We start from the raw sequence: 57,671 nt of genomic DNA on the forward strand, positions 1-57,671 counted from the left end.
GGCAGTGGCAGTTAATACTTGTAATTGGCCTTGCTCACATTCTGGCGCGAAGGTAATCAGGCTGACAATTCGACCTTCGGCAGGTAAGCGCATACCACGTAAACCACCACTACCACGATTAGAAATACGTACGCCATTGGCAGGCTTGCTTATTTCAGTGGCATCATTGTCGCCATCGGTATGTTCAATGCTATTGTCACTGTCTAAATCTTCTGCTTCATCACTATCACCACTGCGTTCCCAGTATTCGTTGAAACGTATGGCTTTGCCTAAATTAGAGAATAACATGATGTCGTCTTGACCACTGGTTTGTGCCACGCCAACTAAGCTGTCTCCGTCTTTCAAGGCAATTGCTTTAATACCTTTGCTACTGACGTTTTTAAAAGCAGACAGTTGTACTTTTTTAACCAAACCTTGAGCCGTCGCAAAGAACACATATTGGTCGTCGGGAAAGTCACGAACAGCCAAGATAGCGCTGACTTTTTCACCATCATCCAATTGAATCACATTGCTGATAGGGCGACCACGGCTATTGCGGCCACCTTCAGGCAATTTATAAACTTTAATCCAATGACAGCGCCCAAAATTGGTGAAACACATTAGATAATCATGGGTATTAGCGACAAACAACGATTCAATGAAATCTTCATCTTTGGTGGCTGCGGCTTGTTTGCCTCGGCCGCCACGTCTTTGTGCTTGGTAATCATCGACATGTTGTGTCTTGATATAACCGCTATGAGTCAGGGTGACCACCATTTCGCGTGGTGGAATCAAGTCTTCATCAGCAATATCGCCACCAAATGGGTTGATTTCAGAGCGACGCTCATCGCCATATTGCACTTTAATGCTACTCAATTCACCATCAATGATTTGATTGATGCGCTCAGGATTGCCCAAGATATCAATCAAGTCCAAAATGGTGGTCATGATGTCTTTGTATTCGCCCAAAATTTTGTCTTGTTCCAAACCAGTTAAGCGTTGTAAACGCATTTCTAAAATGGCTTGGGCTTGGGCTTCACTGAATTGGTATTGTGTACCATGCAAACCGACATGCGCTGCCACATTTTCAGGACGCACCATGTCTAAATTTTCAACACGGCTGAGCATGTCGTTGACCAAAGAAGATTTCCATGCTTGACCTAATAAGGCTTGCTTGGCTTCGGGTGGTGTACTGCTGCTCTTGATCAAGGCAATAATGGCATCAACATTGGATAAAGCTACCGCTAGACCTTCCAAAATATGGCCGCGCTCACGGGCTTTTTTCAATTCAAACATGGTGCGACGTGTGACTACTTCACGGCGATGGCGTAAAAATTCGCTTAGGATTTGTTTGATATTGAGCAAGCGAGGTTGACCATCAACCAAAGCAACCATATTGATACCAAAACTGTCTTGCAATGGTGTCATTTTGTACAATTGGTTCAAAATAACTTCGGCATTTTCATTACGCTTGAGCTCAATGACCACTCGCATACCTGATTTGTCTGACTCATCGCGCAAATCAGAAATGCCTTCCAGTGTTTTTGAACGTACCAATTCACCGATTTTTTCGACCAATTTGGCTTTGTTTACTTGATAAGGGATTTCATCAATGATGATGGCTTCGCGCTCTTTCGGTAAGGCTTCGATGTGGGTTTTACTACGCATAACCACACGACCGCGACCTGTACGGTAGCCTTCACGTACACCGCTCAAACCATAAATAGTGGCACCTGTTGGGAAGTCTGGCGCTGGAATGTAATCGATTAATTCATCAATGCTCAAATCAGGGTTTTGCAATAAAGCCATACAAGCATCTAATACCTCATTCAAATTGTGAGGTGGGATGTTGGTGGCCATGCCTACAGCAATGCCTGAGCTGCCATTGACTAATAATGCAGGTACACGAGCTGGCAAAATCAAAGGTTCAGATTCTGAACCATCGTAGTTGGAACCAAAATTAACCGTTTCTTTGTCAATATCGGCTAATAATTCGTGTGCAATTTTGGCCATGCGAATTTCGGTGTAACGCATTGCCGCAGCGCTGTCGCCATCGACTGAACCAAAGTTACCTTGACCATCGACCAGCATATAACGCATCGAAAAATCTTGTGCCATGCGCACGATGGTATCGTAAACCGCAGTATCACCATGAGGATGGTATTTACCAATCACGTCGCCGACGATACGAGCAGATTTTTTATAAGCACGATTCCAATCATTGTTCAACTCGTGCATGGCGTATAAAACGCGGCGATGGACGGGCTTTAAGCCGTCGCGCACATCGGGCAAAGCACGACCCACAATCACGCTCATGGCGTAGTCAAGATATGAACGACGCATTTCCTCTTCGAGGCTAATGGCGATGGTTTCTTTGGCAAATAAGGAATCGGTCATAACACTGAACACATGGTCTATAGAGCCTGTGAGTATAGCACAAAGCCCATATTTCAGGACGCTTATCTTTATTTGGCTCAGAGTTAAAAAATCATCGATTTAAAGTATTTGTAAGCTTTTTTAAAGCGTCCTGTAAAATTAGCTGGCAGGATGCTTGGTCGCTTCATTATGGGGATTGGGGCATAATGAGACTTATGAAAAAAAACAAATTGTGTGCATGGCTGTTTTGTCGTGTGATAGATAATTTTGGTGACATTGGCGTGTCTTGGCGTTTGGCCAAACAATTGGTGTGCGAACAAAACATGCAGGTGGTGTTGTGGGTGGATGATTGGCAAGCGGTACAAGCTTTATTGCCTGATGTCGGTCATCAGCCTTGTGAGTATGAAGGGGTTTTATTGCGTTTTTGGAATGAGGCGCAAAGCATGCAAGGGTTACAAAATATGCCTGCTGCGGATGCAGTCATTGAAACGTTTGCGTGTGATGTACCTGAAACAGTATTGCAATGGTTGACTGAGCAAAAACAAGTGGTGTGGCTCAATTTGGAGTATTTGACGGCTGAAGATTGGGTGGACGGCATCCATTTATTGCCTTCGTTGCAAAGCAATGGTGTGGCGAAATACTTTTTTTGTCCTGGTTTTAGCGAGCAAACTGGTGGCGTATCGTATGAGCAAAACTTGCTTGCAAAAAAATGGCCTGTCGATAGCGTGCATAAGCAAGCATTGCGTGAACAACATGCCTTGCCATCTATTGCAGGCAATACACATGTGTATGTGTTTGGTTATGCCGATGAGATGTGGCCGTTGTGGTTTGAAATGTGGGCTCATGGCGCACAATCGTTAACAGTTTGGTTGGCCAAAGGCAGCGTCTTAACGCAATTGCAAACCCAATATCCTGTTTTACAAGCTTTGCAGCAAGTCGGGGACAGTGTGGTTTGGGGACGTGTCACTGTGTGTTTGGTGCCATTTGTGGCACAAGCGCAGTTTGATGAAGTGTTACAGGCCGCTGATGTGTGCGTGGTGCGTGGTGAAGACAGCGTGTTGCGCGCGCTGTGGCAAGGACAAGTGTTTTGGTGGCAAATTTATCGCCAAGAAGCGCAAGCACATCACATCAAGCTCAAGGCATTTTGGCAACGTTTTGTTGATGATACGGAGATATTACAGGACGCTGCTGCGCAGAAAGTATGGCAATCGCATCAATTATTGTCCGATGAGCTCAATGATGTGAGGCATTTGTCGGTGTCAGAACGTGCGCAAGCATGGCAATATGTGTGTGAACATCAAGTATATTTAGCAGTATTTTTGCAAAAATGGCGGCAATTGTTGTGGGATAAGGGTAGTTTAGCGACACAGCTAGCCAACTTCATTCGCCATCAGTTAAAATAGCGCGTTTTAAAACTTTTTAATGCGGAATTTAGATTATGAAAACAGCACAAGAATTGCGTGTCGGTAATGTATTTATGGTTGGCAACGACCCTATGGTAGTACAAAAATCAGAATACAACAAATCTGGCCGCAATGCAGCAGTGGTGAAAATGAAGTTGAAAAACTTGTTGACCGGCGCTGCGACTGAATCAGTTTACAAAGCTGACGAAAAATTTGATGTGGTTATTTTGGAACGCAAACAGTGTAATTACACTTATTTTGCCGATCCTATGTATGTGTTCATGGACCAAGAGTTCGAACAATACGAAATTGAAGCAGAAAACATGGGCGATGCATTACCTTACATCGTAGACGGCATGGAAGAAATCTGTGAAGTGACTTTCTACAACGGTAAAGCGATTTCTGTTGAGTTGCCTACTATTGTGGTACGCGAAGTAGAATACACCGAGCCTGCAGTGAAAGGCGATACCTCTGGTAAAGTGATGAAACCTGCTCGTTTGGTTGGTGGTTTTGAAATTGCGGTGCCTGCATTCGTTGAAAATGGTGAAAAAATCGAAATCGATAGCCGCACCCACGAATTCCGTAAACGTGCTTAATGTGATTGATTAAGCCTTTTACGTGCCAAAGCGACGCTGTGAGTCTTTAAGGCCGCAGCGTCGCTTTGTATTTGAATGTACATGTGAAACATGTTGAAAGAATGTATGTTATTTGATCTCAATCGTTTCAGTGGCGGTGTTTATCGCAGCGAAGCGAAAAAAATCATCCAATTGGCTTGGCCAATGTTTGTGGCACAAATTGCTCAAGTGGGTGTGGGCGTGGTCGATACGGTCATGGCTGGGCGTTATGGTGCGGAAGACTTGGCAGCGGTAGCGTTGGGTACGAGTTTGTTTTTAACCATTTACATCAGTTTAATGGGTGTATTAACAGCGTTAAATCCGATTGTATCGCAGTTGTATGGTGCGCAAAAAACAAGCGAAATCAGTAAGGTCGGCAGCCAAGGTTTGTGGCTGGCCTTGTTGCTTAGTGTGTTGGGTATGTTGGTGTTGTGGGCTTTGATTGTGCCCTTGAATCGTTATTTCGAACTCAGTGCTTATGTGAAGCATGTGTTTGCGTATTTTATGTTTTGGGTAGCATTTGCCTTGCCATTTGCTTTGTTGTATCGCAGCTTGCATGCGTATGCCAGCAGTTTAAACCGTCCTAAGCCGATTATGTGGATCAGCTTGATTGGTTTGGCTTTGAGCGTACCTGTGAATTATGTGTTGATTTATGGCTTATGGGGTTTGCCTGCTTTAGGTGGGATTGGTTGTGCTTTGGCGACTGTGTTTGTCTTTGCATTTAATACCATTTGTTTGTGGCTATACATCAGCTTGCATCCTTATTTTAAGCAGTTTGGTAGCTTGAGTTTAAATGGTGGCATAGATGTGGCCGTACTCAAACGCATTGTGTCTTTGGGTATTCCGATTGGCTTGTCATTTTTAATTGAAGTCAGTTTGTTCACCATGATTGCCATTTTAATCGCTAACTTGGGTGTGGAATATGTGGCCAGTCAGCAAGTGGTGATTAATATCAGTACGATGGTTTATATGGTTCCCCAATCATTGGGCGCTGCTTTGAGTGTGTGCGTTGGCTATGCCATTGGGCGAGGTCATTTTCAACGAGCACGTTATATTGCAGGCGTGGGGCTGAGTATAGGCTTGATAGCATCGTTGATGACCGTACTGGTGATTGTTACAGGCCGCTATCATATTGTATCTTTGTATACTACTGATGCTGCTGTCATTGCTATTGCTTCTGCATTATTGGTTTTCAATGCGGTATTTCAAATCCCTGATGCCTTGCAAACCATCGCCACTGGTGCTTTGCGTGGCTATAAAATCACCCGTTTGCCGATGATTGTGCATTTGATTGCTTTTTGGGGCTTGGGACTGTGTTTAGGTTATGTTTTGTGTTATCGCTTTAATATGGGCATTTATGGTTTTTGGAGTGCTTTGATTTTATCTTTATCTGTAGCAGCAGTGGCATTCATCATTTTATTGTCTCGTGTGAGCAAACGTTTTTTGAGCAAATACCATCATGAAAATTGAATCGAATTTTGAGTTGCAGCCGTACAACACCTTTGGCTTGGGAAGTTGCGCCCGTTATTTTACTGAATTGGTTACCGTAAACGATGTGTATGAATTGGTGGAACATGAATGGTTTGGACAAATCAAGCATCAGTGGTTAGGTGGTGGCAGTAATATTATCATGGCACCTGTGATAGATGCATGGGTGCTGCATATTGCCAATAAAGGCATTGAGGTTTTGTCTGAAACAGATGATAAAGTGTTGATTCAAGCACAAGCGGGTGAGTCTTGGCATCAGTTTGTATTGCATTGTATCGACTTGGGTTATAGTGGTCTGGAAAATTTGAGTTTGATTCCTGGACAAGTCGGTTCGGCACCTGTGCAAAATATTGGTGCGTATGGTGTAGAGGTCAAAGACATTATTCATTCAGTGGAATGTTTTGATACGCATGAAAAAAAATGGCGTGTGTTTTCAAATGCCGAATGCCAATTTCAGTATCGTGATAGTTTTTTTAAACATGCAGAGCATGGACGTTATTTAATTTGGTCGGTAATATTAGAATTAAATAAAGTATTCAAACCTAATGTGGGTTATGGTGACTTGGAAAAAGTCTCGATCGCAATGGCGCAAGGCAGTCAAATGACTGCCAAAATTGTCAGTGATGCAGTGTGTCAGATTCGTCAAAGTAAATTACCAGACCCTAAAATAATGGGCAATGTGGGCAGTTTTTTTCACAATCCCATTTTGTTAGAACAAAAAGCGAAACTATTAAAACAGCAATATCCATCCATGCCGCAATACTTGCAAGGACAAGGCAAGATAAAGATTGCGGCAGGCTGGCTTATTGATCAAGCAGGCTTAAAAGGTCTGCAACAAGGCGGTGCAGCAGTACATCAGCAGCAAGCGTTGGTTTTGGTGAATAAAGGACAGGCAACACACCAAAATATTTTGGATTTGGCCAAACAAATTCAAAATGAGGTGTTGGATCAGTTTGATGTGAATTTACACATTGAACCTACTTTTTGGTGAGAATAAGGCATGAGTTTTGAATCAAAGTGCGTGTCTTATTCTGATTAAAAAGCCCAATGTGCGTTTGGTGCATTGGGATGTTGGTCGCGTTTTAACCGACGTTGTTTTATTACACACACTTGATATTAAAAGGTTGTATTCATGGCGAAGCAAGGCAAACGAAACACTTATGACCGTATTGTGGATGCGAGTTTGGAGTTGTTCAATACGGAAGGTGAGCGCAAAATCAGTACCAATCATATTGCAGCACATTTAAGTATTAGTCCAGGTAATTTGTATTATCATTTTCGCAATAAAGATGAAATCATTTTACAATTGTTCAAGCGTTATCGTTCGGAATTGACTGAAATACTCAGTCGCAATGAAACGCCAGAAGACATGACGGGCATGGTGGATTATTTCTTAGAAGTCTTTGATGTGATGTGGCGTTACCGCTTTTTGTTTGCCGATGTGAACACCTTACTCATGCGCAACAGCGAATTGTCAGGTGAGTATCAAAATTTCACTTGGAAACAAGTTTCACCGATGATACACAAGCACTTGAATCATTTGGTACGCAGCGGTGCTTTGCGTGGTGAGGTTTTGGATGTCGATGTTTTGGCCTTGAATATTTGGTTAATTTGCCGTTATTGGTTTGTGTTTGATGGTTCTTTGAATCACCATCAATTGGATGAAAAATCCAAAGTACGTGGTTTGGTACAGGTATTCAATCTATTGCGTCCTTATGTACATGAAGAATTCATGAACCAATATCATGATGGTTTGTCTGTGTTACAACAACGAATGGAACTTCAATGAAATGAACGAATTGTTTGCCATTGCCAAAAATGCGGAACAACATGATTTGGGCTTGATTCCCAAGATGGCCAATCGACATGGTTTGATTGCAGGCGCAACAGGCACGGGCAAAACAGTGACTTTACGAAAAATGGCGGAATGCTTCAGCGATGCTGGCATTCCGGTTTTTTTATTGGATGTCAAAGGCGATTTGTCAGGTATTGCAGATGCTGGTGAAAACAGTGGCTTTGTTGCCAAACGCATGCAAGAATTTGATTTACAGGACGCTTATTTGCATGGTTTTCCTGTGCGTTATTGGGATGTGTTTGCGCAAAAAGGCTTGGCTGTACGCATCACCATTTCTGAAATGGGACCTGTGTTATTGTCACATTTACTCAGCTTGAATGATACCCAATCGGGATTGTTGAGCTTGGTGTTCAAAGTGGCTGATGACAAAGCTTGGCATTTGATTGATTTGAAAGATTTGCGTGGCATGCTCAAATATGTGTCTGAGCATGCTAAGGATTTTCGTGCCACTTATGGCAATGTGTCTGCTGCCAGCGTGGGTGCGATACAGCGTCAATTGTTGCAATTAGAACAAGATGGGGCAGATTTACTCTTTGGCGAGCCTGATATCAACTTGGATGATTTGTTGCAAACAGAGGGCACACAAGGCATCATCAATATTTTACAAGGTGAGCGTTTGATGCGTTCGCCCCGCATTTTCAGTGCATTTTTATTGTGGTTATTGGCAGAGTTGTTTGAGCGTTTACCTGAAGTGGGCGATTTGCCGCAGCCGAAATTGGTTTTGTTTTTTGATGAAGCCCATTTGCTCTTTGATCAAGCAGAGCCTGCTTTATTGCAACAAGTGGAGCAAGTGGTGCGCTTGATTCGTTCTAAAGGTGTGGGCGTGTATTTTGTCACGCAAAACCCATTGGATTTGCCTGATACCATTTTGGGACAATTGGGCAATCGGGTTCAACACGCGTTGTGGGCATTCATGCCACGAGATCAAAAAGCGGTGAAAGCCGCAGCAGAAACATTTCGCAGCAATCCCCATTTAAATGTGACTCAAGCCATTTCAGAGTTGGCAACGGGCGAAGCTTTGGTATCATTTTTAGATGAAAAAGGCATGCCTACACCTGTACAGCGCGCTTTGATTTTCCCACCAAGCAGCGCATTGCCACCTAAAACTGAAAACGATATCGTGTCACACATTCAAAATGATGATTTATATGCTGCTTATCAAACCAGTGTGGATCGTTATTCTGCGTATGAGGCTATTTTGGCTTATGAAGAGGGGCAAGTAGCGGCAGCAGCTCAAGCAAAAGAGATGACACAAAACACCATAGCCACTGAGCAACAAAAGCCGCAACCAGCAGCAGAAGAGCCTGGTTTATTAGATGGGCTGTTAACAGGATTATTGGGTGGGCGGCGCAAAAGCCAAGCGAGTATGAGCAATAAAATTGGCGCGCAATTGGGACATTCCATTTCCAATCAAGTCAGCAAAAGTATTAGTCGCACAATTATGGGCATCATCAAGGGCAAATGATGAAATATACTTAATAAGCGTCCTGTAATGATTACAGGATGCTTATTTTATGGTTGTTCGGGAGGTGATTGAGGGTTTTTTTCAGGACGCTTCACATCATTTTTAAGGCGGTGTGGCTTGTCTTTATGAGAACGATGTGTGCCGTCGTATTTGTGAATGCGCAGTTTTTTGCTGCGATATATTTTTTTCGCTGGTGTAGAAGAGTCATCCGTGCTGGGATTGGCTTCTGAATAAGATGGTATCTTAGGCGACATTTGAGCCGTTGGCGCATCTGCCCACGCTGCAGTACTGGTCAATACAATACTCAAACAAAATAACCAAATGAATTTCATCCGCGGATATCCATATGCAAATGCAATAAAGAAAGGCAAACGGCAAGCAAACTGTCTGTCAGGGAGTCTGCTTGCCGTATTGCGATACTACTCAATGAGCCACGTTGTGTTGGAAGCGTGGTTCATTTGTGAAACAGTATAAGAAACAAGACTTAGACCATACTTAGCAAATTGTTAATTTTTGTAATAAAGTCAGCCTAAAAAACGCATGTGTAACACATCCAAATGAAACATCGCTTCACGCAAAACCAATACATAAGCAATCTCTTGTTTGGTCAATGGATGTTGGCTAAACACAGAGCGATTGAGTTGTTGAGTGAGATTTTGGAAATAAGCTTCCAACTCATCACGACTAATGTGTTTGGTGTGGTTGATGCGCAAGCTCAGTTGTTCAAATATTTTGTCATCGGTGAGCCAGTCTGTGACAGCAAAACTTTCTTGTTTTAACGGCAATAAACCATCTTCAATCAGTTGAATAGCATATTCGATATCCAAAGAGTTAGGTGGTGTGTTGTTAAACCAAGAGGCGGTCATTTGAAAACCGACCATGGCAGTATGTGTGCCATTATCGCGTATCCACATTAATTTATCGGCATGTAAACGCCAAATGACGGTCTGTTCATCAACTAATTGGGTCATACATATTCTCTCAATCAATGGAAAAACGGGCAGTGACAATCAAGCCTTGTGGGTGATTGTCTTCTAAATAGATGCGACCATGGTAGCGTTCTACCAAATTTTTGACAATGGCCAAACCCAAACCCGTGCTGTTTTGGCGGTTGTCTTCGACACGGTAAAAAGCATCCCAAACCATGTCTTTGTGTGCATCATCAATACCAATGCCATTGTCGCTCACTTGTAACACAATGTCTTGTGCTTCTTGCCAAACAGCGACATCGACTTGACCATCTTCATGCGTGTAATGAACCGCATTTTCAACCAAATTTTGCAATAAGGTTTGAAAATCCAATCGACTCATCGCCAAAGGCATATTGTCCAAATGGGTGACGCCCAAATCAATGTTTTTATGCATGGCAATGGGTAAACATTGCTGCATGACGGCGGTAACCTCATCGATGACAGACAAGGGCTGAGGTTTTTGTTGGGTTAAAACCTCTTCGCTACGTGCTAAATCCAATAATTTCACCACCAAATCCCGTTGGCGATGGATGCCTTGTTGTAATTGATGCAATTGCTCGGTAAATCGTTCCGATGAATGGGTGGCTTGTTGCAATTGTTCTGCTTGTAAGCTCAAAGCTGTTAAGGGTGTACGCAATTGGTGAGCGGCATTGGCAATCAAACGCCGATTCAATTGCATGGCATCATTCAAACGCAAAAACAAGTCGTCAACAGCGTGGGTAAAGGGCTGCAATTCGTTGGGAATCGAGCGTTCAGACAAAGAGGGTGCTTGTAAATGTTCCACATTGGCAAGGTCTTGTGTCAGTTGGCGCAAAGGTTTGAACACTTGATAGACTGTAATATAAACAGCAGCAATCAATAAAGGCAGCAATAGCAATAAAGGAATCAATGCTTGCCAAGCACTTTTGCGGGCCATTTCATCACGAAAGCCAGACGGTTGTGCCACAATAACCCGTTGGTCGGTTTGCGTGAGTAAATAGGCACGCCAAGTATCGTCTTTGCCTTGTAAATCATGAAAACCATCGGGTAAAGCCATTAAGTATTGATTGACATTTGGATAGTCAAATAACAAAGCCAAATCGGGATTGTCGACAGTGTCGATGATGGTTTGCTGCTCGTGTGGCGGTGCTAACTGATTAATAGGCGGTTGTGGCAAACTTTTATGCGCAGATGAAGTCGGGTTAGCATGATGAGGGGTAGTGGTGGTGCTGGTATCATCGGCATCGACCAAAGACACATTGTCGTCTTGCACCATAGACACCAAAGTTTGCATGCTGCGGTCTTGGAAATATTGAATGCGGTTGTAAGTGCGCTGAAACGACCACACGCTGACCACTACCGCAATGATGAGCAAGACGATGCTGATAATCAATGCCAAGCGAAATTGTAACGATTGGCCTAAGCCTTGGCGACGAACCATCCCAAACCTCTCACATTTTTAATGCTGTCACTGCCTAATTTTTTACGTAAGCTGTGAATCAGAAATTCGATTGCATTGCTTTCGACTTCTTCATTCCAACCGTAAATGCGTTCTTCTAAATCGCTGCGTGACAAAATCGTGCCTGCTTGTTGCATCAATGCAAGCAATAAGGCAAATTCGCGTGAGGACAAACGGGTGGTTTTGTCATCGCGTTGTACTTCTTTGGTTGCAGGATTGAGTTTCAGGACGCCATTGTCCAAAATGGGTTCAGCATTGCCTTGACGACGACGACTGATGGCGCGAATGCGCGCGAGCAATTCTTTCATTTCAAATGGTTTGACCAAGTAATCATCGGCACCTGTGTCTAAACCGGTAATGCGGTCGTCCACGGTGTCGCGTGCTGTGAGTAATAACACAGGCAAACTAGAGCGTTGTCCGCGCAGTGCCGCCAGCACTTGTAAGCCATTTTTTTTTGGTAATCCTATGTCAAACACACCCACATCGTATTCATGTGTGCTCAAAGCCAGTAAAGCCGCTTCGCCATCTTTGACCCAATCCACCGCATAAGCTTGTTGTTGCAAGCCTTCGTAAACGGCTTGTCCTATCATTAAATCGTCTTCAACTAATAAAATGCGCATGTATTTGTATTCTTCGTTATGAGAATGGTTGAGGCGTATTATTTCACATCGTGAATGATGGGTCGATGTTGGTGGCGTTAAGGTTGGAAATGTTTAGTTGACAGAAGTTTTCGAGTGGGACGGGTGGTTTTGTAACCAAGCTTCTAGCAGCAACAAAGTGTCTTTGGATTCTGCTTTGGCAAACACATATTGTTCACCAAAGCGGGTGTGCAGCGTCAATTGGTAATGTGTTTGCGGATGTTGACGCTGTTTGATAAACCAAACCAGCACCTCAGCACACAGATAAATGGCTACTAAAGTCCAAAGATAAGTCTGAAAACCATCAGGCAAATACGGTTGTATGTGCGACCATAAATGAATGGGGAAAAATTGGGCAAATATCATTATCCACAACAGGAAAAATTGCCACGGCGTCATGCTTTTGAAGTCACGCAAGCGTTTGTGAATGGTTTGGATACTGGTGGATTGGATATGTATTAAGTCAGTCAAATACATATTATGCAGATACACGCTCAGGTTATCGCTGCCACAAGACTTTAAAAAATTCAGCTCACGTTCAGGCAGATTTTGCTGTCTTAAAAACATCGCCAACACATTGTCTTTGGCTTTGAGTTTTAACATGTCAAGCGGCCTGTAAACGTGGATGTTGCTGGTGTAAGTGTTGCCTTAATTGTTGCAACACAGCTTCATCTTGGGCATACGCAAAATCCACCCGATGATCATCGAATAAATGCAGTTGCAACACAAAATAATGTGCTGCTTGAGTAGGGTGGCGTTGCCGCAAGCGGTGGTTGAGCCAAATATCTGCCACGCTGATGGCAATCAAATAAGCCATACCGTAGCCCATTGTCGTCATCAAGGTGGCTCGTTCTAAAGTTTGTAACCATATCGTAATCGGGATGCCCATACCCATGAACAGCAAGGTGAACAAAGCCAAACGTAACAGCCATTTGAGCCAACGAGGAGGGTGCAATAAAGAAGCATGTTGGGGCAGCGAAGCTTGGTGATAGGTCAATAAAGTTTGTAGCAATTGCTCATGCGTCCTGAAAAACACCATGCTCAATAACACAGGATAAAGCCATGGCATGGTCGAGGCAGGCATAAAGCGCAATAGCCATACCATCAACATGACCAATAAAATACCCACACAAGCCAGCAACAAACCATCACGCCAAGGCTGTGGATACAGTAACCATGGTGGTGCCAAATTGCCATCGATACGGGCAATGTGGATGTTGTCGATGTCGTTGTAATCTATGCGTTTGACAAATTTGGCTTGGAAAACTTGATTGGGTTTTTGTTGGTATAAATGCCGTTTGTGCCAAAACAAACCTTGTTCATCCTGACATTGAATCTTCAAATATCGGAAATCGGAATGTTGGGCATAGCGTTGGTGCAGCCATATCTGTAAAGGATTGTGTTTGGCAGCAAACGGCATGGTATTTCCTTTAAGGTGATTAAGCTGGTTTCAAAGCGTCCTGTAACAAAGGCCATTGTTCACAACGATAAGCCGAATCCCAAAATACCCATTCCAATTCAGCGCCACGAGTGTAAGCTGCATGCATTTTTTCGACTGTCGCCGCATCGGCTTGTTCTGCCAAAGCATCAATGGTGGCCAAAACTTTGGTCACAGCGTCCTGAAACTCATCGCTGACATAAGTATCGACCCATTTTTGATAAGGATTGTTGGCGACCGATTGATCGACAATGTCATTGCCCACTTGTGCATACACCCAATAACATGGCAACACTGCCGCCAACGCCACCGGATAGCTTTCTGCCCAAGCGGTCGCTTGTAAAAATGAAGTGTAATGGTGGCAAGCTTGGCTCAAAGGTGCGGCTTCGAAATCTTCTTTGCTGATGCCAAAATCCGCCATAAAACCATCGTGCAAACTGCGCTCAACGATGATGGCCAATTTGGCCGCTTCGGTAAATTGAATCACAGAATCCGCATCATAAGCTTTCGCACCAATCACTGCCAAAGCCCGACCATAAGCGAGCAAATAATGCGCATCTTGAATGACATAATGAATAAATGCCTCACGACTCAGTGTGCCTGCGGCCAATTCTTGGTTGAATGGATGCTGGACTGTGGCTTGGTATAACGCGTGATTGCGTTGCCAAACGTCTTGGGTAAATGACATCTTTATGTTTCCTTAATAAAACACACAGCTTGTTAAAAAGCGTCCTGTAAACTTTACAGGACGCTTAAAGTGCAAACTTTAAATTCAGTTTGAATAAAAAACAAGCCTAATGGGACTCTAAATGGTTTGCTCGGTCAAAGCCATTGCTTGCTTGATATCGACATCGACAATGCGTGATACACCTTTTTCTTGCATCGTCACACCGATTAATTGTTCCGCCATTTCCATGGTCAAGCGGTTGTGAGAAATGTATAAAAATTGTGTTTGTTGGCTCATTTTTTCAACCAAACGACAAAAACGTGCGGTATTGGCATCGTCCAAAGGCGCATCGACTTCATCAAGCAAACAAAACGGTGCAGGATTGAGACTAAACAGTGCAAATACCAATGACATTGCCGTCAAGGCTTTTTCTCCACCTGAGAGCAAATGAATGGTCGAATTTTTCTTGCCCGGTGGTTGCGCCATAATCGCCACGCCAGCTTCGAGCATGTCTTCGCCCACCAATTTCAAGCTCGCTTGCCCACCGCCAAACAAAGTCGGGAAAAACGCTTGCATGTGTTCGTTCACTGCATGGAATGTTTGCTCAAACAAATTTTTGGTTTCGGTGTCAATTTGCGCCATCGCATCATTGAGTAAAGCCATGGCTTGTTCCACATCTTCACGTTGATTTTGGTAATAATCACAACGCTCTTGCGCTTGTTCCAACTCTTGCAAAGCGGCCAAATTGACAGGACCCAAAGCTTGTAATTGTTGGTTCAAACGCACAATGGCTTGTTGCAGTGGTGCCAAGCTGACCACAGGCAAATCAATCAAATCTTTCAAAAGGGCACCACGTTGTTGCAGCTGCTCCAAATAACGCTCTTGATTCCATTGCGCTTGTTGTTGCAATAACAATTGTTGTTGCAATTGTGCTCGTTGCTGCGGCAATTGTGTGTCCAATTGTTGCTGTTGTTGCTGCAACTGTTGTCGTGTGGCGACATGTTGTTGGTTGTGCTGTTGCTCGCTTTGAATGTGTTCTTCCAAAGTGTCGATTTGCAGCAAACATGCTTGCCATTGTGTGTGTAACAAATCGGTATTGGCATCATCGTCAAATTGCAAAGCCAAACTTTGCTGGCGCTCGCTCCAATGTTGTTGTTGCTGCATCAATTGCTGTAAACGTTGCTGAATGTGTTGGTTTTGCTGTTGTCTTTTTTGCAATTCCAAAGCCACCAAACCTTGTTGGCGTTGCACTTCCAATATTTGCAAATGCAATTGTTGTTGGTGGTGTTGTTGGCTTTCACGTTGTTCTGATAACTGCGTTAATTCTAGATTTAATTGTTCTTGAGCGTCCTGTAACTCATGAATCTGAGTTTGTCTTTGATTGTGCTCTTGTTCATTTTGATTCAAAGAGAGTTGCAACTGTGCCAATTCTTGTTCAATTTGATTGTGGCGCAGTTGTACTTGCTGCGTGCGTTCTAATAACTGAGTCGCTTCGGTATGAGCCAAACGCAATTGCTCATGCCATTGTTTGTGTTGCGTTTGGGCTTGTTTGTATTGCTGTTGTTGTGTGTCTAAATCTTGTTGCAGTTGCAAGACAATGTTTTGTGCTTGGTCTGTTTGCGGTTGCCATTGTTGCCATTGCGTTGCCAAGGCATGCAGTTGTGCTTGGTGTTCTAGCAAAGCTTCGCTTTCTTGTGCTAAGGCTTGCACACTCACCGCATCGATCCACCAAGCTTGTGGCGTGATGAAAGCTTCATGAGCTTGCAATTGCGATTGTTGCGCCAAAGCAGTTTCCAAATCAGGAGCGCAGCGGATATGACCAAACCAATAGGCAATCGCAGGAGTGAAGGTGGCGTGGGTATGAATCACATGCGCCAAACTGTCAGGCAGTATCGCAGCATCGGGCAAGTCATCAGGCATATTCAGCCAACTGATGGCGTTAGGCTGATCGGATACCATGTGTGGTGCATGGCTGCGACAATGTTGGCGTTCTCGCAACAGCGTTTGCACGGCATGTACCCAAACTTCAGACACTTCCATGTGTTGCCACAAAATTTGTGAATCGTCCGACATCGTGTTGGACACATTGGGCAATAATGCACGAATGGTTTGTTGTTTGGCTTCGATGGCAATGATTTGTTGCTGACAATGTTGCGCTTGTTGTTGTGCTTGTTTTAAAGCGTCCTGTAAGCTTTGTTGTGCATCTTCATGTTGTAATATCAGATTTTCAGCTTCTAAAACCTGTTCTTGCAACAATGCCACTCGCTCTTGAGCGTCCTGTAAGCTGCTTGTTGTCGGTAAATCTAAGGCTTGTTGGTGTTGCAGCAATTGTTGTTGGCGCTGTTGCCACTGTTGCTGTTGTTGGCGCTGGTGTTGTTGCTGTTGTGTCAATAATGCCAATTCACGTTCTAAGCGGTGCAGCGTGGTTTGTTGGTGTTGCCACGCTTGTTCTAAATCTTCGCTGGCATGTTGTTGCTGTGGTTGAGTGTCTTGCAATTGCTCTAGCTGCATTTGCCATTGTTCGTGTGAATATTGTAATTCTTCTAGCTCAATGTGCGCTTCTTCGGCAGAGGCGATTAAATTGCTTCGCTCCATTTCAATGTGTTGCAATTGTTCAGATGCTTGTTCTTGTTCTCGAATAATGCGCTCATGGTTGGTTTGGAGGTGTTGGATTTGCATTTCCAAACGTGTCGCTTGCTCACGCTTGATGGTGCGTTGCTCGGTCAAGGTGTGGATATGTTGTTGTGCGACTTGTTCGTTGATTTGCAATTGGTATAAATCATCTGACAATTGCTGCGCTTGTGTTTGGCTGATATCCAATTGTGTTTGCAAATCTTGTTGTGCTTGATGCGCTTGTTGCCATGAAGCTTCGGCTTCACGGTAACGGATGAAATCCATGTGATTTTGTTGGTGCTGTAAGTCGGCAGACAAGTCTTGGTATTGGGCAGCGGTTTGGGCTTGGGTGTTCAGTTTGTTGACTTGAATGTTCAATTCCGATTGAATGTCTGCCAAACGCTGCAAGTGTTCGGTGGTGTCTTTTAAACGGGTGGCGGTTTCTTTGCGGCGTTCTTTGTATTTGGATACGCCTGCGGCTTCTTCGATGTGGGCACGCAATTCTTCAGGACGTGCTTCGATGATGCGTGAAATCATGCCTTGCTCAATCACCGCATAACCACGCGCACCCACGCCCGTACCTAAAAACAAATCGGTAATGTCTCGGCGTCGCACCACTTGGTTGTTGATGTAATACGTTGATTGTCCTTGGCGAGTTAACACCCGTTTGATGGCAATTTCAGTATATTGTCCAAAAGCGCCCTGTAAACGCCCATCGCTGTTGTCAAATACCAATTCTACGGCAGCACGAGACACCGCTTTGCGGGTGGTAGCACCATTGAAAATCACATCTTGCATCGATTCGCCACGCAATTGTTTGGCAGACGCTTCGCCTAAAACCCAGCGCACAGCATCGATGACGTTGCTTTTACCGCAACCATTAGGTCCCATGACTGCAACCAATTGACCCGGAACGTGTAAAGTGGTCGGATCTACAAAAGATTTAAAACCTGCCAATTTGATATGGGTAAGACGCATATTGCCCGATTGCCAATGAAACAAAACAGGCATTGTAACGGAAAACAAGCTTTAAGCGTCCTGTAAACGTTTACAGGACGCTTGGGTTTACCAATCTTGTTTGAATTTGTCGATTTGACGACGGTCGCGTTTGGTCGGGCGACCTTCGGGATAATAAGTTTGCATGTCCGCAGCTTGATTGAGCAATTTCATGTGCTCACGTTTGGCGATGGTTTCAGCATCTTCTTCGTATAACAAACGTGCTTCGGGCGCAGGACGACGCTGCATATTCAAGCCTTTGATGGTCAAACGGTGGGGCAAGCTGTTCAAATTCATGTCCACCACATCGCCTACAACGATGTATTTGCTGTTTTTAATGCGCTCGTTGTTGACTTTGATGCGTCCCAGTTCAATGTGTTTTTGCGCCAAGGCACGGGTTTTGAAAAAACGGGCTGCCCATAGCCATTTATCCAAACGCATGGTATTGATGTCACTCATGATGTTTTCCTTAATGATGCCAAGTTATTGTACTGTGTTTGTATGCAATCAATGAATATCACAGTGAATAATGAGTAGTCATAGTTAGTATTTGTATTTTAAACCTAGAATGGCTATGCGATAATGCAAGATGCGCTGAATTTTAAGGATTTGAATGTTGCTTTGCATCAATCACGATGCAAAACAGCTGCACCTAAGAATAAGATAGCGTATGATAATTGATAATTTACGACACATGGATACCACTGCATGAAGCAAGTATTTTTGGATTTTGAGCAACCGATTGCAGAATTAAGCCAAAAGATTGAAGAGTTGCGTTTTGTTCAGGACGATTCCGTAGTTGATATTTCTGAAGAAATCAAACGCTTACAAAAGAAAAGCGATGAGCTGACCAAAAACATTTTTGCGAAATTGACACCTGTTCAAGTATCGCAAGTGTCTCGTCATGCCCAACGTCCTTATACATTAGATTACATCCAGCATATTTTTACCGATTTCCAAGAGTTACATGGCGATCGTGCATTTGCAGATGATCCTGCCATTGTTGGCGGTTTGGCACGCTTGAACGGTCAATCTGTGATGGTCATTGGTCACCAAAAAGGCCGTGATACCAAAGAAAAGATTTATCGTAATTTCGGCATGCCTAAACCTGAGGGTTATCGCAAAGCGTTGCGTTTGATGAAATTGGCTGAAAAATTCGGCTTGCCAGTCATTACTTTTATTGACACTCCGGGCGCTTATCCTGGGATTGGTGCAGAAGAACGAGGTCAATCTGAAGCGATTGGTCGAAATTTGTATGAAATGACTACATTGCGTGTGCCTGTGATTTGTACGGTCATTGGTGAAGGTGGTTCTGGTGGTGCGTTGGCTATTGCTGTGGGCGACAAAGTCAATATGTTGCAATATTCAACTTATTCAGTGATTTCTCCTGAAGGTTGTGCATCCATCTTGTGGAAAACGGCAGAAAAAGCGGCCGATGCAGCTCAAGCTTTGGGTATTACCGCTAAGCGTTTGCATGAATTGAATTTGGTCGATCGTGTGATTGATGAGCCTTTGGGTGGTGCACATCGCAATTTCCCTGAAATCATGCGCAATGTCAAAAGTGTGATAGTAGAGCAATTGCGTCAGGCACAAGACATGCCTATGGCGGATTTATTAACGGTGCGTTTTGATCGCATTATGGCTTATGGTACGTATGCTGAAAAATAAATTACAAGCAGCCATTGTCAATTCATGGTCAGAGCCTAATGGTTCTGACCATTTTCATTTGGAAGTGGCTTTAAGTGGCGGTTTGGACTCGGTCGTTTTATTACATGTTTTAGCCTCTTTGAAAGACACTATGAATTGGCATATTTCTGCCGTTCATGTGAACCACCAGTTACAGCTGATATCAGGAGAATGGGTAAGCTTTTGTGAGCGTTTGTGTGAGCGTTTGCAAATTAATTTACGCATTGAGAATGTAAAAGTGGAGCAAGTAGCGAAATTGGGTATAGAAGCTGCTGCAAGAATGGCAAGGTATCAGGCTTTTGCGAAAACCTCGGCAGATGTGGTGGTTTTGGCACACCACAGCGATGATCAGGTGGAGACGGCATTATTGGCATTTTTACGCGGTGGCGGTTTGCGTGCCTTAGCGGCCATGCCAGCTTGGAGACCTTTAAATGCAGCTGTTCAGTTGTGGCGACCGTTTTTAAATCTTTCTAAGAGCGATTTAGAACAATATGCATTAGAAGAAAATTTGGCGTATGTTAATGATCCAAGTAACGCAGATGAGTCATACACCAGAAATTGGTTGAGAAAGACAGTTTTACCCCAATTGAATTTGTATGATGCATACACTAATAAAAAAATATTGGCAGGGATTTATCAGCGTCAGCAAGAATTATCTGTATTAAATGAGATACAAGAGCAAGATTGGAAATATATTTTTTCAGAAAAAGTTTTCAGTATTAATAAAATGCTCAGCTTGAGTATCCCGCGACAAGAACAACAATTATTATTATTTGCAACACATTATCAGCTAAGTACTTGGAGTAAAGCCAAATTAAACCATTTTTTAGCTGAATTAGCGCATTCTCCTACTACTCGGCATCAAATATCATTAGGATGTAATCAAGTTAAAGCAGACCGAGGCAGATTATATGCTTGGGGTGAGCAACAACAGGGGCAATTTAAACAATTATTTGATTTTTTTGAGAACTCATTTATCAATGAACAAGATAAGCTCCAATTAGCACTTGCATTCTTAAAACAGTTCGACAATACTAATCATTGCAGTTCTTTACGAAAATATGGAGTAGCGTTGTTGCCATTATCCAAAGTTCGCTCAATCACTGATGAGATTACTTTGAATAAATTGATGAAGGTTTTGAAGGCAAAAAAAATCCCTTTGTTTGTTATAGAAGAATGGCCTTGTTGGATTTTGAGTGAAGGTAGCCATCAAGTATGGGCAGCAAAAATACAAGATGGTGAGATGCTACGGCAGTTTCCAATATGGAATGAATATTTGTCTTTTTTAGACTTGTATTTAATACAACCGAATTAATTCATTGGAATTTATTTGACTTTTAATCTCTTGTAAGTGAGTGCTCATGGAAGATCGAGAAATAGATCAGCAGCTGGTTGAAAAAGCGCAACAGGGCGATCACCATGCGTTTGAGTTACTGGTGGTGAAATACCAACGTCGCTTGGCACGTTTGTTCTCACGCTTTATAAAAGATGAACATGAAGTAAACGATGTGGTACAAGAATCTTTTATCAAAGCTTATCGTGCTTTACCCAGTTTTCGCGGAGAAAGTGCATTTTATACATGGCTATATCGTATCAGTATCAATACTGCGAAGAATTTCTTAGCCAACTCTAATAAACGTCCCATTACTTCCAGTGATATTGCCAATAGTGATGGTGAGGTGTTGGATGTGGCAGAACAAATTGCCGATGATTTAACACCAGAAGCAGAATTAATGAACCGTCAGATTTTGGAAACGGTGGAAAGTGCTGTGGCGAAATTGCCAGAAGATTTGCGTCGTGCGATTACCTTGCGAGAAATAGATGGTTTGTCGTATGAAGAAATTGCCTCGGTGATGGCATGTCCTATTGGAACTGTACGTTCCCGTATTTTCCGAGCGCGAGAAGTGATTGCCGCTGATTTAAGACCATTGTTAGACACGACCGAGAATCGCTGAGTTATTGTCAAATCTGGTGTATGGCATTCAGGCCGCTTTCTCTGTTGATTGCTCGTCTTCCTGCTTGCCATCTTTGAAGATGACGTTGTTGACCACCAAGGTCAATAAGTTGAATCCTTGAATCCGGCGCCAACGCTTTTGGGCCGTTTCCAATAATTTGTACACCATCGCCAAAGTGGTTTCTCTGGAACCGCAGTTTTTAGCCCGCTTACTACGCAATCGTACGGTAGCAAACGTGGATTCAATCGGGTTGGTGGTGCGGATGTGCGTCCAATGCACATTTGGAAAGTCATAGAATGCCAATAACTCTTCTTCATCCTTCACCAGTTTGTTAATGGCTTTGGGGTATTTGTCACCAAAGCGAGCCACTGTTTGTTTGAAGGCTTGTTCTGCACTTTCTTTGGTTTCGGCCATCCAAATTTCTTTCAAAGCCTCTCGCAATTTGCCTTGTACCGATTTGGGTACGGCTGCCAACACATTGGCCGTTTTGTGCACCCAACAGCGCTGATGTTTGGTGTCTGGATAAGACTTGGCCATGGCATTCCAAAAGCCCAACGCACCATCGCCGACCGCCAATTTTGGACTGGTTTCCAAACCCCTCAAACGCAAGCCTATCAACACTTCTGACCAACTGACTTCAGATTCCCGATAACCATCTTCAACCGCCACCAACTCTTTATGTCCTTGATCAGTCACACCAATGATGACCAGCAAACACAGTCTATCGTCCAATCGCACATTGCTGTAAATGCCATCGGCCCACCAATACACATAGCGTTTGCCCTTTAAATCCCGCTGGCTCCATTGCCGATGTTCGTCCGTCCAATGTTGCTTCAAACGACTGATGGTATTGGCTGACAAGCCTTTGGCCTGCTCTCCCAATACAGCCGCCAAAGCTTGTTGGTGGTCACCTGTGGAAATGCCTTTCAAATACAGCCATGGCAGCAATTCTTCGATGCTTTTGGTACGTTTCAAATAAGGCGGCAACAATTGACTGTTGAAACACACACCGTCACCACTGCGATCTCGTACCTTCGGCACTTTCACCTGTACATCACCAATGCCAGTCTGCACTGTTCGTTCCGGCAAATAACCATTTCTGACCAATGCTTGGCGACCATCGGGAAGTTTCTTGGGTGAGTGTTGCTCCAGCAAAATCTGCAATTCGGTTTCAACTGCTTTGGCAATCAACTCCCTGGCTCCCTGACGCAGCAAATCGGTCAATGGGTCATTGAATGTTTGCTGTGGTTGTACGAATGCATTTGGGTTAGAATCAGTCATGGCGTATTCCTTTTGTTGGTTGAAATCTTTGGTCGGAAATCAATCAACAGGATACGCCTTCTTCATTTGTTCGTCATACACCAGAAATGACTATAGCTCGAGAATCGCCGCTGGTAGCGTAATGGTGTTCTTGAAAATGAAAATAAGATGCTTCTGATATGGAATTAGGAGCATCTTATTTACGTTATGAGTCGTGTATTATTGTTATAAGTAGGTGGCATATGAATTTGGATTTAGATACTATAATAGAGTGCTGGTTTGTGACACAATGAATCTAATGATGAATGAAAGTAGAAGTGACGTATGAATACATTGAAATTTACCAAAATGCATGGCTTGGGCAATGACTTTTTGGTTGTGGATGCAACCAAAGAGCCTATTTCATGGACAGCTGCGAACATTCAAGCATGGGCTAATCGTCATACAGGCGTTGGTTTTGATCAATTATTGGTGATTGAGCCTTCTAGCAATGAACGCTGTGATTTTAAATACCGTATTTTTAATGCTGACGGCAGTGAAGTCGAGCAGTGTGGTAATGGTGCGCGTTGTTTTGCTAAATATGTGACAGAACATGGTTTGACAGATAAAAAATCTGTCATGGTAGAAACCATGCGTGGCATCATTGTTTTGCATGTATTGGAAGATGGGCAAATTACCGTAGACATGGGCAAACCACATTTTGCGCCTGAAGAAATTCCTTATGTTCCAAGCAGCCCTACTGATCACGATGCTATGGCTCATGTTTTGATTGTTCGTACTGATACGGTCACTATCAGTTGTGTCAATATGGGCAATCCTCACGCAGTTTTATTGGTAGATGATATTCGCAAAGCACCAGTGAGTGTTTTGGGCGAAGCAATTGAATCACACGCACAATTTCCACAAAAAGTGAATGTGGGTTTTGCAGAGATTGTTTCGCGTGATGAAATCAATTTGCGTGTATTTGAGCGTGGTGTTGGTGAAACGCAAGCGTGTGGTACAGGTGCTTGTGCGGCGGCGGTTGCTGGTATACGTCATGGTTTATTGAATCAAAACGTGTTGGTTAACTTGCCAGGAGGTACGCTGACCATTCAATGGCAAGAAGGAGAGTCGGTATTGATGACAGGTCCTGCGGCTGAAGTTTACAGTGGGGTATTGACATATTGAGTGAATTGACTGAAAAGCAAGTCATTGATTATTTGGCTGCAAATCCCGATTGGCTTGCTCAGCAAGAGGATTTGCAGGTGTCAGTTCGTGCTAAGGTGAAAGATTTTCGTGAAGCGCAACTGGTCAAAGCCAAAGTTGAGAATGATATTTTGAGCCAACGGCAGCAGCAATGGTTAGCGGCTTTGCGTATGAATGAAAAATTGTCTTATTTATTGTGGGACAGTGCTGCACATCTTGCACGAGCTAATGGTTATCAGGCAATAGAATCGGTTTTGGATGTTTTGTTGTTTGAATCTTTGGATTTTCCAGCCCATGCATTGAAACTGTTCGCACCATGTAATAAGCGTCCTGTACCGCGTCATTTGCAAATGGATATGGTGGTTCATTTGAATGAGGTACGCGCTTACTCGCATTTGCCTAATAGTATGAGTAATTGGTTTGAGCACAATCATGCTAGTTTTTTGGTTTTGCCGATTGTCTATCAAGGTCATACTTTGGGTATGTGGGTGGTGGCATCTGATCAACAGGATTATTTTAATACTCAATTAGACACGACTTATCTTGAAGCATATGTGCAAGTTTTAGGTGCTGCTTTGGCCAGAATCATGGGTGTTACGGTGTTATGTTAAGCACAGTGGTCATTTTTATTTATGCAGGCTTGTTTTTTTACTATGCGCATACCAATGGTCATACACAATGGATGTTGGCCACAATAGGCTTAGGAATGGGCTCTATTTGGTTATTGGCCAGTGTGTTGCCTGGCTTTGTATACCACCATGCTATTTTATTTCTGCATTTATTGCCTTTGTGGATTTCTTTAGGTAGCTTGTTTTTCTTTGTCAATCATTGGCGTTATCATGCTGCAACTCGTGTTTTTTATGCAGAACCGCCTTGTTCACCTTATTTAATGTATTTGGCTTTAACAGGTATGACGCTGCATCTGGCTTGGCTGATTCCTATGGCTGCTGCTTTGTACCAACATCCTGAGGGGTTAAGTCCATATGTTTTAATGGGTTTGTTGCAGCTGTATTTTTTGCAGCCTGTATATTGGATTTTGATACAGTGGTTGATTATGGGAATGTTTGCATTGGTTGCTCGTATGCGTGCTAAGCCTGTACATTATTTGACCATTAGCCAGATTCAAATTTCCTTTTTGGTCGGGCTGATGGCTGTGAGTGTGTATGTTTTGGATGATTTATTGCGTTATTTGCGTTAATGATGGTTTGGGAAGACATTAAATCCACCTATTTATAGGTGGATTTTTATATGAGTTGGGATATTGACATAAGATTATTTGGTTAAGGCAACAGAGTTTTGTTGCAATTGGCGTTCAAATAAGCGGTGGCTTTTTTGAATGTTGGCCAATGTTTTTTGCAAGGGTGGGATGGCTTCTTGTAAAATTTGTTGCTTGCTTAAGCATTCACGTATCAAAGTTAAATCACCATCTTGCTGTGCTTGGGTGAGATGGATTTGATTTTGTTGCAGTTGTTCTTGAATTAGGCTGATTTTAGATTCGGTTTTCACGATATTATTGCCTAAAGTTTGAACCCGTGTTTGTAATATTTCTAAGATAGTAGAAGCCATGATCGCTCAATATATGAAAGTGATTGGAGAGAGTCGTTAGATTCTAGCAGAGCTATCTAACATGAGTTTTTGTTCAGTATCAGACAATACTAAATAAATACCATGGTCTTGCTGCCAATGTGGTAAGTCATACCAAGTGGTTGATTTTTTATGCCAAATGGTTGATTCTGCTAAGAAGCTACCTGTATGACCAAATAGGATGGTTCGATTATAAGCAAAATCCATACCATTATGTTGCAATAAAGTTTGAATGGTCGTATTTTCAGCTTGAGTGTGAGGAAGGGCTGCTGCTTGTTGGATGTTTTGAGCGAGTATGAGTTGCTGCTTGGGGGACAAACTGATCGATTTTTGTTGGAGTAACTCTTGGCGCAATTGTTGGTATTGAGGATGCCATATACTTAAAATAGTATTCGAAACCAATAAAATGGTTTCATCAAGATGAGCAATCTTTGCCACAGGTGGTAAAAAAGTGATGCCTGTACGCTGTGCAAAAACATCGCCTAATAAAAAATCAGTCCAACCAGTTTGAATAAAAACGGGTGTGTGTTGGGTGAAGACAGCCAATGCGGTAATCAACTCCTCCGTCACATGGTGGCGGTTTTCATCTCCCGTCCAAACATCAAAAATATTGTCCACCAAATACAAGGCATCGATTTTGCCCATGTGTTCGGCCAAATATTTCATAAACAAAAAATTATTGCGTGCATTGTCAATGCTTAAATTCAGTTGGGAAATGAAATGTTGAATCATAATTTTACAAATGCATTCGTGTAAGTATCGATATCAAAGCCTAAAATCAAGGGTGTTTCAGGAATAACGGCTACAGGACGCTTGATGACAGAACTGTTGGCAATCAACACAGCCATGGCTGTTTCAGGGTTTTGTAACGCAGCTTGTTCGTCTTCTGACAATTTGCGCCAAGTCGTGCCACGTTTGTTGACCAAGCTTTCTAGATTGGTGGTTTGCAGCCATGATTGCAATAATTCGGTTGTGGGTGCTTCGGTTTTGAAATTGTGAAACACATATTCAATGCCATTTTCTTCCAACCAAACACGGGCTTTTTTAACCGTTTGGCAATTGGGAATACCATACAGATGCAACATAACAGTGCCTTTGTGAACAAAATACCATTTTAACTGATTTTTAGAATACATTAGTGGGTCAGACTGAAAATGTCGCTTGCGAGGCTGCAGCATTCTTGTCATGATATAGGCAAATCAAATAGGCTTTTTTAAGGGACAAACATGAAATATTGGATCGCTTTAGGCTTGGTGGCTACTTTAGCTGCTTGTTCGGGTAATGGTGTTAGCAAGAGTGATTTGAGCAAAGCCATCGATGAATACAATCGTGACCATCCATTTTGTGTGCCTGTGCAAGGCTTGTTGGCACAGCAAGCAGGCAATACAGCGCACTTGATTAAAGGTGGTTTGGGTGATGAGTGGATACACATCACGACTGAGAATTTGAATGGCGATGACATCAACGAAGCGGCTCAAAAACAATTGCGTGTCTTGACCCGTGCTGGCTTGTATGAAAAAGCAGGCAAAAAAGAACAAAAAGCTTTGTTAGGAAATGATTTACAAGTGCCTGTGAGCAGCTACCAATTGACCGAAGAAGGTAAAAAACAATTCCTTCGTGGTACAGCACAAGGTCATGCTTTGTGTTTGGGTCAAGTCAAAGTAGACAAAGTCGCTTGGTTCACCGAGCCTACACCTGCCAATGGCATGACCATCACGCAAGTGCGTTATCAGCCTGAATACAAATTAGAAGGTTTTGCCAAGCAGTTGATGAAAGAAGGCATGCCTGAATTGAAACAAAAATTAGAACAACCCAATGAATTGACGGCGACTTTGGTGCGCACTGATAAAGGTTGGCGTGATGTGCGTGAATTGTCTGCGCCTAAGCCTTGAATGTGGGTCTTGGTAGCGTGACAATTGATAAGCGTCCTGTAAATGTTTACAGGACGCTTTGTTTTAACCGCTATTTTTAAAACGGCAAATCTTCAATGCCTGCTTGCTGTAATACGGCTCTGAACTCGTTTTGTATCATTGCCAAAGCTGCCTCGGTTTCAGCTTCAAAACGCAACACCAACACAGGCGTGGTATTGGAGGCACGAATCAAGCCAAAACCTTGTGCATATTCTACCCGCAAGCCATCGATGTCGATGATGGTTTGCGATTGTGGGAATTGTGCTTGTTGCTGTAATTGTGCCACTACGCGGTGATTGTCGCCTTCGTTTGGCATGGCAATATTCAATTCAGGCGTAGACAAAGCCTCAGGCAAAGCATTCAAAATGGCACTAGGATTATCGTGTTGGGATAAAATTTCCAACAAACGCGCGCCCGTGTACAAACCATCATCAAAACCAAACCAACGCTCTTTGAAGAATGTGTGTCCACTCATTTCGCCCGCTAAAGCTGCGCCATGTTCTTTCATCGCCGCTTTAATCAAGCTGTGACCTGTGCGGCTGATAATCGGCTGACCGCCATGTTGTTCAATCCAAGGCGCTAACAAACGGGTGCATTTGACATCGTAAATGATTTTGGCATTCGGCTCACGTTGCAATAAATCGGCTGCATACAGCATCAATTGGCGATCTGGCCAAATGATGTTGCCGTCTTTAGTGACCACACCAATGCGGTCGCCATCGCCATCAAAAGCCAAGCCAATTTCAGCATCGCCTGCTTTCAAAGCGGCAATCACATCTTGCAAGTTGGCAGGTTTGGCAGGGTCGGGATGGTGGTTGGGGAAAGTGCCATCAACATCGCAAAACAATTCGGTCACATCACAACCCAAAGCACGGTACAAATCGCCTGCAAATGCGCCTGCAACGCCATTGCCTGCATCAATGACGATTTTCATGGGGCGAGACAATTGGATGTCGCTGACGATGCGTGCTTGGTAATTGGCGCTGACATCAGCTTGGCTCAATTGTCCACGCTCATGGTGAGCAGTGGCTTGGCCTTGTACAATAGATTGATACAAATCTTGAATGGCATCACCTGACAACGTGGTGCCTGCAAGCATCATTTTCAAACCATTGTATTGCGGTGGATTGTGGCTGCCTGTGACCATGATGCCTGAGCCTTGGGTCAAAGTATGTGCTGCAAAATACAACATTGGTGTGGCGACCATACCAACATCAACCACATTCAAACCACCGTCCTGTAAAGCGTTTGCCAAACTGTTGACCAAATCAGGACCTGATAAACGGCCATCACGACCGACAGCAATATGGCTTACACCCAATTGGCGTGCACGGAGGGCGATGGCCAAACCAATGTGGTATACCGCTTCTTGGGTCAAGGTTTCATTGACGACACCACGAATGTCATACGCCTTGAAAATGTCGGCGTTTAAAGTGGGTGTAGGGCTCATGTGTTAATCCTGTGCAGCAAGTTGCTGAGAAAAATCAATTAATTGTTGACGCGCTTGTTTGGCTTTACCATTGTCGATGGCAGCTTGTGCCATGGCCACGCCGCTTTCAAAACCATCAGCCAAATTGGCGGCAATTAAGGTCGCTGCAGCATTCAACACCACAATGTCACGACAAGGACTGGCTTCGCCATCTAAAACGCTGTTCATTTTGACATAAGACTCTTCTGCGGTTTGTGCTTTTAAAGGGCGCAAATCGTCAATGACCGCCAAGCCAAAATCTTCAGGATGAATCGTGTATTGTTCGATACGACCATTTTTTAATTCGGCAATATGGCTTTTACCGGTGATGGTCAATTCGTCCAAGCCATCGCTACCTGTAACCACCAATACATGTTCACGTCCCATTTGTTGTGACACGCGTGACAAAATGCCGACCAAATCGCGGTGGAATACACCTAAAACTTGGTTGGGAGCATCGGCTGGATTGGTTAAGGGACCCAAAATATTGAAAATGGTGCGCACACCCAAAGCCTTGCGCACGGGAGCCACATATTTCATCGCACTGTGATGATTCGGCGCAAACATAAAACCCAAGCCAATTTCATCAATACAACGACCGACTTGCTCAGAAGACAAAGTCATTGCCACGCCCATGCGCTCGATGATGTCCGCAGCACCACTAGAAGAAGACACGGCACGACCGCCATGTTTGGCAATGCGTGCGCCTGCGCCTGCGGCGACAAACATCGAAGTGGTCGAAATATTGAAAGTATGGGCTTGGTCGCCACCTGTGCCAACAATATCAACCAAATGTTGTTTGTTTTGAGTTGGCACTTTGGTAGCAAATTCACGCATGACATTGGCAGCAGCGGTAATTTCCGAAACGGTTTCAACCTTAATACGCAATCCGATGAGCAAAGCTGCAACCACTTCGGCAGGCAATTGTCCCGACATGATTTGACGCATCAAATCGGTCATTTCGTCGTAGAACAATTCATTTTGATCAATCAAGCGGTTCAAAGCCTCGGTGGCCGTAATCATGTGTGGTCCTTTTAATGCAAAAACACGGACGATGCCGTGTGGTCAAAAAATCAAGCAGTAGCGTGTTGGGTTAAAAAATTGGCAAACATTTGATGGCCCGATTCAGTTAACAACGCTTCAGGATGGAATTGTACGCCTTCTATGGCCAAAGTTTTATGGCGCACGCCCATGATTTCACCATCGTCTGTCCAAGCGGTGATTTCTAAGCAGGCTGGCAAACTGTCTTTTTCAATCACTAAACTGTGGTAGCGGGTGCAATTGACAGGGTTGTTTAAAGTGGCGAACACACCGCTGTCGGTGTGGTGTACGGCTGAAATTTTGCCATGCATCAAGGTTTTGGCACGCACAATGCGTCCGCCAAAAGCCTCGCCTATGGATTGATGTCCCAAACACACACCTAAAATCGGAATTTGACCAGCAAAATGGCGGATGGCTGCCAAAGAAATGCCTGCTTGTTGCGGGTCACATGGACCGGGACCGATGAGCAAATAATCTGGATTCAGGGCGCTGATGTCGTCCAAACTGATTTCATCATTGCGCTTGACAACCACTTCTTGTCCCAGTTGCGCCAAATATTGCACGATGTTATAGGTGAAACTGTCGTAATTATCAATCATCAGCAGCATGATGCCTGTCTACCTGTCAAAGCGTTGTACGGAGGTTGATGGTGCAAGGTTAAAACCATTGTTTCAATCAACATAAAATAATAAACGCCTCATAAGAGGCGTTCTGATTATGCCATTATTTAGGGCTGTTTGCGAAGCGTTTGCTGGGAAATGGCTTGATTAATGTGAGCCAAAGTGGCGCCACTTTGCAATTGACCCGCACTTTGAGCCAAGGCCAATTGCGCTTGCAAATACTGATAACGTGCCGCTGCCAATTGCTGCTCGGCATCGGCATAGGTTTGCTGTGCCATCACCACATCCAAATTGCTGCGCACACCCACTTGTTGCCCTAATTGGCTAGACTCTAATTTTTTGCGATTGCTTAACAGCAATTGCTCCAAAGCTTTCACTTGCGCCAAGCCGTTTTGCACATTCAAATAACGCTCCCGCACTTGCAATTCTATTTCACGCTTAGCGGCAAGCAATTCTTCTTTGCGTTGCAATAATTCAGATTCCACTTGACGGCGATAACTGCTGATGCCACCGCCAGCATACAATGGCATACTCAGTTGTACGCCTATGGATGCACCGCGATTGTGGGTGGCTTGACCTAAAGTAGCAGCAGAGGCTTGTTGATGTTGGTCTTGATAAGCGGCCTGTAACTCAATTTTGGGATACATTTGTGCATAAGCTTTTTTAATCGTTTCTTGCGCTTGTTCCACTGCCAAAGCTTTGGCGGCAATATTGCTGCTGTTGGCTTGTGCTTGCTCTTGCCAATAAGCCAAAGTGTGCAAAGGGAGAATTTGAGCCACTTTGCCAGCTTGTAACACTTGAATGTCTTCAGGATTCAAACCCGTTAAATGGCGCAATTTTTCTTGTGCCACAGACAATTTGTGTTGGGCATTGAGCCATTGTACTTGCGCTGCATCCAAACCCGCTTGCGCTTCATGCGTGTCGACTATCGTTGCCGCACCGACATCAAACATGGTTTTGGCTTGGTCTAATTGGCGTTGGTATGAAGCTTTGGAGGCATTTGTCGCTGCAATCATGTCATGCGCTGTTAAAACATCAAAATACGTTTGGCTGACATCTAACAGCAATTGTTGTTCAGACAAATCAAATTGTGTATCTGCCAAACGCACCGCAATCTTGCTTTGGCGATAGTCTGCCAATTTGCCTGCATCAAACAAAGTTTGTGTGGCTTGGACGCTGTAACCGTGTTGGCTATACGAATCGGCATTGGGCTCTAGCGGTTTATTGCGTTGGTAATTGGCACCCAAACTGGCATAGGGCAATAAATAAGCACGCGCTTGGGTGGTTTGTTCTTGCGCAGCTTGACGCGCATAGGCATTGGCTGTATGTCCAGCATCGTGGTTTAACGCGGCATTCCAAGCGTCCTGTAAATCAAATGCCCAAGCAGGCGTATGCAAACTCAATAAGAATAAGCCAGTATAAAACAAAGATTTCATTGTTTGGCCTGTGTGTCTGTTACAGCATGGTTGCCCAACATTTCAGGGCTTAAACGGCTTAAAAAATAAATGATGCCAATATTGCCCAAAGCCAAAATTAAAAACAATAAGCCCAAACTGTCAAAAACAAAAATGACCACCGAGCTGATTAAAGCACCTGCCACCATGAACAAACCGTTGATGATATTGTTGGCCGCAACCGCTTGGGCACGAAAAGCATCGGAGCTGGCAGTTTGTAACCAAGTGTATAAAGGCACTGAGAAAAAGCCACCAAAAAAGCCCATTAAAGTGAGCAAACCCAATAAATAATAATTCTGGGCTTGGCTTAAAAATATCCAGATGCTGGTATCAGGATTGGCAGGTGGTAAGCCAAAAGTATGTACGGCAAACAACACGCCGCTGATGGCCATACCTGCCGCGCCCCATAAAACCACACGCAAATTCAAACGGCCGTGGCTGAGTTTGGCACACAAAATCGAACCGATACCAATGCCGATGGAAAACATGGCCAATAAAACGGAAAACAAGGCTTCTGAGTCACCCAAATAGGTTTTGGCAAAGCTCGACAATTGCGTGGTATATACCGAACCGACCAACCAAAACCATGAAATGCCGATGATGGCCGTTTTAATCGGTTTGATGCTGGCTGCTTGTTGAAGCAAATCACGAGTCGAACTAACAATGTTGATTTGAACTTTTTGCGCAGGGTTTTGCGGTGGTGTAGCGGGCATGTAAAAACTGGTCACCGTACCCAATATCGCTACCAACACAATCACAGCGACTACCACGTATGTGCCTCCTGCGACCATCAAAGCACCAAAAATTTGACCCAATAAAATCGCTAAAAACGTGCCGCTTTCAATCAAGCTGTTGCCGTTGAGCAATTCTTTATTTGGTAAGTATTCAGGCAAAATGGCATATTTGACAGGGCCAAAAACGGTTGATTGTGTGCCCATCATGAACAAACAGCCCATCAATAGCCAAATTTGGTTGTTGATAAAACCATAAGCGGCCACCAACATAATCAGCACTTCCCAAATTTTGGTGGCTTTGGCCAAGGTAGCTTTGTTCCAACGGGTGGACATTTGTCCTGAAATGGATGAGAACAAAAAATAGGGCAAAACAAACAGCAACGTACTGATGGCGACCAAAATTTCAGGACGCACACCACTATCACTGCCCAAGCTGTAAAAGCTGATGAGGGTGACCAAAGCGGTTTTGAATAAATTGTCATTGAATGCACCCAAAAATTGGGTGGCAAACAAAGGTGCAAAGCGGCGGGTACGGGCAAATTCAAACATAAAGGCGTCCTGTAAACTCTTTTATGAAGTTGATTTGGTTAAAGAGCGTCGTTTTAGTATGCAAATAAGGTTTTGCTAACCTGATTCAGGTCAAACGATAGTCAATGATGATATGGGTTCGAATCAGTGAGACATCGCTTGTTCACATCACATTGTGCTGGAAATGTCATTGACCAAAAACACATGACCTTGCCATTTGAAGTAGCCATCGACCATCCGTGTCAACACCGCGCCTGAGTCATCGCGCAATACGATACCATCATTTTGATGTTGCCATTGCAATGGTTGATGAACCATTAAGTGATTTAAAGCCATGCTTTCAGGACGCGTAAGCCAAGCATCATCGCTGGGTTGAATTTTAAGCATGGCTTGACCAAAAGCGGACGCACCGTCTTCGCTTTCTAAGACAGTGACCAAAAAGCCCAAATGCTCGCCTGTGGCAAGGCTGACGCTGTAGTAATGTGTATCCATTTATTGCAGGATTCATGCTGGAAAACGACAGTATACCGCAATCTTGCCTTGCACAAACTCAACACTCAATCACAGACACTGAAACTGGAATCATTTTGTGTTTCATGGTCGCTGCCAAGCCGCCCAAAGAGGTTTCTTTGTAGATGTGTTTCATGTCTCGACCCGTTTGTAACATGGTTGCAATGACGGCATCTAACGACACTTTTTTACCCAAGCCATCTTCAAGCAAAGCCAAAGAACCCAATTTAATGGCTTTTTCAGCACCAATACCATTGCGCTCGATACATGGAATTTGTACCAAACCGCCCACAGGGTCGCAAGTCAAGCCCAAATGGTGTTCCATGGCCATTTCTGCTGCATTTTGAATTTGCCAAATCGTACCACCGCTGACATCACAATAAGCACCTGCGGCCATCGAGCAAGCCACACCTACTTCGCCTTGACAACCCACATCCGCGCCTGAGATAGAGGCATTCATTTTGTATAACATGCCAATTGCGGCAGCAGTTAACATGAATTGCACCACGCCATCATCGCTAGACAACGGGTGAAAGCGGCGATAATAGGTTAAAACAGCGGGAATGATGCCTGCTGCGCCATTGGTCGGTGCCGTAACGACACGGCCGCCTGCAGCATTTTCTTCATTTACTGCCATTGCAAACACCATCGGCCACAATTGCGTGTTCACTTGATTGCCTTCACGCAAGTCTCCTAATTTTGCAGCCAATAATGGGGCTCGGCGGGTGACTTTCAGGCCGCCTGGTAATTCACCTGTTTGGTTTAAACCACGTTCCACACAATCAAACATGACTTGCGCCACATCACAGATGCGTTTTTTCACTGTTGCGACATCGGCTTGCTGCAAAGCCATTTCGTTGGCCAAAACCAATTCAGACAAACTGATATTGTGGGTTTGGCACTGTTCCGCCATGGTTTGGGCATTGTGAAAAGGGTAAGGTACGCAGATACCACTGCTTAAGTCTTGACCGAACTCGGCATCGGTGACAATAAAACCGCCGCCAATGGAATAATATATTTGCTGTGCAATTTCTTTTTCGTTGACATCATAAGCGGTAAAGCGCAATCCATTGGGGTGTTTTGGAAGGCTTTCGGCATAGCGAATCACAATGTCACGGGCAACAATAAATTCAATGCTGTAGTCTGCGCTCAAAGGCAAAATGGCTTGATTATTGATGGCCGCTAAGCGAGCAGGAATGCTGTCTAAGTCGACAGAGTCAGGTTGTTCGCCTTCTAAACCCAATAAAATGGCTTCAAACGTTGCATGACCTTCGCCTGTTAATGCCAATGAGCCATAGACTTCTACAGCAAGGCGTTGGGTTTGATACAACAAGCCATTGCTTTGCAATTGAGCCACAAAAGCAGCAGCTGCTTTCATCGGACCCACAGTATGAGAGCTAGAAGGACCCAGACCAATTTTGAAAATGTCAAAAACGCTAATCATAAAAAGGTACCTGTCTGTGATGTATCACGGTAAATGAGGTTTATTATATTTGCCATTGTAAAGAAGGTTTTTAAATGCCAACATTCAGATAACGACATGGCACATAACAATCACGACCATAGGCAATATCAGACCATAAAAATCAAAAAAAAACAGCCATCAAGGCTGTTTTTTTTCATATTGCAATGCAATTTTATAATTGGCGTAACATCAGTTTTTGACCAGGTTGCAAATTGCTGCCAGTGTTGTTCCATTTTTTCAAATCATTGACTTGTACATTGAACTTGCCAGCAATGCTCATCAAAGTATCGCCTTTGCGTACCACGTAATTGACATTTTTAGGCGTATTTTGGTCTTTGGTAGCTTGTTTTTTCTGAGCTTGGCTGTCTTTGGCTTGTGCCAATTGAATGGCTTTGTCAGCAGCTTTGCCCACTTTCAAAGTTTGACCTACTTTGATGGTATTGCTCTCTAAACCATTGGCAGCGAGCAATTCAGACACTTGCATATCATACGTTTTGGCAATGCTGTACAAAGTTTCACCAGAAGATACTTTGTGTTCATTGGCATTGGCCAATTGGCGTTCTCGTTTTTCTGCTTCTGCTTGTAATTTGGCCAAACGCGCTTCTTCGCGTGCCTCACGCTCATTTTCACGTTCAATTGCCAAGCGTACGGAATTGGCAGCATGGTTCTCATCCAATTGCAACGCTGCAATCGGTGTGGTTTGAACTTCTGTCAATTCAATACTTGCCGCTTGTATATCAGTAGCCACTGTATTGGCGTCGGTAATCTGGTTTGCAGAGGCTTGGTTTTCAGTGATGTTGACCGCTTGAGTCAGCGCCATATTGTCTTGTAACTTCGGTATGTTCGCTGCTTCTAAAACCATATTTTGCGTGGACGGTGCTTGTGTGAGTACCATATTTTCTTGCAGAACAGGCGTATTGATGGCAACGCTTGGCGTTGCAACAGGTGCTTTGGCGACTGCTTGTACAGCAGGCGTTGGACGTGTGTTGCTGCGATGGTTCATCAAATTAGACAAAGGATCGGCTGTGGCCATTTGTTGGCTGGTGCGCGCTTTGGGCGTTTGCAATAAATTGACGGTAGGTGTTAAGGACGCTGTATTCACCGCTGGCGTCGTATGGGTAAAGCTTTCTGCTTGTGCCACTTGAATATGGCTTACAGGCCGCTCTATTTCAGATGCTGCAAAGTTTTGGTTAGATATTGGCATCGCCGCACCTGCCAAAGCCGCAGGCGTAGCATAACCATAAGGCGTGTGACTGCCGCGCATTTTAATTGGCAGTGCACCAGCCAATTGTGCTTGTGGTTTGCTCAAGCTATCGGCTTGGCGCACGGTCACAGCAGGTTGTTGCAAGAAATTGGCACCCATTTCTAAAACAGCATGTTGTAAAGATGCGTCTGTGTTTTGCAAGGGTGAGCGGTTTTTAGCCACCAATACAGGCAAACCTGAGCTTAAAGTATTGCCTTTTAAGCCATTGAGTTGGCGCAATTCTTGATAACTCATACCAAAGCTGGCTGCGACATCATCGGCTTTTTCAGAATATTGAGGCGTATAAACTTGATAAGATAATAAGTCTTCTGCTTTGCTCGCTTGGTAGTTTTTCATGAACTGGTTGGCAGCAGCGGTTGGCAATAAAATTTTACGATTTTCAGCAGGAATGAAGACAGGTAAATTGGGTCCTGGATTTAAGCGTAAAAATTCATCATGGCTAATGCCTGCTAAGCGAGCTGCGACGGTAGTTTCAATCGGGGTGTTGATGTCGATAGCTTGGAAATAAGCTTCGTCGTTGATGTGCGGTATTTGTACGCCAAAAGCAGCTGGGTTATGTAGAATGTTGCGCCAAGCCAGTAATTTTGGTGCATAATTGCGCGTTTCTTGCGGCATATTGAGGTTTTCATACACAGGTAACAAACCTTGGCTTTCCGCACGTTTGATGGCACGGCTCACATTGCCTTGTCCCCAGTTATACGCTGCCAATGCCAAAGACCAATCACCAAACAAGCCGTATAAATATTCCAAATAATTTAAAGCAGCATCGGTGGAAGCATAAACATCATGGCGGCCATCGTAAACATAGGTTTGGTCTAAGCCATAATCTTTACCTGTGGCTGGCATAAATTGCCATAAGCCTGATGCGCCCACTGGTGATTTTGCTTTGATGACAAAAGCACTTTCAATGAAAGGCAATAACGCAATTTCACCTGGCATATTGCGGCGTTCGACTTCGGTTGCCACATGGTGTAGATAAGGTTCGCTGCGCTTGATGGTACGATTTAAATACGCTGATTCTTTTGCGAATTTTTGTTCGTGGCGACGCACTAATTCTGAGTTGACTTCAGGCATTTCAAAACGACTGCTAATGCGACCGAAAACATTGGTATATTTTTGTTGTTGGCCATGGAGCAAGCTAGAGTTCAAACGCATCAAGTCATGCGCCATTTTTTGAGTTTGAAAAGGTGTTTGCACTTGCGCCAACGACGCTTGTGCCATCGATACACCTGTCAAAGTCAGGAGCAGGGTTTTGAAATGGGTCATAACAATCAGAAATAGGAATTTTAATTGCAGTGGATAATAAAAGTGTTTACAAATGTTGTCAATTTAAGCAAGTTGCTTAAAAAGTGTAAATTAACTGATTTTTAAGCAATTTTTACAAAATTTAATCATCAAGAAGGACATTTTTTTATGATAAGTAAATTGATGGTGTTTGTATAAAATGAATTCAAATCATCTACAAACATGGCTATTGCAACACCCACATGGCAAAGAAATCTTGGCGCAAGTGCAAACCCAATTGCAACAGTTGATTGGTACGCAACATTATGAGCATGCACTGCAATTGGGCTTGCCAAGCGTGGACTTATTACCACAAACGGGCGTGGTGCATCGTTATATCATGGCTGAGCAAGAGGCGCCGATTGTGGCTCAATTTGATTATTTGCCTTTGCCAACCGAAAGCATGGATTTGGTAGTATTGCCATTTGCCTTGTCCCAATATGAAAACCGCCATGCCATTTTGCGCGAAGTGCAACGGGTGTTGTGTGGTTATGGGCAATTGGTGATTGTGGATTTGAATCCACATTCTTTGTGGCGCATTCAATCTCAACAATGGCAGCGTTTGACCGCTTGCCACAGCCATCAAAGCGTGACGCCCAAACACATGGCAGATTGGTTGAAATTATTGGATTTACAGCCACAAAGCAGTCGTTTTATCCATTATGGCCCTTTGTTTACAGGCCGCCCTTCGCCAAAATGGCAATGGTTAGAATTGGCAGGCAATCGTTGGTGGCCGCATATGGCAGCGATGTATGCGATGCTGGCCATCAAACAAACCGTGTATTTGCGTCCTTTGTCTGAGCATGCTCGGCACCGACATTTGAAACAAACCGAATTGATTTTGAATCCAGCTTCATCAGAAAGCCCAAAGTATGACCACAAATAAAAAACACGTCACCATGTATACCGATGGCGCTTGTAAAGGCAACCCTGGCGTTGGAGGTTGGGGCGTGAAGCTGCAATATGGCGAGCACGTTAAAGAATTGTTTGGCGGTGAAGTAGAAACCACTAACAATCGCATGGAAATGACAGCAGTGATTGCAGGCTTAAAAGTGTTAAAACAATCGTGTGTGGTGACGGTTTATACCGATTCCAAATATGTGTTGCAAGGCATGGAGGAGTGGCTTGAAGGCTGGAAAGCGCGTGGTTGGAAAACCGCTTCCAAAGCAGCTGTCAAAAATGTGGATTTGTGGCAACAATTGGATGACTTGGTGCAACAACACGAGGTATCGTGGCAATGGGTCAAAGGCCATGCAGGAAATGCAGGCAATGAACGAGCAGATGAATTGGCCAATATGGGTGTGGCATCGGTCTTGGTGCCTGATGGCGATTAAAAGGCATCAGGTAGGGTCATAAGGGTATCTAACCGTGGTCAAGATGAGAGACTACGCGAAAAATGATAACGCTTGAGGGCGCAGCATTGAAGTGCTGCCGAATGATGGGCAATTTTATTGCGCGTAGGTTGATCAGGCTGTGATGACTTTGTCGCACGAATGGACCGAAGACCAAGCACATCCACCAGTTTTACAGGTCGCTTGTGTGTGGCTAGACATTGCTTTGTTTGGTTATTGGCGCTCGGTGATGAGGCAGATGAACCATTTGCATGAGGCTGTGGTGTGTTCATATATGAGCCAACAAAATCATTCCTTTGCAGCTTAGGTGTGATATCTGTGGCTGTGTCGGTTATAATAGCCGATGGCATGTTTCAAAATGAACATAAAAAAACGCCCTGTCAGTTTACAGGACGCTTGATTCCATCACATCAGGATTATTTCCAATAACGCCACCAAGGGATGTCATTGCTCTTCCAACCTTCCGAAAATTGGCTTTGCGGGAAATTGCTTAACAACACACGTTGCGTGTCTTGGCTTAATTGGGTTTGACCTAATTTATCGTAAGACGCTGCCAAGATGGCTAATGCCTCTTCGGTAAACGGTGTGTTTTGATAATGTTGAATCACGTTTTGCGCACGATTGGCTGCGGCAACATAAGCACCACGGTTTAAGTAATAGCGTGCAATGGCCATTTCATTGCCAGCAAATGCCACCACCAATTTGCTCATGCGATCGCGCGCATCAGGTGCGTATTTGCTGTCAGGCCAACGTGTAATCAATGTATTGAAGTGGCCATAGGCTTCGCGGTTGGCTTTTTGGTCACGGTCAGCCCAATCTTGAGAGGCCAATTTGGTCACAAAAGAGGTGTCTTCGTTGAAAGCCACCAAACCGCGTAGATAGAACACGTAATCTAAATTTTCGTGTTTTGGATATTTTTTCTCAAAACTATCCAATTCCGCTAACGCCTTAGCAGGCTCAGCATCGCGATAATGCGCATAAGCTTTGTCCAACTGAGCTTGTTGAGCATAACGACCATTTGGGAAACGGGATTGCAAAATATCGTATAATTTGACAGCACGGGTATAGTTTTTGCCGTTCAAGTCATCTTGTGCTTCTGTATACAACTGCTGCACAGTCCACGATTGGGTGATTTGGGCATCTTTGTCGACAGAAGTACCTTTATTGGCACAACCTGTTAAAACAAGCGCCACACAGCTGGCAATTAAAATTTTTTTCATGAAAGCAGATTTCCTTGAATAACGCCGAAGATTATAACGATGATTTGGATTTAGCGGTAGAGGCTCAAGTCATTGAGTTGACCGTACCAAATGAATTGGCAGGTAAACGGTTGGATGCCGCCTTGGCACACATGCTGCCTGACTACTCACGTAGCCGCATCACCACATGGATCAAAGATGAGCAAGTGATGCTCAATGGCAAGACCGCTCAACCGAAACACAAACTCATTGGTTCTGAACACTTAACCGTCACCATCACCCCTAGCTTGGAAACCGCGGCGTTTACTGCTGAGGAGATGGACTTAGACATCATTTACGAAGATGATACTGTCATTGTTATCAATAAGCCAGCAGGTTTGGTGGTTCATCCAGCTTCTGGTAACTGGAATGGTACTTTATTAAACGGATTGTTGCATTATTGTCCTGAATTGTCGCAAGTGCCACGAGCGGGCATTGTGCACCGTTTGGACAAAGACACCAGTGGTTTGATGGTTGTTGCCAAAACTTTGCCAGCGCAAAACAATTTGGTACAGCAATTACAAGCACGTACGGTCAAGCGTATTTACCGTGCAGTGTGCAATGGTATCGTACCATTTGATGGCAAGATTGAAACCTTGATTGGTCGCGACCCACACAATCGCTTGAAAATGGCGGTGGTCAAATATGGTGGCAAAGAGGCGATTACGCATGTGCGAGTGCTGGAGCGTTATTTGAATCACAGCTATGTGGAATGTGCTTTGGAAACGGGCCGTACTCACCAAATCCGTGTTCACATGCGTGAAGCGCGCCATCCATTGGTGGCAGACCCTGTGTATGGTAATGTCCGCCATCTGTGTTCTGACAAAGTCAAAGAAGTGGTGAAAAACCTACACCGTCAAGCTTTGCATGCTTACCGTTTGAGTTTTGTACATCCTGTGACAGGTGAATTGGTGTCGTTTGAAGCGTCGATGCCAGACGATATGTATCATTTGTTGTCTTTGTTGCGTTTGGAAGCGGGTTTGGATTCATCTTTGCAACATGAAGCGGGTTATGCCGATGAAATGGGCATGGACGACGATGACGATTGGGATGATGACGACGATGTGGAAGTGATTTACGTCCGCGATTAATACGGTTGCATTGAGTTGGTTTAAAAAAGCCTCGCATATTTTGTCGAGGCTTTTTTGAGTTTTAAGCATCCTGTCTATATTACAGGACGCTTATGGTTTGGTTTTGATGGTGTTGAGATGTGGAGACATGTACCGTCATGGTGTGGGTGTTGCTGTATGGACTGGGAAAGGCTTGGGCTGTGCCATTTTCAAACGTACAATGGGCAATATTATTTCAAGCTTGATTTATTGAAGGATGTTTTCATGAAAAACCTTGCCATAACGCGTTTGTCTGAATCTGTTTTTACTGCCAATTGGCCAGCGCCTGCCAATGTCAAAACCTTGATTTCTACTCGTCACGGTGGTGTCAGTGAAGGTGTGTATGCCAGTTTGAATGTGGGTGCGCATGTGGGCGATGTGGCGGAGCATGTGGCGCAAAACCGCGCGTTGGTGCAACAACACGCGTCCATGCCTTTGGCTTATTTGAATCAAACCCATTCTACTGATGTGGTGGAGGCGGAAGCGGCATTGCAAGATTTGCTTGATGCCGATGCCAGCGTCAATTGCAATGGACAGGCCGCTTGTGCGGTGATGACGGCAGATTGTTTGCCGGTGTTGCTGTGTGATGCGGCAGGGACGGTGGTAGCGGCTGCGCATGCAGGTTGGCGTGGTTTGGTCGGTGGCGTGATTGAAAACACGGTGGCGGCGATGAATGTGACAGGTCGCTTATTAGCCTATTTGGGTCCTGCCATTGGTGCTGATGCGTTTGAAGTGGGCGAAGAAGTGCGTGCTGCATTTGTGGCGCACGATGCGCAAGCTGCCAAGGCATTTGTTGACATTGGCGATGGCAAATATTTGGCAGACATTTATTTGCTGGCGCGCCAGCGTTTGCAAGCTTTGGGTATTTTGGATATTTACGGTGGCGAACACTGTACGGTATTGCAACGAGAAGACTTTTTCTCGTATCGCCGTGATGGTCAAACAGGGCGCATGGTCAGCGCCATTTGGTTAGAAGCATAAATTGTATTGGCATGATTAAAAAAGCGTCCTGTAAACATTTACAGGACGCTTTTTTAATACTTGATCAACGATTGGATTTTAGCTTATAGCTTGGTGTTGGGAAATTAATTGTGGTCTCAAACACTCCATCAGCATGGGCATTGGGATGAAATAGGGCACAAAATGGCTTGGGTGGCGTGGTGTTTGGGGGTGATGTTGTGTGTGTTTTTACCCACACTGCCGTGGTTGTGGCTGTTGTTGGCAGCTGGCTTGTTGGGCTGTGCTGCGCACAAATGGGGAAAATGGCATGCTTGGCTCTTTTTGTGTTTGGGTTTTGTGTATGCGTTTTTCCGTTTGCAATGGGCATTGGAGCAACAAGTGCCCATCCAAAATGCCATAGTGCCGCAAACTGCTCAAGTGACGGTTTTGGATGTGGCGACCGAACAAACGTATGGGCAAAGATTTTTGGCTCAAATCATCTTGCAAGATGGTCAAACATTTCAAGTGTATGCTTATGATGCGCATCAACAAATATGGAAGGTTGGGCAAATCAGTCAATGCAATGTGCGTTTGCGTCCGAATATTGGGGCGGTGAATGCCGCAGGATTTCATGTGGAGGCGTGGGCTTTGGCCAATGGCATGGATGGCAGTGCGCATATTGGTAAACATTGCCAAATATCCAGCTTGCAAAATACATGGCAGTTTTGGCATTTGTGGCGTGAAAATGTGTGGCAGCGTTTGCAAAACTTCAATACGCCAAACCATCAAGGCAAAGCGATGGTGGCGGCTTTGACTGTGGGCGTACAGGACGGTTTGAGCTCAAGCACTTGGCAAGCGATGCGCCAATTGGGTGTGGTGCATTTGGTCAGTATTTCGGGTGTACATGTGACGATGTTGGCGGTATTGGTAGGATGGCTTGTTGGAACGTTATTGCGTTACTTGCCTTATACCGTCAAAACCCCGATGTTGTGGCAATGCTGGGCAGGCGTGGCGGTGGCGTTTTTATATGCATTGGTGGCAGGCTTTCAAGTGCCGACACAGCGCACAGTATGGATGTTGTTGGTATTTGCCATCGCTTTGACAGGCAAATGGCGTTTGTCTTTAGGGCAAGTATGGTGGCGGGCTTTGGCGGTGGTAGTGGGTTTGCAGCCTGCGGCTTTTTTGTCGATTGGTTTGTGGCTGTCGTTTGGTTTGGTGGCGATAATGATGTGGGCAGCACATGCTTGGCGTGAGCGTGGAAATACTTGGCGTGTTCTATTGCGAGTGCAAACAGGTTTGATGTTGTTGACGGTGGTGTTGGTCGGGGCTTATTTTCACATCGTGCCTGTTTTGAGTCCTTTGTTCAATGCCATCGCGATTCCGTGGTTCAGTTGGGTGTTGACGCCATGGGCATTGGTGGCGGTGTTATTGCCATGGGATGCGCCATTATTAGGCGTGGTGGCGGTGGCGCAATACAGTGTGGATGTCAGCGTGTGGGCGGTGGCATATTCGCCGGAGTATGTGATTGCGGCACAATCGACTTGGATGTTGATTTTGGCATTGCTGGCGGCTTTTTTGTGTTTGTTGCCACAAGCGGCATTGATGCGTCCTGTAACGGTTTTAATAATGGTGTTGTGGATGGTTTACAGGCCGCCTGTATTGGAACAAGGACAATTGCGCCTGCAAGTCTTGGATGTTGGACAAGGCTTGTCGGTATTGCTCAACACACAAAACCATCGCTTGTTGTTTGATACAGGGCGCAGCTCGGCACAGACAGCCATCATTCCTGCGCTATATGCACAAGGTTGGCGGGACTTGGATGTGTTGGTGTTGTCGCATCATGATGACGATCACGATGGGGCGGCAGCAGAGTTATTACAAACCATTGCCGCGCACAACATTTGGGTGAGTGACACGCAAGCATACCCGCAGTGGCGAACGCACACTTGCCGAGAGCACGCATGGCAATGGGATGGCGTTTGGTTTGAGTGGCTCACATTGCCGCTGCAAAACGTTAAAAATACCACCAATGCCCGTTCATGTGTGTTGCGTGTGGTGACACAAGGACAAGCTGTGTTGATTCCTGCAGACATAGGGCATGCTGAAGAAGCAGGCTTGTTGCAGCGATATGGACACAATTTGCGCAGCACTGTTTTGATTTTGGGTCATCACGGCTCTAGTGGTTCAAGCAGCGGTGCATGGCTCAATGTGGTGGATCCGGATATTGCCATTGCGTCCTCAGGTTGGAACAATGCCTATCACCATCCCACGCCCGCGGTGCAAAATCGGTTGAGCGCGCATGAAATTGAATTATACCGCACCGATATGCAAGGCGGTGCGGTATGGATTTTAGATGAACAATTGCACTTCAAAGCATTTACAGGCCGCCGCTTTTGGTGGCAGAGAAAACCGTTTACCGCTCAATCAAATGCAAGCGAAACATCAAATGACATAATCCACCAAACTTTTTTGCGAGAACACGCTGATATTGGTCGGCGTTAAAAACACTGTTTCGTTAACACGGTATTGGTGTTGCAATTGTTGTTGGTGTGGAATCATCACTTCGATGTCTTGACCTGTGGCATCGTATAAGCTCACACGCACAATCGGACCCAATACCGAAATATGGTGAATTTGTGCTGCCAACATGCTGCCTGTTTGGTCGCGGCTGATGGTGAATTCGTGTGGACGCACATAAGCGGTGGCGGTGCCTTCGCTCCATTTTTCTTGTGGCGGCACTGCTTGGTAGCGGAAATGGCCTAAAACCAATTCGCCTCGCTCAATATAGCCTTCAAAGCGGTTCACTTCGCCCAAAAATTCCGTTACAAAAGCATTGTCAGGCTGCTCGTACAAATGTGCGCCACTGCCGACTTGTTCGACTTTGCCATGGTTCATCACCACGATTTGGTCGGAAATTTCCAAAGCTTCTTCTTGGTCGTGGGTAACGAGCAAGCTGGTGACATTGAATTCGTGGTGAATGTCACGCAACCATTGGCGCAATTCTTTGCGTACTTTGGCATCCAAAGCACCAAACGGCTCATCCAATAACAACAATTGTGGTTTGACCGCCAAAGCCCGTGCCAAAGCAATGCGCTGACGTTGACCACCTGACAATTGATGCGGATACGATTTGGCGAGCCATTCCAATTGCACCATTTTGAGCAAACCATGCACACGTTCAGCCATTTCGTCTTTGCTGGGACGTTTGTTTTTGGGCAACACTTGTAAGCCAAAAGCGACGTTGTCAAACACTGTCATATGGCGAAACAGTGCGTAGTTTTGAAACACGAAGCCCACGCCACGCTCACGCACCGATTTGTCGCTCACATTTTGGTCACCAAACCAAATTTCGCCATTATTATGGGTTTCCAAGCCTGCAATGATGCGCAAAAGCGTGGTTTTGCCACAGCCCGAAGGACCGAGTAAAGACACCAAAGCACCAGTAGGCACTTGTAAATTGATGTTTTGCAGCGCATGAAAGTCGCCGAAATGTTTGTTCAGGTTCTTAATCGTAATGCTCATGCTTGGCTCTTTTTCACTTGAATTAAATCGGTATCGGGTTTGGCTTCACGGGTGGCGGCACGCATTTTGCGTTCTTGCAAATGGTTCAACACATTTTGCAAAATCAATGTCAATAATGCCAAGCCCGCTAATAAACTCGCTGCTGCAAACGAAGCGACAAAATTGTATTCGTTGTACAAAATTTCTACATGCAAAGGAATGGTGTTGGTTTGACCGCGTATGTGTCCTGAAACAATGCTCACCGCACCGAATTCACCCATTGCGCGGGCATTGGTCAAAATCAAGCCGTATAGCAATGCCCACTTGATGTTTGGCAAGGTAATGCGCCAAAACATTTGCCAGCCTGAAGCACCCAAAATTAAGGCCGCTTGTTCTTCGTTGTCGCCTTGTGATTGCATTAAGGGAATCAATTCACGCGCCACAAAAGGGAAAGTCACAAACAAAGTGGCTAAAACAATGCCGGGAATGGCAAAAATGATTTGAAAGCCGTGTGATTCTAACCATCCGCCCAATAAGCTGTTGCTGCCAAACAATAAAATAAACATCAAGCCTGCCACCACAGGGGAAACTGAAAACGGCAAATCCAATAATGTGGTTAAAAATTGCTTTCCGCGAAAATCAAAACGGGTCAAAAGCCATGCAATACACACGCCTAAAACCGCATTAATCGGTACCACAATGGCGGCTGTGAGCAAAGTCAATTTGATGGCAGATAAGGCATCAGGATGGGTGAGCGAGGCAATGTACAAATCCCAACCTTGGCGCAAAGCTTCGATGAAAATGGCACACAAGGGAATGAGCAAAAGCAAAGCCAAGAAAATCCATGCCACGCTGATTAACGTGATGCGTATCCATTTTGGTTCGGTTAAACCCGCTTTGGTTTTGAGTTCTAAAGGCGTCATGCTCATACTTTTGCTCCAATTTTACGGCTGACCGACCATTGGGCAATGTTCAATACTGACAAAATTACAAATGAAATGAGCAACATGAACAAAGCCACGGCAGAAGCGCCCTGAACATCAAACAAGTCTAGTTTAGAGGTAATGACCAAAGGCAAAATTTGCGACACCATAGGGATGTTGCCAGCAATGAAAACGACAGAGCCATATTCACCTGTGGCACGGGCAAACATCATGCCAAAACTGGTAATCAAAGCAGGTACCAATTCTGGCAATACTACGCGCCGAATGATGGTGAAGCGGCTCGCGCCCATGGTGGTCGCAGCTTCTTCGAGCTCAGGTTGTAATTCTTCCAATACAGGCTGCACTGTGCGTACCACAAACGGCAAGCTCACGACGATTAACGCAATCAAAATGCCCAATGGCGTGAACGCCACTTTAATGCCCATAGGCGCTAACAATTGCCCAATCCAACCGTTAGGTGCATACAGCGTTGCCAAAGTGATGCCTGTCACCGCAGTGGGCAGCGCAAAAGGCAAATCCACAATGGCATTGATGATGCTTTTGCCAAAAAAATCGTAACGCACAATGACCCATGCGATCAAAGTGCCAAAGACCAAATTGATTGCAGCGGCATAAAAAGACACTTTCAAACTCAGCCACAAAGCGGCTAAAACTTGCTCTTCGGTGATGGTGCGCCAAAATTCAGCCAACCCCATGTCGGTAATGCTCAAAGCCAACATTGAAAAAGGCAGCAATACCAAAATAGACAGCCAAAACGCAGATACCGCCAAGCTGAACTTGAAGCCGGGTAATACTGTAGGAGATTTTAAAAACAACATAGACAGTCCGAATCGGTTAAAAAAGCGTCCTGTAAACCTTTACAGGACGCCGTTTTGGGTATGGATTTACTTCTTGTTGACTTCGTCAAAAACGCCGCCATCTGCGAAGAATTTCTTCATGATTTCATCCCAAGTTCCGAACACGTCGTTGGCGCGGAAAGTTTCCATAGTAGGGAATTTGTCTTGATTGGCTGCCAATACTTCGGCATTGCTAGGACGCAAATACAAGCTCGCTGCCAATTCTTGCGCAGGCTGGCTCCACAAATAATCCAAATATTCTTTGGCCGCTGCGCCCGTGCCTTTGCCTTCGACGACTTTGTCGACGACTGCAACAGGGTTTTCAGCTTTAATCGAGTATTTAGGATAAATGATTTCAAATTGGTCTTTGCCAAACTCACGAGAAGCCAAGTTTGCTTCGTTTTCAAACGTAATCAAGGCGTCGCCAATGCCACGTTGGACAAATGTTGTGGTCGCTGCACGACCGCCATTGTCCATAATCGGCACATTTTTCAAGAAAGCTTTGACGTATTCTTTGGCCTTGGCTTCGTCGCCATTGTTGGCTTTTAAAGCTTGGCCATAAGCTGCTAAAAAGCTGTAACGGCCGTTGCCGGTGGTTTTGGGGTGAGCGATGATGACTTGATTGCCATCTTTGATTAAGTCGTTCCAGTCTTGGATGCCTTTAGGATTGCCTTTGCGCACCAAAAATACGGTGGTGCTGGTAAAAGGTACGGCATTGTCAGGCAATTTGGCTTGCCAACCAGCTTGAATCAAGCCTTTTTTCTCCAACAATTCCACATCGCTTGATTGGTTCATTGTGACCACATCGGCTTTTAAGCCATTGGCAACTGACAAAGCCTGTTTGCTAGAGCCACCGTGCGATTGTTCGATAGTGATTTTGGCACCACCATGTTTGGCAGCGTATTCTTTTTCAAACAAAGGGTTGTATTCTTTGTAAAAGTCACGCATAACGTCATAAGACACGTTCATAATGGTTACATCGCCGCCAGCGGGTGCGGCTGTGGTAGATGAAGAAGCATTGGCAGGCGTTTGTGCGGGTGTTGTTTCGGTTTTTTGACCACCGCATGCTGCCAAACTCGCTGCAGCAGCGACCATCAAAGTGTAAGACAAAAAGCGTGACATGGTGTTGTTCCCATAAGAATGATGACAATATGATTTTCATCATAGAGGAATCAAAAACATTTGAGAAAGAATTAATAGTCTGCTCTATATGCAAAAATTATATATATGAGGTGTAATGTGACTTATGCTTGAAAAGTGGGAACTTGAAGCACAAATTGGATACAAAGACTGTGTGAGACTAATGTTAAATATCACAATATGATTGTAAAATTGAACATTAGAGTGAAGAGATTAGAAGTGTTGTTTTAATGAGTCGGTCTGAATTGAGGGTTGCCACACTGGTAGGACAAGAGATACTCACTCGCTTCGCAACAATTTGAGACTAATTCGTAGAATACAGATGTATTGCTTTAAAAGAATGGGGTATTATTGCCATGTCATGGTTATTAACCAAGCTTTCCATTTATTATTAAAACTTAGCAAAAGGAATGACAATGAAAGCGTCATCTAAATTAATTAAGGCAGCGTTGGCAGTTTCTACGGCCTTATTGTTAGCGGCATGTGGTAGCTCTAAAATCAGCGCAGATGGCTCTGCTAACAGCTTAAGCTGGCCTAAGCCAAGCGCATCTACATTTAGTAAAAGTTTGGGTACTTTTCCAGATCCATCTAGCTTGGCACAAGTCAAAGCTGGTGTGACCAAAGACCAATTGTATTATTTATTGGGTCGCCCTCATTACAATGAAGGCTTTATTGGTGTGCGTGAGTGGAATTATTTGTTCCATTTCCATACTCCAGGTCAAGGTACGAATGATGTGACCACGTGTCAATTCAAAGTATTGTTTGATTCTGGTATGCGTGGTCAATCTTTCTATTGGAATCCAGTCGATCCAGCAGGCGCTACTTGTCCTCCAGGCAATGCGCCAGCTGCAGCGCCTACGATTCAACGCTATACTTTGAGCGGTGACGCTTTGTTCACGTTTGATAAATATGGCGAAAGTGATATTTTGGCAGGTGGTCGTGCTGAATTAGACCAATTGGCTCAAAATTTGCGTGGTTTTGATCGTTTGAATCGCATTGTAGTTGTGGGTCATACCGATTACTTGGGTTCTGATAGCTATAATTTGCAATTGTCACAACGCCGTGCAGTGACTGTTGCACAATATTTGGTGAACCGTGGCATTCCTGCGAACTTGATTGAGCCTCGTGGTATGGGTGAGTCGCAGCCTGTGAAGCAGTGTGATGAAACATTGGGTCGTCAACAATTGATTGCTTGCTTGCAGCCTAACCGCCGCGTGGAAATCGAGATTGATGGTTCGGGTGTGTTGCGTTAATACATCGACATGCGTATGCTCAAAACCCAGCGTTAAGCTGGGTTTTTTTGTGATGTGAATATGATGGCCATAGGGGCAGAGATTTTTGGTTTCAAAATAGCAGGATGATGATAATAAAATGGATGTGAAAAAAACAGGCAATATGTATGTCAGCACTCATGCTGCCAGTGCGCAAATCTTGGCGCAAAGACCAGCACAAACGTTGGATAATTTTCAGGACGCTTTAAAGGATTTGCGTGAACAGCAACAATTTTGGGCGGATAAAAAAGTGACCGAACGTTGTGCTGTTTTATTGCAATTGGCATTGCGCATTGAGGCGGCTAAAGATGAATTGGCGCAAGCGGTGTGTTTGGAAGTGGGACGTTGTTTGCGTGAGTGTGAGGCGGAGATTGATAAAACGGTGGATTTGGTGCGGTATTACGCCAAACTTGCGCCTGAGTTGCTCGATGCCAAAACCATCACCACGCAAGCGAGCTTATCGCAAGTGCGGTTTGAGCCTTTGGGTGTGGTGTTGGCAGTGATGCCATGGAATTATCCTGTGTGGCAAATCATGCGTTTTGCCATTCCAGCTTTGTGTGCAGGCAATGCTTGTGTGGTGAAACCTGCGCCAAGCGTGGCACAAGTGACGCAAAAATTAATGGCTTTGGTCGGCAGCGATTTGCCTTTACAGGCCGCTTATTTGGAACATGAGGCGGTAGAAGAAGCGATTGTGCAAACCGATGCGATGGCGTTTACTGGCTCGACCGATACAGGCCGCTATTTGGCGAGTTTGGCGGGCAAACACATTAAAAAATGTGTGTTGGAGCTCGGTGGCAGCAATGCCTTCATTGTGTTGGATGATGCTGACATTGAACAAGCGGCGCAAGACGTGGTGTATTCGCGCTTTCGCGATGCAGGGCAATCGTGCAATGCCGCTAAGCGTTTGATTGTGACGCCACAAATTGCCGATGCACTCATTGCCAAAGTGGTGGCGTTGAGTGAGGCTTTGGTGATGGGTGACCCGATGCGTCCTGAAACGACTTTGGCGCCTTTGCACACCAAAACATTGCAACAAAAAGCCCATGCACAAGTACAGGACGCTGTGGCGCATGGCGCACAAGTGTTGTGTGGTGGCGTGTTGCCTGAAAACGTGGGTTATTTTTATCCAGCCACCGTTTTGGATGGTGTGAATGCCGCATGTCGTGTTTACCAAGAAGAAGTGTTTGCGCCCGTTTTAAGCGTGTTGCGGGCGCAAGACGAAGAGGATGCTATTCGCTTGGCCAACGATACTTGCTTTGGCTTGGGAGCAGCAGTTTACAGTCACGATACCGAACAAGCTTGGGCTTTGGCCAAGCGTTTGCAAGCGGGCAGTGTGTTCATCAATCGCCATACCAGCAGCGATTTGCGCTTGCCATTTGGTGGCATCAAGCAATCTGGATTTGGGCGAGAATTGTCTGAATTTGGTTTGTATGAATTTGTGAATGTGAAAACTTATTGGCAAAAATAATTGAAATAACAAGTCATTAAGGTGTTCATGAGGTGGCGTATGGTTTATAATGCGCGCTTTTCATCCATTTGTCACATTATCATGTCACAACAAGAACACAATTCTACGCCACAAGCGCCATCCGAGTTGATTTACGGCATCAATGATAAGCCGAAACCTCTGGTGGCGTTTTTTGCAGCTTTGCAACATTTATTGGCGATTTTGGTGCCGATTGTCACACCGGGTTATTTGATTTGTAAGGCTTTGGGCGTGAGCGAAGTCGATACAAATTTGATTTTGTCGATGTCTTTGGTGATTTCGGGTATCGCGACGTTCTTGCAATGTAAAAAAGTGGGACCATTTGGTGCAGGTTTGTTGATTGTGCAAGGTACCAGTTTTAATTTTATTGGTCCTATCATTGCCATCGGTAGTGGCATGGTGGCGGCGGGTACGCCTGTTGAGCAAGTGATGGCAGCGATTTTTGGCGTGGTGATGGTCGGCTCATTCATTGAAATGGGCGTTTCTCGCATTTTGCCGTGGGTGAAAAAATTGATTACACCATTGGTCACCGGCGTGGTGGTGTTACTCATTGGTCTGACCTTGATTAAAGAAGGTTTGGTGAGTATGGGCGGTGGTTATTACGCCATGCAAACAGGCAGTTTTGCCAATTTTGAAAACTTGATTTTGTCGGCGACCGTGTTGGTGTTAATCATTTTGCTCAATCGCGTCAAAATTGTGTGGGTTAAAAGCGCGTCTATTTTGATTGCTTTGGTCGTAGGCTATGTGTTGGCAGGTGTGATGGGCTTGTTGAATTTCTCAGCTTTAGAGCAAGCGCCTTTATTCCAAGTACCTAAACCGATGCATTTTGGTTTGAGTTTTTCTTGGGCTTTGTTCATTCCGATGGTATTCATTTATTTGGTGACATCTTTGGAAGCCATTGGCGATGTGACGGCAACGAGTAAATTGTCCAAACAAGAAGTGGAAGGTCCACGTTGGATGGAGCGTGTCAGAGGCGGTGTATTGGTGAATGGTGCCAATTCATTATTGGCAGGCTTGTTCAATACATTCCCAAGTTCTGTGTTTGCACAAAACAACGGTGTGATTCAATTGACTTCGATTGCCAGCCGCCATGTGGGTTTGTGGATTGCGGGCATGTTGGTATTGCTCGGCTTGTTCCCTGTGGTGCCTGCCGTGATTCAAGCGGTTCCTGAAGCAGTTTTGGGCGGTGCGGTCATTGTGATGTTTGGTTCGGTTGCCGCTTCGGGTATTAATATTTTGGCGGGCACCACGCTAGACCGTCGTGCTTTGCTGATTATTGCGGTGTCTTTGGGCTTGGGCTTGGGCATTGCACAAGTGCCACAATATTTGGAACACATGCCTGAATTGATACGCAATATTTTCAGCTCTGGCGTAGCCACAGGTGGTATTGCGGCATTGATTTTGAACTGGTTGTTGCCTGAGTCACAAAAATAATACAGTTAAAAAATAGCCAGTGTTGGATATAAGAGGCGTCCTGTAAAGTTTTACAGGACGCCTCTTTGTATGGGCAAGAAATACTTTCACTTATATCAAATCTATTGTCATTTTTTTATGCAAAATGAGGTCTTAATGTGGAGAGGAGACACCACTTGTCTGCACGCGTGAGTAATATGCTTTCTAAGCAAGGCAAAGTTGGGCTCCTCATATTAATCATCAAGGAGCGCTATCTGGTTTGAAGAGGTCTGAAAAGGAGTCATGGAGATGGAATATAAAGGAAAAATTGTGGATTTCTCTGTCAAAGCAGGCGGAGGAATTGTCAGTGTTGAAGGTAAAACCTATGTGTTTCACATTCGAACATGGCAACACACTTTCCCACCTTTAAGAGGATTGCCTGTGGCATTTGAAATCGGTGACAATGGTCTGATCAAAACATTATATGCTTCAAAATACCATTATTGGTATTTGCGCATCGCACGCTTTTTATTGAAACGACCTGCGGTGGTCTATTCCAATTCATCGGTTTGAAGACGGCTGCTTGGGTGAATGTGTGTTTTGGGGCATGAGCCTAGGAAAGATGAAGCCTATTAAAAGGTATGTTGAGGCATGAATTCAAATCGAAAAAAGCGTCCTGTAAAGATTTACAGGACGCTTTAAAATGTCAAAAAGGGTTATTTGCGCAAAACGCGTTGGACAAACAACGCCAAAGCTGCCAAGAAACCAGCCAAGCCTAATACCGTTGCCATTGTGTCCCAATTGGCCAATTGCAAGGCCATAGGCGCATCTGAACCACCAGAGGTTACAGACACCACGATGATCATCGCCATGGCCACACCAATTAAGCTCTCGCCCACAATCAAACCTGCGGCAAACAAGGTGCCACGGCGTTCGCCTTTGACAAATGCTGCTTCACCGCGGGTTTTTTTCAAGTGGCGGTGTAACAAATAAGACATCACCGTACCAATGATTAATGGCATGTTGATTGAAGGTGGTAAGTAAATGCCCATGCCGATTGCCAAAGCAGGTAAAGTCAAACGACCACCGCTGGATTTTTTCAACAATGCATCTACAATAATGACGGCAATACCGATGCCCACACCCATCAAGATGAAGTCCCATTGCAAATTGTGGGCAAAAATGCCTTTTGAAATGGTGGTCATCAATGTCGCTTGTGGTGCTGACAAAGCTTGCGCCGCATCCATGCCTTCACGTGGCATGGCGCCAGTGAAACCGTATGCTTGGAAGAGCAAATCCAAAATTGGTGAAATGACCACGGCACCGACCACACAGCCAATAATCAACGCAATTTGTTGCATGGCAGGTGTGGCATGGACCAAATAACCTGTTTTCAAGTCTTGTAAGTTGTCATTGGAAATGGTGGCCACTGCCATCACTGCCGAAGCCACAAACAAAGTCAATGCGGTTAAGAAGTTTGAGCCTTCTGTGGTGGACAATAAATCAGTGCTTTCGCCAACAATCAAGAATGTGGTGGCAATCAACAACACCGACACAATGCCAATGCCTGAAATTGGGCTAGAAGATGAGCCAATCAAGCCTGCCATATAACCACATGCAGCGGCGACCAAAAAGCCAATGACCACAGCCAATAAAGTGGCAACAGCGACCAAACCCCAGCCTAAGCCAGCTGAAATTGGGGCTGCTTGTACAAAACTGTAAAAAGTGATGAACAAAATCAATACCATCAACAAACTGATGCCTATCATGGCTTTAGGGCTCAAGTCGCGGTCAGCACGATGGGTATTGGCTGCGGCAGCTGGGTTTTTGATGGCTTCAAAAGACATGCGCATGCCTTCCATCATCGGTTTGGCTAAGCTCAATAAAGTCCAAATGGCTGCAATACCAATTGTACCGGCACCGATAAAGCGCACTTTTTCTTTCCACAAAGTCATGGCATAAGACACCATGTCTGCATCGGCAGGCATAGGAGCTGTGCTAGACAATACAGGTACTGCTACGCCCCAAGCGATGGCGATACCGGTCAAAATGGCCATACCGCCAGCGATGCCTACCAAATAACCTGCTGCCAACAAGGCAACGGAAAAACCCATCGGCAATTGGAAAATGGCATTGCCCATTTTGAACCAATGTGAAGCATGGTCAGATGCGATGCGCAAACCGTTGACCATAAAGCTGAACACACCTGCTAAAGCACCACCCATGACGATTTCTTTGATGCCGCTTTCTTCAGGTTTGGAGTTGGCATCTTGTTCGATTTCGCCTTTTTCATTGACAACCAAGCCGCTGGTGCCCGCTTTTAAGATTTCAGCTGCCGCCACACCTTCTGGATAAGGCAAATTGCTGTTAACCACCATGACATGACGCAATGGGATGGTGAAAATCACCCCTAAAATACCACCAGCCAAGCAAATCATAGTGGTTTGCCAGAATGGGAAGTTTTGCCAATAGCCAAGCATTAGCAAGCCCGGTAAGACAAAAATGATGGAAGACAAAGTGCCTGCTGCCGAAGCTTGGGTTTGCACCATGTTGTTTTCCAAAATATTGGAATCCTTGGCAAACTTCAATACTGCCATCGAAATGACTGCGGCAGGAATGGCTGACGCAAAGGTCAAGCCGACTTTTAAGCCCAAATAAACATTGGACGCGGTGAAAATCACCGTAATGAGTGCGCCTAAAATGATGCCGCGAATGGTTAACTCACGATAGTTGGCAAAATGGTCGACGCGTTGAGGTTGATTCATGATCTATCCTTAGCGCAATATAAAAAGCCACGGTTGGATGACAATCCGTGGCATGAGTTTTCTGTTGGTTGGATAAAACGCACAGTTTGCCGTATAAACTAGGCAATTTATAATTATATCTTAATGGTCGAGGTTTATCATGGTGCAAAAAATTGTAATCTTGAATGAATATTGCTCAATTTTGTAAGTTTAGGATTATTTTATGTAATCTAAGCGGTAAGTGGAAGAATCAATATTATTTTTAAAGGTTGATTTGATTAATAATTTTAAATTTTAAAATGAAAAATGCTCATGAATCAGTTGTTCTAGATTTTTCATACTTGAAAATATTTTTTTTGCACCATTTAGTTGCAAAGTTTCAGCATTAAAATGACTGTTTTCAGGTAAGTAAGCCCATACCGTTGCTCCAGCGGCAACGCCTGCTTGGATACCAGTGACGCTGTCTTCAATGATCAAACATTGGGCAATGTCTGCGTTCAAAGCTTGGGCTGCTGCCCAATACACATCAGGATAAGGTTTGTTGCGAGGGCAGTTGTGACCGCTTAAAACCGCTTTGAAAAATGGTTTGAGTTGGACTTTATCCAATTGCATACACACTTTGTGCAAATCGGCTGCTGAAGCGCAAGCAATATTGCCTTGGCAAGCAGCGTATGCCGCTTGTACCGCCAGATGGCTGTCTTCAATGGCGGTCAATTCTTCTAATAAGGCGATGTTGCGGCGGCGGTAAAATTCTTGCATCCAAGTGTCATCTATTGAGCGACCAAGATTGGCTTCAATTAAAGCGGTTTCGCTGCGCACGGTTTTGCCCAAGAAAATGTCATAACATTCGGCTTCGCTGACATACCAACCATGTTCGTTCATGTATTGCCAAATGATGCGGTTGGTAATGCCTTCGCTGTCGACCAATACGCCATCGCAATCGAATAAAATGGCTTGAAATGACATGGTATGTCCTTTGTAATGGGAAATGGAATGCTGGCAGTGTCGCAGCGTCCTGAAAAATACACAAGAGGATACAGATATGAAAAAAGCCAGCTGATTAGCTGGCTTTTTGTATTTGGCTCCCCGACCTGGGCTCGAACCAGGGACCTGCGGATTAACAGTCCGTCGCTCTACCGACTGAGCTATCAGGGAATAGGTGTGCATTATAGCGACCTTGAAAAAACTGTCAAGCCAGATTTAACAGAAAAATGCAGGCTTGAAGATAAGTATCAGAAATGCATTGTAATATTGTTAATAAATAATTGTGTTTAGCTTGAAATGGCACAGATGAAATGTTTACAGGACGCTTATTGTGGATGTAAACGTAAGCCAGACAAGGTTTTTAAACAGGAATGATTTTTTGATAAACAACAAAGATTTTATAGATAAGATGAATATGAAAAAAGCCAGCTGATCAGCCGGCTTTTTAAATTTGGCTCCCCGACCTGGGCTCGAACCAGGGACCTGCGGATTAACAGTCCGTCGCTCTACCGACTGAGCTATCAGGGAATAGGTGTGCATTATAGCGACCTTGAAAAAACTGTCAAGCCAGATTTAACAGAAAAATGCAGGCTTGAAGATAAGTATCAGAAATGCATTGTAATATTGTTAATAAATAATTGTGTTTAGCTTGAAATGGCACAGATGAAATGTTTACAGGACGCTTATTGTGGATGTAAACGTAAGCCAGACAAGGTTTTTAAACAGGAATGATTTTTTGATAAACAACAAAGATTTTATAGATAAGATGAATATGAAAAAAGCCAGCTGATCAGCCGGCTTTTTAAATTTGGCTCCCCGACCTGGGCTCGAACCAGGGACCTGCGG

The 57,671-nt window shown here is 44.5% G+C and carries 52 protein-coding genes and 3 tRNA genes (2 of these 55 running past the window's edge); 23 read left to right on the forward strand and 32 right to left on the reverse strand.

What is annotated here, in order from left to right; genetic code table 11:
• Positions 1-2,376, reverse strand: the 5' portion of a protein-coding gene (gene gyrA / locus ADP71_RS03045) for a DNA gyrase subunit A (RefSeq protein WP_026353596.1). 348 nt of this gene lie to the left of the window's left edge; the window shows 2,376 of its 2,724 coding nt (coding positions 1-2,376); it begins with the start codon at positions 2,374-2,376; its stop codon lies off the left edge, out of view.
• A 194-nt stretch (positions 2,377-2,570) separates the two neighbouring features.
• Here gyrA and earP point away from each other — a divergent pair, with 194 nt between their 5' ends.
• From earP to ADP71_RS03075, 6 genes are all read left to right on the forward strand, one after another.
• On the forward strand, positions 2,571-3,758 hold the full coding sequence (gene earP / locus ADP71_RS03050) for an elongation factor P maturation arginine rhamnosyltransferase EarP (protein WP_171460880.1): 1,188 nt from the start codon (positions 2,571-2,573) through the stop codon (positions 3,756-3,758).
• A gap of 35 nt (positions 3,759-3,793) precedes the next feature.
• Positions 3,794-4,354, forward strand: a complete 561-nt coding sequence (efp, locus tag ADP71_RS03055) for an elongation factor P (RefSeq protein ID WP_019958624.1) — start codon at positions 3,794-3,796, stop codon at positions 4,352-4,354.
• A 105-nt stretch (positions 4,355-4,459) separates the two neighbouring features.
• Entirely contained in the window at positions 4,460-5,842 is a 1,383-nt protein-coding gene (locus ADP71_RS03060; RefSeq protein WP_171460881.1) for an MATE family efflux transporter, read from the forward strand.
• On the forward strand, positions 5,829-6,851 hold the full coding sequence (gene murB, locus ADP71_RS03065) for a UDP-N-acetylmuramate dehydrogenase (RefSeq protein WP_425316054.1): 1,023 nt from the start codon (positions 5,829-5,831) through the stop codon (positions 6,849-6,851). Before ADP71_RS03060 ends, murB begins: the two co-directional genes overlap by 14 nt.
• Before the next feature lie 141 nt (positions 6,852-6,992).
• A complete protein-coding gene (locus ADP71_RS03070; protein ID WP_019958627.1) occupies positions 6,993-7,649 on the forward strand; it encodes a TetR/AcrR family transcriptional regulator in 657 nt (218 codons plus the stop codon).
• A 1-nt stretch (position 7,650) separates the two neighbouring features.
• The gene (locus tag ADP71_RS03075) at positions 7,651-9,180 is read left to right on the forward strand and encodes a helicase HerA-like domain-containing protein (RefSeq protein ID WP_104931476.1); all 1,530 of its coding nucleotides are present in this window, start codon (positions 7,651-7,653) and stop codon (positions 9,178-9,180) included.
• 47 nt (positions 9,181-9,227) lie between these two features.
• Here ADP71_RS03075 and ADP71_RS03080 read toward each other — a convergent pair whose 3' ends face one another.
• From ADP71_RS03080 to ADP71_RS03120, 9 genes are all read right to left on the reverse strand, one after another.
• Positions 9,228-9,512, reverse strand: a complete 285-nt coding sequence (locus tag ADP71_RS03080) for a hypothetical protein (protein ID WP_019958629.1) — start codon at positions 9,510-9,512, stop codon at positions 9,228-9,230.
• 192 nt (positions 9,513-9,704) lie between these two features.
• A complete protein-coding gene (locus ADP71_RS03085; RefSeq protein ID WP_104931477.1) occupies positions 9,705-10,151 on the reverse strand; it encodes a hypothetical protein in 447 nt (148 codons plus the stop codon).
• 10 nt (positions 10,152-10,161) lie between these two features.
• Positions 10,162-11,571 (reverse strand): sensor histidine kinase, encoded by a 1,410-nt coding sequence (locus ADP71_RS03090; RefSeq protein ID WP_104931478.1) that lies wholly within the window; start codon positions 11,569-11,571, stop codon positions 10,162-10,164.
• Entirely contained in the window at positions 11,550-12,209 is a 660-nt protein-coding gene (locus ADP71_RS03095; RefSeq protein ID WP_019958632.1) for a response regulator, read from the reverse strand. Before ADP71_RS03095 ends, ADP71_RS03090 begins: the two co-directional genes overlap by 22 nt.
• Positions 12,210-12,302: 93 nt before the next feature.
• Positions 12,303-12,830, reverse strand: coding sequence for a hypothetical protein (locus ADP71_RS03100; protein WP_019958633.1), 528 nt, complete (start codon positions 12,828-12,830; stop codon positions 12,303-12,305).
• A 1-nt stretch (position 12,831) separates the two neighbouring features.
• Positions 12,832-13,647 (reverse strand): hypothetical protein, encoded by an 816-nt coding sequence (locus ADP71_RS03105; protein ID WP_104931479.1) that lies wholly within the window; start codon positions 13,645-13,647, stop codon positions 12,832-12,834.
• 19 nt (positions 13,648-13,666) lie between these two features.
• Positions 13,667-14,353, reverse strand: coding sequence for a thiaminase II (gene tenA / locus ADP71_RS03110; RefSeq protein ID WP_019958635.1), 687 nt, complete (start codon positions 14,351-14,353; stop codon positions 13,667-13,669).
• Positions 14,354-14,470: 117 nt separating this feature from the next.
• The gene (gene smc / locus ADP71_RS03115; RefSeq protein WP_104932363.1) at positions 14,471-17,923 is read right to left on the reverse strand and encodes a chromosome segregation protein SMC; all 3,453 of its coding nucleotides are present in this window, start codon (positions 17,921-17,923) and stop codon (positions 14,471-14,473) included.
• An 87-nt stretch (positions 17,924-18,010) separates the two neighbouring features.
• Entirely contained in the window at positions 18,011-18,400 is a 390-nt protein-coding gene (locus ADP71_RS03120) for an RNA-binding S4 domain-containing protein (protein ID WP_019958637.1), read from the reverse strand.
• A 249-nt stretch (positions 18,401-18,649) separates the two neighbouring features.
• Here ADP71_RS03120 and ADP71_RS03125 point away from each other — a divergent pair, with 249 nt between their 5' ends.
• The 3 genes from ADP71_RS03125 to rpoE are packed head-to-tail and all read left to right on the forward strand — an operon-like array spanning position 18,650 to position 21,582.
• Positions 18,650-19,609, forward strand: coding sequence for an acetyl-CoA carboxylase carboxyltransferase subunit alpha (locus ADP71_RS03125; protein WP_019958638.1), 960 nt, complete (start codon positions 18,650-18,652; stop codon positions 19,607-19,609).
• Positions 19,596-20,942 (forward strand): tRNA lysidine(34) synthetase TilS, encoded by a 1,347-nt coding sequence (gene tilS, locus ADP71_RS03130; protein ID WP_171460882.1) that lies wholly within the window; start codon positions 19,596-19,598, stop codon positions 20,940-20,942. Before ADP71_RS03125 ends, tilS begins: the two co-directional genes overlap by 14 nt.
• Before the next feature lie 46 nt (positions 20,943-20,988).
• Positions 20,989-21,582 (forward strand): RNA polymerase sigma factor RpoE, encoded by a 594-nt coding sequence (rpoE, locus tag ADP71_RS03135; RefSeq protein WP_104931482.1) that lies wholly within the window; start codon positions 20,989-20,991, stop codon positions 21,580-21,582.
• Positions 21,583-21,609: 27 nt separating this feature from the next.
• Here rpoE and ADP71_RS03140 read toward each other — a convergent pair whose 3' ends face one another.
• Positions 21,610-22,863, reverse strand: a complete 1,254-nt coding sequence (locus ADP71_RS03140; protein ID WP_104931213.1) for an IS256 family transposase — start codon at positions 22,861-22,863, stop codon at positions 21,610-21,612.
• Between the two features lie 303 nt (positions 22,864-23,166).
• Here ADP71_RS03140 and dapF point away from each other — a divergent pair, with 303 nt between their 5' ends.
• Genes dapF through ADP71_RS03155 form a run of 3 tightly spaced genes read left to right on the forward strand, consistent with a single transcriptional unit; the run spans position 23,167 to position 25,225 of the window.
• Positions 23,167-24,009, forward strand: coding sequence for a diaminopimelate epimerase (dapF, locus tag ADP71_RS03145; protein ID WP_104931483.1), 843 nt, complete (start codon positions 23,167-23,169; stop codon positions 24,007-24,009).
• Positions 24,006-24,638: a DUF484 family protein gene (locus ADP71_RS03150; RefSeq protein ID WP_104931484.1), complete on the forward strand. Its 633-nt coding sequence runs from the start codon at positions 24,006-24,008 to the stop codon at positions 24,636-24,638. Before dapF ends, ADP71_RS03150 begins: the two co-directional genes overlap by 4 nt.
• Positions 24,632-25,225 (forward strand): hypothetical protein, encoded by a 594-nt coding sequence (locus tag ADP71_RS03155; RefSeq protein WP_104931485.1) that lies wholly within the window; start codon positions 24,632-24,634, stop codon positions 25,223-25,225. The genes ADP71_RS03150 and ADP71_RS03155 overlap by 7 nt, the downstream gene beginning before the upstream one ends.
• 74 nt (positions 25,226-25,299) lie before the next feature.
• On the opposite strand, the gene ADP71_RS03160 is transcribed toward ADP71_RS03155, so the two are convergent.
• From ADP71_RS03160 to ADP71_RS03170, 3 genes are read right to left on the reverse strand one after another with little or no spacing between them, the layout of a single operon-like run.
• On the reverse strand, positions 25,300-25,593 hold the full coding sequence (locus tag ADP71_RS03160; protein ID WP_019958646.1) for a hypothetical protein: 294 nt from the start codon (positions 25,591-25,593) through the stop codon (positions 25,300-25,302).
• Between the two features lie 36 nt (positions 25,594-25,629).
• Entirely contained in the window at positions 25,630-26,343 is a 714-nt protein-coding gene (locus tag ADP71_RS03165) for a hypothetical protein (protein WP_171460883.1), read from the reverse strand.
• Entirely contained in the window at positions 26,340-26,696 is a 357-nt protein-coding gene (locus ADP71_RS03170) for an ArsC family reductase (protein ID WP_019958648.1), read from the reverse strand. Before ADP71_RS03170 ends, ADP71_RS03165 begins: the two co-directional genes overlap by 4 nt.
• A 141-nt stretch (positions 26,697-26,837) precedes the next feature.
• Here ADP71_RS03170 and ADP71_RS03175 point away from each other — a divergent pair, with 141 nt between their 5' ends.
• A complete protein-coding gene (locus tag ADP71_RS03175) occupies positions 26,838-27,503 on the forward strand; it encodes a hypothetical protein (RefSeq protein WP_104931489.1) in 666 nt (221 codons plus the stop codon).
• 76 nt (positions 27,504-27,579) lie between these two features.
• Here the strand turns inward: ADP71_RS03175 and ADP71_RS03180 are convergent, their stop codons facing one another.
• The 8 genes from ADP71_RS03180 to ADP71_RS03215 form a co-directional block, all read right to left on the reverse strand.
• Entirely contained in the window at positions 27,580-28,971 is a 1,392-nt protein-coding gene (locus ADP71_RS03180; protein WP_019958650.1) for a phosphomannomutase/phosphoglucomutase, read from the reverse strand.
• Positions 28,972-28,974: 3 nt separating this feature from the next.
• On the reverse strand, positions 28,975-30,012 hold the full coding sequence (gene trpD / locus ADP71_RS03185; protein ID WP_019958651.1) for an anthranilate phosphoribosyltransferase: 1,038 nt from the start codon (positions 30,010-30,012) through the stop codon (positions 28,975-28,977).
• 50 nt (positions 30,013-30,062) lie between these two features.
• Entirely contained in the window at positions 30,063-30,638 is a 576-nt protein-coding gene (locus tag ADP71_RS03190) for an anthranilate synthase component II (protein ID WP_026353600.1), read from the reverse strand.
• A 119-nt stretch (positions 30,639-30,757) separates the two neighbouring features.
• Positions 30,758-32,086 carry a TolC family outer membrane protein gene (locus ADP71_RS03195; protein WP_019958653.1) on the reverse strand — a complete coding sequence of 443 codons (1,329 nt, stop codon included), beginning with the start codon at positions 32,084-32,086 and terminating at the stop codon, positions 30,758-30,760.
• The gene (locus tag ADP71_RS03200) at positions 32,083-33,387 is read right to left on the reverse strand and encodes an MFS transporter (protein ID WP_104931490.1); all 1,305 of its coding nucleotides are present in this window, start codon (positions 33,385-33,387) and stop codon (positions 32,083-32,085) included. Before ADP71_RS03200 ends, ADP71_RS03195 begins: the two co-directional genes overlap by 4 nt.
• A 147-nt stretch (positions 33,388-33,534) precedes the next feature.
• Positions 33,535-33,858: an HLGFF motif protein gene (locus ADP71_RS03205; RefSeq protein WP_104931491.1), complete on the reverse strand. Its 324-nt coding sequence runs from the start codon at positions 33,856-33,858 to the stop codon at positions 33,535-33,537.
• A 58-nt stretch (positions 33,859-33,916) separates the two neighbouring features.
• Positions 33,917-35,320 carry an L-serine ammonia-lyase gene (locus ADP71_RS03210; protein WP_019958656.1) on the reverse strand — a complete coding sequence of 468 codons (1,404 nt, stop codon included), beginning with the start codon at positions 35,318-35,320 and terminating at the stop codon, positions 33,917-33,919.
• Positions 35,321-35,513: 193 nt separating this feature from the next.
• Positions 35,514-37,826, reverse strand: coding sequence for a LysM peptidoglycan-binding domain-containing protein (locus tag ADP71_RS03215; RefSeq protein WP_158667087.1), 2,313 nt, complete (start codon positions 37,824-37,826; stop codon positions 35,514-35,516).
• Between the two features lie 223 nt (positions 37,827-38,049).
• Between ADP71_RS03215 and ADP71_RS03220 the strand changes: the two genes are divergently transcribed.
• The 3 genes from ADP71_RS03220 (at position 38,050) to ADP71_RS03230 (ending at position 39,548) form a co-directional block, all read left to right on the forward strand.
• Complete coding sequence (locus tag ADP71_RS03220) at positions 38,050-38,775, forward strand: class I SAM-dependent methyltransferase (protein ID WP_019958658.1); 726 nt, start codon at positions 38,050-38,052, stop codon at positions 38,773-38,775.
• Entirely contained in the window at positions 38,762-39,223 is a 462-nt protein-coding gene (gene rnhA, locus ADP71_RS03225; RefSeq protein WP_019958659.1) for a ribonuclease HI, read from the forward strand. Before ADP71_RS03220 ends, rnhA begins: the two co-directional genes overlap by 14 nt.
• Before the next feature lie 142 nt (positions 39,224-39,365).
• Positions 39,366-39,548, forward strand: a complete 183-nt coding sequence (locus ADP71_RS03230; RefSeq protein ID WP_019958660.1) for a hypothetical protein — start codon at positions 39,366-39,368, stop codon at positions 39,546-39,548.
• A 109-nt stretch (positions 39,549-39,657) separates the two neighbouring features.
• On the opposite strand, the gene ADP71_RS03235 is transcribed toward ADP71_RS03230, so the two are convergent.
• Positions 39,658-40,461 (reverse strand): outer membrane protein assembly factor BamD, encoded by an 804-nt coding sequence (locus ADP71_RS03235; RefSeq protein WP_019958661.1) that lies wholly within the window; start codon positions 40,459-40,461, stop codon positions 39,658-39,660.
• A 14-nt stretch (positions 40,462-40,475) separates the two neighbouring features.
• Here ADP71_RS03235 and rluD point away from each other — a divergent pair, with 14 nt between their 5' ends.
• The 3 genes from rluD to ADP71_RS03250 all read left to right on the forward strand — a co-directional run bounded on the left by rluD (position 40,476) and on the right by ADP71_RS03250 (position 45,029).
• Positions 40,476-41,570 carry a 23S rRNA pseudouridine(1911/1915/1917) synthase RluD gene (gene rluD / locus ADP71_RS03240; RefSeq protein ID WP_019958662.1) on the forward strand — a complete coding sequence of 365 codons (1,095 nt, stop codon included), beginning with the start codon at positions 40,476-40,478 and terminating at the stop codon, positions 41,568-41,570.
• Positions 41,571-41,813: 243 nt separating this feature from the next.
• Positions 41,814-42,569 carry a peptidoglycan editing factor PgeF gene (gene pgeF / locus ADP71_RS03245; RefSeq protein ID WP_019958664.1) on the forward strand — a complete coding sequence of 252 codons (756 nt, stop codon included), beginning with the start codon at positions 41,814-41,816 and terminating at the stop codon, positions 42,567-42,569.
• A gap of 162 nt (positions 42,570-42,731) precedes the next feature.
• Positions 42,732-45,029 carry a DNA internalization-related competence protein ComEC/Rec2 gene (locus ADP71_RS03250; RefSeq protein ID WP_104931493.1) on the forward strand — a complete coding sequence of 766 codons (2,298 nt, stop codon included), beginning with the start codon at positions 42,732-42,734 and terminating at the stop codon, positions 45,027-45,029.
• Here ADP71_RS03250 and ADP71_RS03255 read toward each other — a convergent pair.
• The 4 genes from ADP71_RS03255 to ADP71_RS03270 all read right to left on the reverse strand — a co-directional run bounded on the left by ADP71_RS03255 (position 44,970) and on the right by ADP71_RS03270 (position 48,930).
• Complete coding sequence (locus tag ADP71_RS03255; protein WP_019958666.1) at positions 44,970-46,049, reverse strand: sulfate/molybdate ABC transporter ATP-binding protein; 1,080 nt, start codon at positions 46,047-46,049, stop codon at positions 44,970-44,972. The two genes, ADP71_RS03250 and ADP71_RS03255, sit on opposite strands and share 60 nt — an antisense overlap.
• Positions 46,046-46,957: a sulfate ABC transporter permease subunit CysW gene (gene cysW / locus ADP71_RS03260; RefSeq protein WP_019958667.1), complete on the reverse strand. Its 912-nt coding sequence runs from the start codon at positions 46,955-46,957 to the stop codon at positions 46,046-46,048. Before cysW ends, ADP71_RS03255 begins: the two co-directional genes overlap by 4 nt.
• On the reverse strand, positions 46,954-47,790 hold the full coding sequence (gene cysT, locus ADP71_RS03265) for a sulfate ABC transporter permease subunit CysT (protein ID WP_019958668.1): 837 nt from the start codon (positions 47,788-47,790) through the stop codon (positions 46,954-46,956). Before cysT ends, cysW begins: the two co-directional genes overlap by 4 nt.
• 66 nt (positions 47,791-47,856) lie before the next feature.
• Positions 47,857-48,930 (reverse strand): sulfate ABC transporter substrate-binding protein, encoded by a 1,074-nt coding sequence (locus ADP71_RS03270; RefSeq protein WP_171460884.1) that lies wholly within the window; start codon positions 48,928-48,930, stop codon positions 47,857-47,859.
• A gap of 434 nt (positions 48,931-49,364) precedes the next feature.
• Here ADP71_RS03270 and ADP71_RS03275 point away from each other — a divergent pair, with 434 nt between their 5' ends.
• The 4 genes from ADP71_RS03275 (at position 49,365) to ADP71_RS03290 (ending at position 53,670) form a co-directional block, all read left to right on the forward strand.
• Positions 49,365-50,201: an OmpA family protein gene (locus tag ADP71_RS03275; protein ID WP_019958670.1), complete on the forward strand. Its 837-nt coding sequence runs from the start codon at positions 49,365-49,367 to the stop codon at positions 50,199-50,201.
• 142 nt (positions 50,202-50,343) lie between these two features.
• Complete coding sequence (locus ADP71_RS03280) at positions 50,344-51,687, forward strand: aldehyde dehydrogenase family protein (RefSeq protein ID WP_026353602.1); 1,344 nt, start codon at positions 50,344-50,346, stop codon at positions 51,685-51,687.
• Positions 51,688-51,768: 81 nt separating this feature from the next.
• Positions 51,769-53,139 carry a uracil-xanthine permease family protein gene (locus tag ADP71_RS03285; RefSeq protein WP_040755836.1) on the forward strand — a complete coding sequence of 457 codons (1,371 nt, stop codon included), beginning with the start codon at positions 51,769-51,771 and terminating at the stop codon, positions 53,137-53,139.
• Positions 53,140-53,406: 267 nt separating this feature from the next.
• The gene (locus ADP71_RS03290) at positions 53,407-53,670 is read left to right on the forward strand and encodes a hypothetical protein (protein ID WP_019958673.1); all 264 of its coding nucleotides are present in this window, start codon (positions 53,407-53,409) and stop codon (positions 53,668-53,670) included.
• A gap of 143 nt (positions 53,671-53,813) precedes the next feature.
• On the opposite strand, the gene ADP71_RS03295 is transcribed toward ADP71_RS03290, so the two are convergent.
• From ADP71_RS03295 to ADP71_RS03315, 5 genes are all read right to left on the reverse strand, one after another.
• A complete protein-coding gene (locus ADP71_RS03295; protein ID WP_019958674.1) occupies positions 53,814-55,862 on the reverse strand; it encodes an OPT family oligopeptide transporter in 2,049 nt (682 codons plus the stop codon).
• A gap of 273 nt (positions 55,863-56,135) precedes the next feature.
• The gene (locus ADP71_RS03300) at positions 56,136-56,807 is read right to left on the reverse strand and encodes an HAD family hydrolase (protein ID WP_104931494.1); all 672 of its coding nucleotides are present in this window, start codon (positions 56,805-56,807) and stop codon (positions 56,136-56,138) included.
• 113 nt (positions 56,808-56,920) lie between these two features.
• Positions 56,921-56,996: transfer RNA gene (locus ADP71_RS03305), tRNA-Asn, on the reverse strand.
• Between the two features lie 281 nt (positions 56,997-57,277).
• Positions 57,278-57,353 (reverse strand) — tRNA-Asn (locus ADP71_RS03310).
• A gap of 281 nt (positions 57,354-57,634) precedes the next feature.
• Positions 57,635-57,671: transfer RNA gene (locus ADP71_RS03315), tRNA-Asn, on the reverse strand; it runs 39 nt beyond the window's last position.

Origin of the sequence: Vitreoscilla sp. C1 (genome assembly GCF_002951955.2) — a bacterium.
Taxonomy (GTDB): Bacteria; Pseudomonadota; Gammaproteobacteria; order Burkholderiales; family Neisseriaceae; genus Vitreoscilla; species Vitreoscilla stercoraria.

Coding starts and splice junctions, on each gene's coding strand:
- ADP71_RS03105 (WP_104931479.1), bottom strand. CDS start 13,647: ATGCCGTTTGCTGCCAAACACAATCCTTTACAGATATGGCTGCACCAA.
- efp (WP_019958624.1), top strand. CDS start 3,794: ATGAAAACAGCACAAGAATTGCGTGTCGGTAATGTATTTATGGTTGGC.
- ADP71_RS03290 (WP_019958673.1), top strand. CDS start 53,407: ATGGAATATAAAGGAAAAATTGTGGATTTCTCTGTCAAAGCAGGCGGA.
- ADP71_RS03085 (WP_104931477.1), bottom strand. CDS start 10,151: ATGACCCAATTAGTTGATGAACAGACCGTCATTTGGCGTTTACATGCC.
- ADP71_RS03170 (WP_019958648.1), bottom strand. CDS start 26,696: ATGTTGCATCTGTATGGTATTCCCAATTGCCAAACGGTTAAAAAAGCC.
- ADP71_RS03250 (WP_104931493.1), top strand. CDS start 42,732: ATGGCTTGGGTGGCGTGGTGTTTGGGGGTGATGTTGTGTGTGTTTTTA.
- ADP71_RS03090 (WP_104931478.1), bottom strand. CDS start 11,571: ATGGTTCGTCGCCAAGGCTTAGGCCAATCGTTACAATTTCGCTTGGCA.
- ADP71_RS03095 (WP_019958632.1), bottom strand. CDS start 12,209: ATGCGCATTTTATTAGTTGAAGACGATTTAATGATAGGACAAGCCGTT.
- tilS (WP_171460882.1), top strand. CDS start 19,596: ATGCTGAAAAATAAATTACAAGCAGCCATTGTCAATTCATGGTCAGAG.
- ADP71_RS03200 (WP_104931490.1), bottom strand. CDS start 33,387: ATGTTTGAATTTGCCCGTACCCGCCGCTTTGCACCTTTGTTTGCCACC.
- ADP71_RS03255 (WP_019958666.1), bottom strand. CDS start 46,049: ATGAGCATTACGATTAAGAACCTGAACAAACATTTCGGCGACTTTCAT.
- trpD (WP_019958651.1), bottom strand. CDS start 30,012: ATGATTACGGCCACCGAGGCTTTGAACCGCTTGATTGATCAAAATGAA.
- ADP71_RS03300 (WP_104931494.1), bottom strand. CDS start 56,807: ATGTCATTTCAAGCCATTTTATTCGATTGCGATGGCGTATTGGTCGAC.
- tenA (WP_019958635.1), bottom strand. CDS start 14,353: ATGTCATTTACCCAAGACGTTTGGCAACGCAATCACGCGTTATACCAA.
- ADP71_RS03270 (WP_171460884.1), bottom strand. CDS start 48,930: ATGTCACGCTTTTTGTCTTACACTTTGATGGTCGCTGCTGCAGCGAGT.
- ADP71_RS03070 (WP_019958627.1), top strand. CDS start 6,993: ATGGCGAAGCAAGGCAAACGAAACACTTATGACCGTATTGTGGATGCG.
- ADP71_RS03215 (WP_158667087.1), bottom strand. CDS start 37,826: ATGGCACAAGCGTCGTTGGCGCAAGTGCAAACACCTTTTCAAACTCAA.
- ADP71_RS03160 (WP_019958646.1), bottom strand. CDS start 25,593: ATGGCTTCTACTATCTTAGAAATATTACAAACACGGGTTCAAACTTTA.
- ADP71_RS03060 (WP_171460881.1), top strand. CDS start 4,460: ATGTTATTTGATCTCAATCGTTTCAGTGGCGGTGTTTATCGCAGCGAA.
- ADP71_RS03165 (WP_171460883.1), bottom strand. CDS start 26,343: ATGATTCAACATTTCATTTCCCAACTGAATTTAAGCATTGACAATGCA.
- ADP71_RS03220 (WP_019958658.1), top strand. CDS start 38,050: ATGAATTCAAATCATCTACAAACATGGCTATTGCAACACCCACATGGC.
- ADP71_RS03280 (WP_026353602.1), top strand. CDS start 50,344: ATGTATGTCAGCACTCATGCTGCCAGTGCGCAAATCTTGGCGCAAAGA.
- ADP71_RS03155 (WP_104931485.1), top strand. CDS start 24,632: ATGTTAAGCACAGTGGTCATTTTTATTTATGCAGGCTTGTTTTTTTAC.
- ADP71_RS03120 (WP_019958637.1), bottom strand. CDS start 18,400: ATGAGTGACATCAATACCATGCGTTTGGATAAATGGCTATGGGCAGCC.
- earP (WP_171460880.1), top strand. CDS start 2,571: ATGAAAAAAAACAAATTGTGTGCATGGCTGTTTTGTCGTGTGATAGAT.
- ADP71_RS03285 (WP_040755836.1), top strand. CDS start 51,769: ATGTCACAACAAGAACACAATTCTACGCCACAAGCGCCATCCGAGTTG.
- ADP71_RS03100 (WP_019958633.1), bottom strand. CDS start 12,830: ATGTTAAAACTCAAAGCCAAAGACAATGTGTTGGCGATGTTTTTAAGA.
- ADP71_RS03205 (WP_104931491.1), bottom strand. CDS start 33,858: ATGGATACACATTACTACAGCGTCAGCCTTGCCACAGGCGAGCATTTG.
- ADP71_RS03175 (WP_104931489.1), top strand. CDS start 26,838: ATGAAATATTGGATCGCTTTAGGCTTGGTGGCTACTTTAGCTGCTTGT.
- smc (WP_104932363.1), bottom strand. CDS start 17,923: ATGCGTCTTACCCATATCAAATTGGCAGGTTTTAAATCTTTTGTAGAT.
- ADP71_RS03295 (WP_019958674.1), bottom strand. CDS start 55,862: ATGAATCAACCTCAACGCGTCGACCATTTTGCCAACTATCGTGAGTTA.
- ADP71_RS03210 (WP_019958656.1), bottom strand. CDS start 35,320: ATGATTAGCGTTTTTGACATTTTCAAAATTGGTCTGGGTCCTTCTAGC.
- cysW (WP_019958667.1), bottom strand. CDS start 46,957: ATGAGCATGACGCCTTTAGAACTCAAAACCAAAGCGGGTTTAACCGAA.
- ADP71_RS03180 (WP_019958650.1), bottom strand. CDS start 28,971: ATGAGCCCTACACCCACTTTAAACGCCGACATTTTCAAGGCGTATGAC.
- rpoE (WP_104931482.1), top strand. CDS start 20,989: ATGGAAGATCGAGAAATAGATCAGCAGCTGGTTGAAAAAGCGCAACAG.
- ADP71_RS03230 (WP_019958660.1), top strand. CDS start 39,366: ATGACTTTGTCGCACGAATGGACCGAAGACCAAGCACATCCACCAGTT.
- ADP71_RS03235 (WP_019958661.1), bottom strand. CDS start 40,461: ATGAAAAAAATTTTAATTGCCAGCTGTGTGGCGCTTGTTTTAACAGGT.
- ADP71_RS03075 (WP_104931476.1), top strand. CDS start 7,651: ATGAACGAATTGTTTGCCATTGCCAAAAATGCGGAACAACATGATTTG.
- cysT (WP_019958668.1), bottom strand. CDS start 47,790: ATGTTGTTTTTAAAATCTCCTACAGTATTACCCGGCTTCAAGTTCAGC.
- dapF (WP_104931483.1), top strand. CDS start 23,167: ATGAATACATTGAAATTTACCAAAATGCATGGCTTGGGCAATGACTTT.
- ADP71_RS03080 (WP_019958629.1), bottom strand. CDS start 9,512: ATGAAATTCATTTGGTTATTTTGTTTGAGTATTGTATTGACCAGTACT.
- ADP71_RS03195 (WP_019958653.1), bottom strand. CDS start 32,086: ATGAAATCTTTGTTTTATACTGGCTTATTCTTATTGAGTTTGCATACG.
- ADP71_RS03125 (WP_019958638.1), top strand. CDS start 18,650: ATGAAGCAAGTATTTTTGGATTTTGAGCAACCGATTGCAGAATTAAGC.
- ADP71_RS03190 (WP_026353600.1), bottom strand. CDS start 30,638: ATGCTGCTGATGATTGATAATTACGACAGTTTCACCTATAACATCGTG.
- ADP71_RS03275 (WP_019958670.1), top strand. CDS start 49,365: ATGAAAGCGTCATCTAAATTAATTAAGGCAGCGTTGGCAGTTTCTACG.
- rnhA (WP_019958659.1), top strand. CDS start 38,762: ATGACCACAAATAAAAAACACGTCACCATGTATACCGATGGCGCTTGT.
- pgeF (WP_019958664.1), top strand. CDS start 41,814: ATGAAAAACCTTGCCATAACGCGTTTGTCTGAATCTGTTTTTACTGCC.
- ADP71_RS03140 (WP_104931213.1), bottom strand. CDS start 22,863: ATGACTGATTCTAACCCAAATGCATTCGTACAACCACAGCAAACATTC.